Genomic DNA, 55,535 nt, shown 5'->3' with positions numbered 1-55,535 from the left:
GGCCGCTGGGCGACTTCCAGGGCGTGGCCTTCCCGCTCGCCGAGGCCGACATCGGACTGGCCGCCGCGCGGGCCCTGACCAGCCGGGCCGCGTCCCGCCTGGCGGACGGCAGTGCGGACGCCGCGTGGGCCGCCCGCGCCGCCGTCCTTTCCGCCGCCCGCGCGGCCCGTACCGCCACATACCACACCTTTCAGGCGTACGGCGCGATGGCGTTCACCGAAGAGGGCGGCGTGGCCTGGTACGGGCGGCGCGTCGCGCAGCTGCGCACCCAGGCGCTGACCCCGTACCGCAGAGCGGCGTGGACCGCCGACGTCTTCGAGAGGAACTCCCCATGACCGACGACGTTGTCGTTCTCGCCACGGCCCGTACCCCGTTCGGCCGCTTCGGCGGCGCCCTTCGTGACCTGCCCCTGCCCGACCTCGGCGTGATCCCGGTGGGTGCCGTGCTGCACCGCGCCGGGCTGACCGGCGCGGACGTCGACGAGTTGGCGTTCGGGGTGAACTTCCCCGGCTCCGAGCGTTCGGTGGCCCGGCAGGTGCTGCTACGGGCCGGCATCCCCGAGGAGAAGGTCGCGTACACCGTCGACCGGGCCTGCTGCTCGTCGCTCGCGGCGATCACGCTGACCAGCCGGGGACTGCGGCTCAACGACACCGCGCTGAGCGTCGCCGGCGGCGTGGAGAACCTGAGCCGGGTGCCGTACTTCGTGCACGCGGCCCGCTTCGGAAACCGGATCGGCGACATCGTGCTCACCGACCAACTCGTCGTCGCCTGCCCGCACACGGGGGTACCCCGGGCCGTGCAGGCCGGCGTCGAGGCCACCGAGTACGGGGTGGACCGCGCCGAACAGGACGACTGGGCGCTGCGCAGCCAGCAACGGTACGCGGACGCCCTGGCCCGTGGCTGCTTCGCCGACGAGATCGTGCCGGTGGACGTGCCGGACCGGACCGGCCGCCCGGTACGGCTGGCCGCCGACGAGGCGCCGCGGCCCGACACCACAGCACAGCGACTGGCCGCGCTGCCGACGGTCTACGACAGCGCCACGGTGACGGCGGGCAACGCGCCCAACATGAGTACCGGCGCGGTGGCCCTGGTGCTGGCCAGTACGGCGGAGGCGGCGCGGCGCGGCACCACCGGCCTGGCCACCATCGGCGCGTGCACCCAGGTGTCGGGCGATCCGCAGCGCTTGGCGTCGATGCCTGCGCGGGCGGCCCAACGGGCGCTGGCCCGGGCCGGTCTGACCCTCGATGACATCGACCTGATCGAGGTCAACGAGGCGTTCGCGGCGGTGCCTCTGGTCACGACGCTTGCCTTGACGGATGGGGACCGGGGCAGGGCGCTGCGGCTGCGCGAGCGGACGAACGTCAACGGCGGCGCTGTCGCGGTCGGTCACCCCACGGGCGCTACGGGCGGCCGGTTGGTGATGACGATGATCAACGAGCTGCGTCGGCGGGGTGGGGGGAGGGGCCTGGTCGCCATCTGCGGCGGCGTCGGCGAGGCCGAGTCGGTCATCGTCACCGTCCGCTGACTTTCCCGCCTTGCTCAACTCGGGCCACCGCCGGGCGGCGGCGTGCTCCCGCGGGGTCCACGGGAGCACGCCGCCGGGCGGTCAGAGCATCCGGCGGAAGGCGGCCACCGCGTCCTGCTGCATCCGCCGCGACACAGCCGCCTCGGTCACCAGCGCGGAGCCGTGGAAGGTGGCCGGGTACAGGTGCGCCTCGGTCGGCACGCCGGCCTGGGCCAGCCGCTGGGCGTAGTGCATGCCCTCGTCGCGTACCGGATCGAACTGGCAGCTCGAGATGAACGCTGGCGGCAGCCCGGCAAGATCCTCCGCGCGGGCCGGGGCGGCGTACGGCGACACGCTCGGGTCGCCGGGCTTGACGTCGTCCCCGAGGTAGTAGCCCCAGCCCAGCTCGGCGCTGGGGCGATTCCAGATCGGGGTGTCGACGTAGGCGCGCATGGACACGCTGTCGAGCTGGTCATCGAGCACCGGGACGTCGAGGTACTGCATGGCCAACCGCGGGCCGCCGCGGTCGCGGGTCAGCAGGGTGAGGCCGGCGGCGATCCCGCCACCGGCGCTGCGGCCGTAGAGGCCCAGGCGGGTGGGGTCCACGCCGAGTTCGTCGGTGTTGCCGGCCAGCCAGCACAGCACCGCGTAGCAGTCCTCCAGGGCCGCCGGGAAGGGCTCCTCGGGCGCGAGGCGGTAGTCGACGGCGATCACCACGGCCCCGATGCCGGTGGCGAACGCGGCGGCGTCGGCGTGTTCGAGCGCTAGGTCGCCGAGCACGAAGCCGCCGCCGTGCAGGTGCAGGACGGCCGGCGCCGGCGCCGCCGCCGGCTGCGGGGTGTAGATCCGCACCGGGACGGCGGGGGCGCCGGCCGGGCCGGGCGCCGTGCGGTCCAGCACGGTAAGGCCGGTCAGGTCGGGCTGGGGAAGCTGGGCCGCGATGGCCCGCCCGACTTCGCGGGCGGCGGCGGGGTCGCGAAGGTCGAGGATGGGCAGCATCGGGACCCACGGTGCCAGCTCCGCATCAAAGGGATATGTCATGACAACCTCCACGGCCGGGACCGCTCGGAAGGCTGCCGAGCGGCGTTCGTCTTACCGACGAGCGACCGGGCAAGGATCAGACATCCTGGGTGGTACTACTTTCCGTCCTCAATCCGTCAGAGGGTGTTGATCGCGGTCCGGCACCGACCGCTCACGCGGCCGGTACCGGACCCGGTCAGCTCGCCAGCAGCAGCGCGACGCCGGCCAGCGCGCCCAGCGCGGAGAAGCCGGCCCCGATGCCCAGGGCGAGCCGTGGTGACTGCGAGACCCGCCGGGAGTACCTGATGGGGTTCTCGACGAAGTGGAAGGTCAACCAGGCCGGGGCGATCGACAGTGCGATCACCAGCAGTCCGGTGGACATCGACAGTGGTCCCCAGTACGTGGCCGCGATCGCGAGCATCGGCCAGTGCCACAGGTACAGCGAGTACGACAGCCCGCCGATCCAGCGCAGTGGCGCGATCCCGAGCAGAGTCTCCACCCCGCCCCGGGCCGTGGCGCAGCCGGCCGCGATGACCGCCGCGGTGCCTAGTACCGGCAGGGCGGCGGTGTAGCCGGGGAAGTCCATCATCGGGGTGAAGAACAGGCACGTCACCAGCACCGCCGCCAACCCGGCCCAGCCCAGCACGACAGCGACCGGCTTGGGTAGCCGGGCCCAGGCCCCGACCGACATGGCGACGCCAGCGCCGACGGCAAACTCCCAGATCCGGCTGGTGGTCTGGAAGAACGCCGGGGACTGCGCACCGACGGTGGTGGTTACCGACCAGGCCAGCGAGCCGGCGGCCAGCAGGCCCAGCGCCGTCGCCAGCACCGGCTTCAGCCGGGCGCCGGACACCTTGGCCAGCGCCACCGCCAGCAGGATGAGCAACGGCCAGATCAGGTAGTACTGCTCTTCGACGGCAAGCGACCAGAAATGCTGGACGGGGACGGCGGCATCGTCGGGTCGGGGTGCGTGAAGCGCTCGGCCAGCCGCCAGTTCAGCAGGTAGGCCACTGCGGCGACGATGTCGCCGCCGATCTGACCCCACCGGCCACGAGGCACCATCAGGAACACGAACACCGCTGCCGTCAGCAGCACCACGTTGACCGCCGGCAGCAGTCTCTTGGCCCGGCGGGCGTAGAAGTCGATCAGCGCGACCCCGCCGGTCCGGTTCTGTTCGGACAGCAGTTGGGCGGTGATGAGGTAGCCCGAGATGACGAAGAAGACGTCGACGCCGGCGAAGCCGCCGGAGAGCGCCGGCACGCCGGCGTGGAACAGCATCACCATCACCACGGCGACCGCGCGGATTCCCTCGATGTCGCCACGGAACCTGGTGTGCGGCCGGTCGGACGGGCTCGCCTGGCTCGGCTCGCCGACGGCCGGCGGTGGCGCCGGCCGTTCAGGGCCGGCGGGTTGGACGGGCGCTAAATGCGCCGGGTCGGCTGGAGCGGACATCATTCCTCCTGAGGGGCATTCAGACAGCTTGATCTAAATCTAGGAGTATGAGGCTGGCCGCATTCGTGGCCATCTTTAGCAACGAATCGTTCTGTTGTCGAGACGTGCGGCGTCGTGAATGCTGTGACATGTCGTGAATGGGATACATGGCCAGCCCTCGGATCGCAGTGGTGGAGCAGTGTTCCGGGCGTCGACCCGCCAGCCCACAGGGAGGTCGCGGCGCTGTTCGACGTCTCGTCGACGACCGCTTTCTGTGGAAAGCCGAGATAGTTGCGGCAATGGCCGGATACCTAATTTATTCGAGCTAAATGAATGCATTCTGAGAGATGCACCGGAACGCCCGTTGGTGCTCCTTTCCGCCTTCGTCCTTCCGGTCGCCGGTCGCGGTCGACCGTGCCGTCGCGTCGCCCGATCGGGTGAATGCCGGCAGGCCCAGGGTCAGCAGTTGCCGGCTGCCGGTCGACTGGTCCTGAAGGTCGAGCAGCGCGATGCCGTACGGGCCCTGGTGGGCGAACCGAACGCAGGAGAGAGTTTGTAGTCCTGCGGGGGCCACGACGTTGACGATCCCCACGTCAGCTGGGGTTGACCCAATTTGACGATCCGGTCGAAATAGCTACCTTGCCGGAGCCCTGGGCCTTCGCCCGATCCGGAGTGGCGTCCGACTCCACGAAGGACGGCTTGAAGCCGGCGACCCGGCGCCCGGGGCGATCCGCCTCCGGTCCGCCCGGGGAGAGGCGCCCGCCGGTCGGCCGAGACCTCCGTCGGGGCTTCCTGCCTGCTACCTCGCTCCCACGTCACCATCAGCGCCTTCCGGGCGTTGAGAGTGCAAGGCACTTCAGCCGGCTCTTCTAAGTCACTATTAATTACGACAAATGCAAGCCACGCTCCCTAAGTCGAATGGGCGGCCCCAAAGGCGCTGTCGCAGCGTAGCTACAATGCGGCTGGCAACGTCAGGGTCGCACTGGGGAGGGCGCGGATGCTGGGAACTGCGAGGAAAGCCGTGACAACGATGAGCATCTGGCGTAGAAGTCTGTGGCGCTATCGAGTCACCACTGCGGGAATTGCGCTGACTACTTTCGGGGCCGCCACGGCTCTGGACAACCCTCCCACAGCAGTCAGTGTCCTAGCAGCAGTTGTTGGCTGCCTCGTGTCCCTACTGGAAATCCGAGCCAATCGCCGCCGGGCTCGGCTGGTGCGGTTCCAGTCGCGGGACGGCGACAACTACCGCGATTTGTCAAGTCAACTGGCAAGATTGGGGCCCGTCGTAGAAAGCGCACACGACGTCGGCGTGGTAATGACAGAAGAGTGCGCGCGGCTTCGAAGCCAGCCCGTTCGAGCCGAGCTTGAAAGCTCACCGTACCGCCTGCCTCGCGAGCTCAAGATCTGGTCGTTCGACTTCCTTGCGCGTCGGGCCCGGGTTGCTGCAATGTACAACGGTGAAATACTCGGCCTGGCCTCTGATCTGCCTTCCGGCGATAAGGACGTAGTCGTCAAGCTCAGGCCCGGCCGCTATTTCGACTTCTTCTGCAGCAACCTGCTTGCCCCGTTTGACGTGTGGGGAACAGGGCGAAAGTTGCCGCTTCTCCGGGGAAGGGAGCTCATCCTCGATCAGCGTGGGCAACTGATATCCTTCCGCCGCAGCCGACTCGCGAACACGGTCGGCGTCTCCTCCCTGGCCTTCACCACGGACGGTCAACTGATCCTTGTGGCCCAGGCCAAGGACAATGTGGGAAGCCCCGGCCTCATCGCCCCATCCGGATCTGGCGCTCTCGAGCCCCGCGACGTGCCGCAGGATGGAACAGGGCTGACGATCGGAGACATCGCCCTCCGCGGTGCCGAGCGGGAGCTGCGGGAGGAATGTCACGTCAGCTCGGACGAAGTCGAAATCAGTACGATTGTGGGGCACGGCCGGTGGATCAGTCGAGGTGCCATGCCAGAGTTCTGCGCGGTCACCCTTCTTCAACTCACCAGCGACCAGGTGCTCGACCGGGCGATCCGGCTCGTCGAGCGTCCCTACGTCTCCGAGGTACTGGCGGTTGACCTAGCGCCGATGACCAGATGGAATCCGAGAAAACCGCTGACCATGCTGCCCGAAGAGATCAGACGCTCGGCGTCATGGCCCCTGGCCTTCGGCCTGGCCTGCCTGGCTCAGTCCATCAGCGACCAGTCGTGGCCCCTGCGACAGGAGTTGATGAAGCGGCTGGCCCAGGAAACACCTTCCGCATCAGGTGAGTCATCGAGGGGTCCTACCCAGAGGCGGCAACGGCCAGTGCGTGAAGGTGCGTGACCGGGTCGCCCTGGTCGACGGTCGTTCGGTGCAGTTGTCTATTGCCGGTGTGTGCTGGGACCGAAACCCGCCTCACCTGGGGGTCGTGCGGAAGGTCCGCCGGTAGGCCGCCGGCGAGGTACGCATGATACGGCCGAAGTGGTAGCGGAAGGTGACTGGTGAGTCGAAGCCGACCAGGCCCGCGATCCGCTCGACCGGCCAGTCCGAGGTCTCGAGCGGGGCGAGGCTGGCCCGGACCCGCTGGACTGTCAGCCAGCGGATCGGGCTGCTGCCGGTCGCCCGAGCGAAATGTCGCAGGTACGACCGGGAGGACATCCGAGCCCGGGCGGCCAGCGTCTCGACGGTGATCGGCTGCGCCAAATGTCCCAGCGCCCAGTCCATGCTGCGGGCCACCCCGTCGTCGTCCTGGGCGATCGGGCTCACCGGCGCCTCGATGAACTGGGCCTGCCCGCCGTCCCGGTGCGGCGCGGTGACCAGCCTGCGGGCGACAGCGTTCGCGACCGTGCTCCCGTGGTCCCGCCGAACGACATGCACGCAGAGGTCGAGCCCTGCGGCGCTGCCCGCGCTGGTGAGCACGTCCCCGAGGTCGACGTAGAGCACGTCGGCGTCGACCCGCACGGCCGGGTGGCGGCGGCGCAACTCGTCGGCGTACCTCCAATGGGTGGTCGCCCGACGGCCATCGAGCAGGCCCGCGCCGGCCAGGGCGAAGGCGCCCGAACAGATGGACATCAGCCGGGCGCCCCGCCGGTGGGCCAGCCGCAGCGCGGCGACGAGATCCGGTGACGGGTCCACAGTGACATCAGGCACCCCGGGCACGATCACAGTTTCGGCAGCGGCGAACGTGTCCAGCCCGAACGGGGTCTCGAGACTGGCCCCGCCGAGGAGCGGCACCGGCCCGGGTTGCTCGGCGCAGACGGTGAGGTCGTACCAGGGCCGGTCGAGCTCGGGCCGGGGCAGCCCGAACACCTCAGTGACGATGCCGGTTTCGAACACCGACATGCCGGGATAGGCCAGCACCGAGACCGTTCGTCGAACTTCGGGCGGCACGGTCATGGCGGGATCTTAGCGAAGCATGGCATCAGCGCCACTGTCGGCGGCCCCCCGCCGGCCGGCAGGCTGCTGGGCATGTCGAGAGCCTTTTCCACGCCGGCCGCCCCGCCCGCGATCGCCACCGCCCACTTCGCCGCCCGGCTCTCCGTCGAGACCGACGTCAGCGACGTGCACGCCGACCTGGAGTCCGGGGCCGACATGCTGGTGGTGGACAGCAGGAACGAGAGGGCCTGGCGTCAGGGACACCTGCCCGGCGCGCTGCACCTGCCCACCGCCGACATCGCCGGCCGCGCTTCGGCGCTCATCCCCGCCGGACGCCGGGTCGTCACCTACTGCTGGGGCCCGGGGTGCAACGGCGCCACCCGGGCCGCCCTGGAGTTGGCCCAACTGGGCTTTCCGGTCAAGGAAATGATCGGCGGGTACGAGTACTGGGTCCGGGAGGGCTTCCCGGTGCTGACCCCGGACGGCCTGCTCCGACGGCCGGCGGACGACCTAACCGCGCCCATCGGGGACGGGGCCTGCGGCTGTTGAGTTCGCCCGAGCGGTAGGTAATCACTCCTCGACGCCTCGCTCGCTGGCGGTGAAGACATCCATCCGACCGGTGATCGGCGCGTGCACCTTCGGCTTGGCTATTGCCGGGTCAGCCCCACGATGGCGGCGAGGCGGGCGACGTCGGCGGGAGTGGGGCCGGCGCGGAGCACGGCGGTGAGCGCGGTGCGGGCGGCGGGGCGGAGGCGGGTCTCGGCGGGGGCGATGCGGTCGGCGGTGACGAGGGCGCGGCCGGCGGCGTGGTGGTCACCAAGGTCGAGGTGGGCGCGGGTGATATCGATGAGGTGGGCGGCCCGGTGTTCGGCGGGGAGCCGGTGCCAGGCGTCGTCGGAGGTGGCCCGCCGGTGGGCGGTTACGGCCCGGTGGTGGTCGCCGAGGCGCATGGCGGTCAGGGCGCGGGCGAGTTCGACGGTAACGGGGCCGAACCCGATGCCGTCGTGGTCGCCATGGTGCCGCTCGCCGTGGGCGGTGGCGAGGTGGGCCGCCCGCTCGGTGAACTCGGCAGTGGCGGCGGCCCCGCACGCGGCGGCGGCGAGAGCGGCCTCGGTCAGCAGGGTCCCCTTCAGCGCGGGCTCCTCCGGCAGGAAGGCGCGGGCGGGTGCCAGGTCGAGCCGCTGTGCGGCGGTGGCGGCGGCGGCCATCGCCAGCCGCCCCCGCCGCAGCGCCCGGAGCGCCTGGGCGAGGGAGACCGCCGCGAGGGCGGCGCGGCGTGGATCACCGGCGGCGGCGGTCATGGCCCGGTCGGCCGCCAGCCAGGCCAGGTCGGCCTCGCCGAGCTTGGCCAGCACCTGGGCGGCGAGCCGGTACACCCGCACCGGCAGGTCGGCGGCGGCCGGGTCGTCCGTCTGGACGTGGTAGGCCCGGCGGCTGTCGCCGAGCAGGTCGGGCAGCATCCGCAACACCTGGGCGTGGTGGCCGTTGCGGTACGCCGTCCAGGCGTACCCGACCTGGCCGTCAAGCTGCGGCAGCGACGACGCCGGTTGGCCGTCGCTGCCGAGCCGGGGTACGTCGTAGCGCGCCAACGCCTCGCGCACCCGCTCCACGGCGCTGCCGGTGTCGGCGGCCGGTCCCCGCTGGACCTTGCCGGCGAGCAGGACGGTCGGGGCGACGCCGAGGGCCGCGGCGACCGTCTGGATCATCGAAAGCCGATCGAGGGTACGGACGCCGCGCTCGACCTTGTCCACCCAGCTCTTGGACTTGCCGATCCGGTCGGCGAAGACCTGCTGATTCATGCCCCGGTTGACCCGCAGTTCCGCCACCCGCCGCCCGATCGGCAACTCGTTGCCGGTGCGCCGGACAGGCCGGGTCATCGCTCCTGCTCCGTTGGCGGCTGCATGGCCAACGTGGACTCCTCGCAGCGCGGACACCACCGGGACTTGACCCGGAACGCGAGCAGCCCGAGCAGGAAGCCCGGCACCAGCCCCCCGAACACGACCGACACGACTTCGGAGATCACGAACACCCTCGCTTTCGACGGGTCAAAGGTCCGGACGTGTTGGCACGCCACCGCCGACCACCATGGCCGCACCGGAATGCCGCCCATTTCGGTGCGTTCAGTTGACCTCCCCGAAGCTGTGGTGGAAGTAGGTGCGCGTGGTGCCTATCGGTGCGCATCAGTGCCGTACCCACCTGCCTACGACCGCCTCCGATACTGTCCGTGTGTGGGCCGCTACGAGTGAGGGGGTCGGAAGGGTGGCATTCAGCGGAGAGGCGATCGCCCGCTTGCTGGCCGAGGTTGGCTGGCAGCCGGAGCATCTCGCTCGACGCCTCAACGAGTGCGCCGAACGGCACGGGCGCACAGAACGGCTGCACCCCAAGACGCCGTACAAGTGGAAGAAGGGCGATCTGCCCCGCAGTCCGTGGCCATCGCTGACCGCAGCACTGTTGTCCGAGCAGTTGCAGCGGACAATCAGTCTCGACGAACTGGGCTGGCCAAACGAGGGATTCGAGGCCGCGCCCGCCTCCGTCGGTCTGGATCTGCCCTGGTCCTCAGGCGGGGCCTTGCGGGCGGCCGAGGTGGTGAACGAATCTGAGGGGATGATGCACCGACGGATGTTCCTCACTCTGCTCGGTTCTGCACTGACGTCACCGGCGCACGAGTGGATGATCGCCCAACCGCCGCAGGACATCGCGTCGACCATCGGCCGTCCCCTGTCCGGCGAGGTCGTCGACCACCTGGACGCGGTGACAGCCAGCCTGCGACGCATGGACGACCACCTCGGGAGCGGCCAAACCCTGGGGCTGGTCCGCGAACACCTGAGCACGGTGGTCGGGGTGCTGCGAGAGCGCAGCTACACCGACACCGTCGGTCGACGCCTCCATGCCACCGCCGGTGAGCTGTTGCGCCTCGCCGGCTGGCTCTCCTTCGACGACGGCCACCACACCCGGGCGCAACGGTTCTGGATCGCCGGGCTCTACCAGGCCAACGCGGCCGGCGATCGCGGACTCGGGGCGAACATCCTCGGCTTCATGTCCTGCCAGGCCAAGGACCTCGGCCAGCTTCGGCAAGCCGTGACCCTTGCTGAGACTGCGCGAGCCAGCTACCCCGCTACGAGCCCGAAGGTGACGGCGATCCTCGACCTACGGGCCGCCGAGGCGTACGCCAACAACGGGTCGGTGACCGACACCCGCCGCGCGCTCGACAACGCATTCGGCCGGTTCACCGACAGCCCGCCGGAGCACGGCGACCCCGACTGGTCCTACTGGGTCAACGAGGCGCAGGCTCACGCCCAGGCCGGCTACTGCTTCGTCAAGCTCGAAGACTGGCCACGCGCCCGCGATCACCTGCGGACAGCGCTGCGGCTACAGGGCGACGAGTGCTCCCGCGAGGGTGCACTGCGCAACGCCCTGCTCGCCACCACCTACGTCCAGCAGGAGCACCCCGAGTTGGACAAGGCGCTCGCCCTCGGCGACCAGGCGGTACAGACCCTGACCGGACAGGTCACCTCCGCCAGATGCATCAAGCACGTCCGTAACCTGTTCGGTGCGTTGACGCCGTACCGGCGGACACCCGCCGTCCGCCGATTTTGTCAGGACGCAAGAGACCTCATCGCCACCTAAGACGCAGCAGGGATGATTCAACCGAGTTCGTTTGACCGCCAGCATCTGTCTGATGAGTTCGCTGCCTGCTCAGCCGATGGCCACGATCTGGCGCGACGGCCAGCGGCATCAAGACGCAAGGCGCCGTGCCTGAGCTGAGCGATGCTTACCGTCGGACGTCTCCGATGCGTCTCTGCGGAACCAAGATCAAGGATGCATTCGGCCGCCGTAGTAGCGCCGCGCACGCACCGGTCCGTAGCGGTGACCCGGGTCACCACTGGAAGTTCGATATGAGCAGCCCGACACCCACGAGCGCCAGGGCGACGGCGGAGTACTTGAACCATCGAGCCTTGCGGCGGTCGCGCCGACCTACCGAAGTCGCGACGCCGAAGCGGAGGTACCCGGCGACGATGAACGCGAGGTACGCGAGGACGGCGCGGGTGGTCTCCACGGTCCTGATCGTACCTTCGGGGCCCGGCGGCCCGGCGGTCCACAATCCTGATGCATCGACGCGCAGGAGCGGTCCCGATGCCGTTGTCCGGCAGTGGATGCCAGCGGTCGGCGAACCGGCGCGGAGCAGTTCGCGCCGGCGGGTGGCGGACGACAGCCCTGTTCCCATCGACGCCGATCTCTGGTGTGAGCGGCCCACACATGGTAGGAATTTGCCAAGTCTGGCGTTGTTCGCGAAGGATTTCACCCAGGGAGAGGCCTCGATGAGGATACGAAGGATCATGGCCGGCCTCACGGCCGCCATCGTCGCTCCGGCGGTGGCGGCCACCCCGACCTGGGCGGCCCCCACGGACGAACAGATCGTCAGCTACCGCGGCTACCAGGTGCAGGTGCCGGCGGACTGGCAGGTCGTCGACCTGTCCACCGACCCGCACGCATGCGTCCGGTTCGACCGACTCACGGTCTACCTCGGTCATCCGAGCGCCGAGCCCTGGTGCCCCACCGGGCTGGTCGGGCGCACGGCAGGCCTGATCATCGAGCCGATCGACGCCGTCACCGCCGAGCGCCTCACGGCGGACACCGCCGTCACGGCCGGCGGCCGGGCGGCCGTGGACACCCTGGTGTCCCGCGACGGGACGGCCCAGGTCGCGGTGCGCGACGCGGGCGTACTCGTCACGGCCGTCCACACACCGCAGACCGAGCCGGCGGTCCGCCGGATCCTGGCCGCCGCCAAGCTCGGCGCGGGCGCCAAGCCGGTATCTCTGGACGCCGTCCGCGCGGCCTCGACGCCTGCCACGGTGGCACCGGCGGCGGCGCCCGGCCCACAGCCGGGCACCTACACCGGGAAGGGCTTCGACACGTGCACCGCCCCGTCGCAATCGACGATGGACACGTGGCGCAACAGCTCGCCCTACCGTGCTGTCGGCATCTACATCAGCGGCGCGAGCCGATCCTGCACCCAGGCCAACCTGACCGCGACCTGGGTCGCCAACCAGGCCGCCAAGGGCTGGCACCTCATCCCCATCGAGCTCGACCGCCAGGCGCCGTGCGGCACCCGCCTGCCGAAGATGTCGTACGACCCCGCCACGGCGCGGTCCGAGGGTGCGACCCGGGCGACCAGCGCGGTGAACGCGGCCAAGGCGCTGGGCATCCCCGCCGGCAGCGCGATCTACAACGACATCGAGCAGTACCCGTCGGGTGAGTCGTGCAAGGCGGCCGTGCTCTCGTACCTCTCCGGCTGGACCGAACGCCTGCACACGCTCGGCTACCTCTCGGGCATGTACTCCAGCGGTTCCTCCGGCGTCCGGGACCTGTGCAACGCCTACAACGACACCCGGTACACCCGCGTCGACCATCTCTTCCTCGGCTGGTGGAACGGCGTGGCGAACACCGACGCCGGCGACTACTGCCCGGACGCGTACTACAGCAACCACCAGCGCATCCACCAGTACACCGGCGACACCAGCGAGACCTGGGGCGGCGTAACGATCTACATCGACCGCGACTATCTCGACGTCTCGACCGGAACCACGGAGCCGCCGCAGGGGTTCACCGTCACGGTCGACAACACCACCACGGGCCGGTTCACCGCGAGCGCGAACTGGAGCACCTCGGCCTATTCCAGCCAGCGGTTCGGCACCGACTACCGGTTCGCCACCCCGACCCCCGCCAGCGATGCCGCCTGGTTCGCAGCGGACCTCCCGGCGACCGGCAGCTACGAGGTCTCGGTCTGGTACCCGGCCGACCCGGGCTACAACGACTCGACCCCGTACGTCGTCGCCACCACCAGCGGCAGCCAGACGGTGAAGGTGAACCAGCGTCTCAACGGGGGACGATGGGTGTCACTCGGCGTGTTCACGCTGGCCGCAGGCGCAGGCAACAAGGTGGGAGTGAGCCGGTGGACCAGTGGCACCGGCTATGTCATCGCCGACGCGGTCCGCATCACCCGCGCCTGACCGACGGCATGAACGAGCGGCTGTGACGCGGCAGCCGATGGCCCGGGGCGATGACGTCGACCCGGGCCATCGGCGCCCGTCCGCCGGGCCGGCATGAAGGTGGGCCCAGCTCAGCCCCGGGATCGGGCTGGGCCCGGTTCGGCGGTGCGGCGGTGCGGCGGTTCGCCGGCGAGGCCTACCCGTGCGATTCGGCGCCGGCCACTGACACGACGAGGTCCAGGTCGCGCATGACCTCGGAGAACGCCACGGACGGCACCTCCGCGAGGGGGACCGCCGAGCCGGCCGCGAGGAAGCGCAGTTCGCCGACGACCACGTCGCCCCCACCGAAGTAGCCGGACAGTTCGCAGGTCAGCGCGGCGGTGAGCCCGGCGGTCACCGGGCGGGTCGCCTGGTGCGCGTCGTACCGGTCGTGGGTCGACCAGCCGCGTCCGGACAGCAACTGGCCGGCCACCCCGCCGTCGACGGTGTGCCCGGCGAACCGTCTCGACACGTCGACGGCGTCGCGCTCGGCCGGCGTCAACAGGTACAACTCGCGGAACGCCTGCTTCACGGGCTGCCGGATCCCCAGCCGGACAATTTCCGCCTGCCAGTGGTCGAGCAGGCGTCGCTCGTGCAGCAGGAAGGGGTGCGCCGCGATGACCGGACCGTCGAGGTCGATCTGGTCGAGCAGGCCCACGGCGCCCGTCCGGTCCTGCCAGATCAACGCGGGCAGCATCGCCTGCCCGGCCGGCAGCCGCCGCAGGCGGAGCAGCTCCTCGGGGGCGAGGGTGCCCCCGGTGGCCACCAACCGCTCGATCAGCCCGCCGCGCATCCGGCGGGCCTGGTCGCGCAGCCGCTCCTGGTGTTCGCGCGCGTGGGCGTACCGCGGGTCGGCGCGGACCGTGGCCGGCACCGACTTCAGCGCCCGGCCGGCCCTGCTGACCGTGAGAACCGGGTCGGCGTCGGCGAGCCGTACCCCGACGGTGTAGTCACCGATGTGCCAGTCGCCCGGGGTCTCGGTGACGACGCGCGCCTCGCAGTCCCACTCCAGGCGGTCCGCGTCGGGGAGGCCCGCCACCTGGGCCAGGTGGTCGAGCGCGACCGCGACCGCGGCGGCGTGGCTGTGCCGGCGGTTGGGGCCGAGCTTCGGGCCCCGCTTCGCCACCTCGCGCAGAGCCAGACAACGATCGAGTACGGTCTCGCCGTCGGCCAGCGGCAGCAGGCCGAACGCGGCGATGCCGGACAGCGCGTTGCGCTTGACCCGTTTCTCGACGGCCGCCCGGTTCCAGCCCAGCGCGGCGGCGATCACCTCGCTCGGGCAGAGCTTCAACAGCCGGCGGGCGCCGTCGTCACCGGCCCGCCGCACCGCGGCCAGGATGCCGGCCCGGTCCTGCCGCCCCGCCTCCGTCGCGGCGGTCGCCAGCACCAGCCGCAGCAGCGGCTCCGCGCCCGGCAACCCGAGCACCGGCAGCAGCACCTCCGCGTCACCGGCCGGCAGCCGTAGCTCGAAGGCGTACCGCCGCTGCTCGACGGGGCGGTCGCGCAGGTGGTCCACCAGGGCGGACCGCTCGTCGTCGGTCAGCTCGGCGGGGCCGAAGCGGTCGGCCATCCGGCGGTCGCGCGGCCGGTCCAGGGCCCGGAGCATGAACCGCAGGCCGCACGGCACCAGCACCTCGGGCAGCTCGTCCCAGTCGGGCTCGGCCGGCGAGGTCAGCCGCCAGGCCAGCGCGTCGAAGTAATCCCGGACGACCGGGGCGCAGCCGGCCGGCGCCGTAGCCGTGGCGCCCTCCGCCGGTGAGCCCCCGCCGATGGCCCTGCCCAGGTACGCGTCGTCGGCGAAGGCCTTCTCGACGACCTCGACGTCGAGCGCGCCCGCCGCGTGCAGGGCGTCCAGGATCCGCACCACGGTCTCGCGGGCCGCGCGGCCCAGCGGGGTGAGCACCAGCAGCCGCAGCAGGCGCACGTCGCCGGCGGCGACCGCCCGCTCGGCCAACGGTTCGAGCGGCGGCTTTCGCCAGCCCACCCGGTCCACGGCGGACGCCAGCATCGCCGCACGGCGGGCGGTGGGCCACGGGGCGTCCAGCACCTCCACCGGATCGTCCGGGTTCCGCACCGGGAACGCCTCGTCGTACACCTCGTCGAGCGCGGCGCTGATGTCCGCCATGTTCCCGCCGAGATGCCCGCCGGTGCGTTCGATGCTGTCGCCGGTCACCAGCCGCCGCCGGACCCGGTCGGCGAGATCCCGTAGCCCCGCCGGGTCGCCGGCCTTCGCCAGGCCCCTGGCCCGGTCGACCAGATGCCACAGCGCGTCCCGCTCCTCGCGGACCGCGTCGGCGTACATGTCGGGCACGTCAACCACGGCTCACCCGCCGGGCAGGGCGGTCAGCCGCAGGAAGGGTTTCGAGCCCCGCCTCGGCTGCCGACCGGGCCCGCAGGCTCAGCGAGTCGACGCGCTCGGTGAGTTCGCGTACGGCCGTCTCGTCGTCGCCGTCCACGGCCGTGATGCCGTCGAGCAGCGCGGCGTACTCGGACGTCAGCTTCAGGTAACTCCGGCGGAACTGCCGGTTGGCGCGGCCGCGCCGGCCGTTCGCCAGGGCGTACTGCTGGTCGAGGTCGATGATCTGCTGGGCCAGGACGGCGACGGCGGCGCTGAGCGCCCTCCGGTCGTCCGCGCGTTCGTCGCGGCGGCTGTGGTGGGTAGCCGCGAGCCGGCCCGCCCGCCGGCCTCCGGCGTAGAGCGCCATCGCCGCGGCGATGACGCCCGCGATCGCCGCGGCCGCCAGCAGGTACCGGGGCAGGGAGGGGCTGATCGTGCGGGCCCCGTCGGGAACGGTGCCGCTCTTCACCAGCAGGTCGTAGTTGACGGTGACGACCTTCAGCGCCTCCAGGGGACGGTCGACGAAGGTGTCGATGCCCCGGCCGACGGTCATCTCGGCGGCGGCGGCCCGGCCGAAGTTCTCCTTCTTGCGCCCGGGCAGCAGCGCGCAGCCGTAGGTGTCGTAGTCGTCGCCGTCACGGCTCATCACCAGCACGACCGTCCCGTCGGCGGCGCGCTTGACCTGGTGGCAGGCGTCCCGCAGGTTCGCGCCCGGTTCGAGCAGCAGCACGACCAGCCTGCGGTTGCCGATGACTCGTTCCGCGGCGGCCCGGTCCAGGTCGACGCCGGGCGCGACGTACACCGACGAGGTGCGGACCTGCCGGGCCACCGGGCCGTCCAACGCCCCGCCACTCCACAACGCCCAGCCGGCCAGGACCGCGCAGGCCAGCACCGCGCGGCCGAAGGACGTGCCGAACAGGTCGCCGAGCCAGCGGCGTACGGTCGGTTTCACGACAACCTGCCCCGGAGGTAGAGGTCCGGTCGGTAGCTGGGGATGCCCAGCGTGCGCGCGGCGTCGTCCAACTCGTCCGCCGCGTCGTTCAGCAACGTCCGGACGTGCCGGTCCGGCAGGTTCGCACCCAGCGACTCGCGGGCCGCCTGCAGCCGGACGATGCCCCGGGTCAGCGCCGGGTCGCTGCGGGCGTCGGTCAGCAGGGACATCTCGACGGCGAGGGCGGTCAGACCGGCCAACCGGGCCGGCACGTCGCCCCGGCGTGGGTCGCCCCGCCGGCCGTCCCGGCCGTCTTCGAAGCGACGCAGCGACCGGATCGACAGGGTCAGGAACGCCGCCACGCAGCCCGCGAACACCCACGGCAGCGCCGGCAGTGCCACCCGCAGCGGGTCGATCGGACGATACGGCAGGGGCCGGTCGAACAGGCCCGCGTAGCGAACGTCGGTGACCCGGTTCAGGTAGACCGCCAACACGTTGTACTGCGGGTAGTCGTACCGGCTGAGCCGGCCGCCGAACTGACCGTAGAAGCTCGCCCCGGCCAGCTCGGCGAAGTCCTCCTGCCCCGGGCCGTGGTACTCGATCCAGAGGCCGTACATCACCACGATCGGGGTGCCCGGAAAGAGCCTGGTCAGCGCCGGACCGTACTGGGGCGCCGGCGCGCCGTCGCGCTGCGGGGGGAGCGCGACGAAGAGGACGCCGTCCGGGAAGGCGTTCTCGGCGTTGACGGCGGGAACCTTGGTGAGCGTGGCCCCCGGCGCGCGGTGCAGCCCGGTCGCCCGCAGGTCGGCGGTGACCACGGCCAGCTCCCGGGCGCTCGGCTCCCGCCAGCGCAGCTCGTCGCCGTCGGGCGGGGTGGGCTGGTCCTCCAGCTTCGCGATGAGCGTCAGCAGCGGCCCTGTCACGTCGCCGGCGGCGAACTGGCCGCGCCAGCCGGGCAGGTCGTCGGGGACGGCCTGATAGAGGCCCCCGCTCACCTCGGTGCCGACCACCCGGACGGTCGCGTTCTTCACGCCCTTCACCCGGAGGCGTTCGTCCTCGTCCAGCCCGGGCGGGGCGACCAGGATGCGGACGTCCCGGTTCCCGATGATCTCCCGTACCCGCTGCTCGTTCCACCGTGCGGTCGAACCGGGCAGCCGCACCACGGGGGCGGCGGCCACCAGCGCGGTCATCTCGTCCTCCGAGGGCACGCTCGCGTCGCTCAGCTCGCCGGCCGAGCCCTCCTCGACCCCCTGGGAGGACGACGGCGACCTGCCGTAGCTGACGTCGATGCTCTGCCGCTGGGCGAGCAGGAAGACGACCAGGACGACCACGGCGATGCCGAGGAACGCCCAGCGCAGCAGCTCGCGACGGTCCTGGCCCAAGCGGCGGATCACGCGTGCTCCCGCCACAGCCGGTCGGCCTGCCGGGCGTGCTCGGCCGCCGTCCGCGCCGCCGCCGGCCCGCCCCGGCCGGCGGCGATCAGCTCGGCGCGGGCGAGCAACTGCTCGGCCTCGGGCACCCGGGTCCCGGCCGCGTCCCGGCTGACGGCCGCGCTGTCGATCTGTGCGCGGGCGGTGGACCAGGCGGTACGGCGTGCCTGCTCCCGGGCCCGCCACCGGGGCAGCACGGTCGTCGCGAAGCCCGCACCCACCAGCAGCAGGCCGCCGGCCAGCCAGATCGGGAGGGTGTGTGACATGCGCTCCAGCCTTGTGCCGAGGGGTCGGGTCCGTCGCCGCGAGGGGCGGGGTGCCGCCCGAGTCTCGCCGATCGAGTCAAACCGCTGCACACGGCCCTCCACCTGAGCGGACGCGGCGGCGGCGCGGCTGTCAGCACCCGGCAGTTCCGGAGGCGGGCCTCATCTCCGAACCTTGGACAGTTTCCGTCCGCTGGTGACGGAAACTGTCCAAGGTCGCAGTTCATCGGGGTGGGGGCTTGTTCGTTGTGCGGGTCGGCAGGGGGAGGATCCTGTCGTGCATACCTCGACGCGTACACGTGCTCTGCTCGGTGGGTTGGTCCTCGCGGTGGCGACGGTCGCGGTCTGGTGGGCCTGGATCGGCTGGGACACGGAGTACACGGTCGACCCGGTGACCGACTCGGTCAGCGGCCCGTACGACGTGTGGCAGGTCGTCGGGTGTGTCCTGTCCCTGGCGGTGGTCGCGGCCGTCGGCGGTTGGGTGCTCAGCCCCTGGCTGGTGGCGCCGGTGATGACGGTGGCCTTCACCGTCGCCTGGGCGTGGCGGGCGGCGACGAGCGACGACTCGGGCCTGTGGGCGGTCGGCGCGGTCCTGGTCCTGCTCGGAATGGCGGCCGGTACCACCGCGGTCAGCGCGGGCGTCCGTTTGTTCCGCCGGCACCGCCCCGTCGTGAGCTGATCCTGTCCCAGCCGCGCCGCCTGTCCGACGCCGCCCGGCGCATCCGTTGCGCCGTCGCCCGCCCGCGGGGCGGTGCCCGCGCCGATGGCTCGGTAGGGTGCCCGACCATGCGTGGTGGGGCCGGTGCGGGATGGTGGGCGGCGATCCCGCCGCGCCGGGTCAGCCACCTCACGGGCGTCGACCCCGAGCTGTTCCGGCTGGCCCTCGACCCGCTGCCGCCGTCCGCGCCGGCCGTGCTCGCGTACCGCCCGGGGCGTGGCATCACCCTCGACGGCCTGGTCACCGCCGTGCTCGACGAGTTGGAGGGCGCGGCCAGGGCATTGCTTCCGCGCTGGCTGCCCGGTGCGGACCGGCTCGACGGTGCTGGTCCGCTCGGCCGGGCGGCCGTCCGAGGGCTTGCCGCCCGGGTAGCCGCTCGATCCGACCACTTCGGGCCGTTCCTCGCCGACCTGGCCGAGCGGGCCCGGCACGACCTGGCGGAGCGGGCCCGGCACGACCTGGCGGAGCGGGCCCGGCACGACCTGGGCGCGGCGGGCGACGCCGGTCGGGCTCGTCACCGCTCGCGTTTCCCCGCCGAGGTGCGGGCCGCCGGCCTCACCCGGGTGCTCGCTGACGCGTACGACCGGGAGTCCTGCGTGCTGGTGGCCGAGTCGCCGCAGGGGGCCGGGCCGGAGGACGAGCGGGCGCTCGTGGCGGCGGCCGAGTGGCTGGTCCAGCACGGCCGGTGCGCGGTGTGGCTGGTCGGCCCGCTCCCGCACGGAGCCGACCGGGTCCGACCGGTGCCGCTCCGGCTCCCGATACACCTCGCCGAGCTGACCGGGGGCATCGGTCGGGTTTCCGACAGCCCCGCCGGCCCGAATATGGTGGGCCTGGCGTACCCGCCGCTGGCCGGGGCGCCCCGGCCGGACAGCGCCGCCGAACAGGCCCTGGAGCGTGCCCTCGCCCCGCACGACTGGGCCCGCGGCCGGCGGTGGAACCACACCTACGAATGGCATCCACTGGGTCGGCCGTACCGCCTGGATCTGCTCTGGACGGTCGAAGGGCTTGCGGTCGAGGTGGACGGCCCGGAGCATCGGGGAGCCATTATGTTCGCCGACGACCGGCGGCGCGACGTACAGCTCCAGCTTCTGGGGCTCGACGTGCTCCGGTTCACCAACGAACAGGTGCTGACCGACGTCCAGGCCGTCATCCGGAGCATCCGGGACCTGCTGGCCCGACGACGCGCGGCCGGCGCGCACCCATGACAGGAAAAAGAGGCACCATGTCGAGCAGCACCGCGGACCTGCCGAGCCTGACCCCCAACCAGATTCAAGCGCTCGTCGTGCTGATGGTGGAGGCCCGGAAGCTGACCAATGCCGAGCTGCGGGACCTGGCCGGGTTCGCGCTCACCGGCAAGGACAACAAGAAGCTGGTGGAGCTGGGCCTGGTCGAGACCGACCGCAGCCGCCGCATGCTCTCGCACGAGCTGACGGATGAGGGCTGGCGGGTGATGCGCCAACTGCACACCGGCGCCCCGCCCCGGGCGGGCGGCTCGGCCAGCCGCTCCCTGTTCACCCTGCTGGGAAACCTGCATCGGGGGCTGGACCGGCTGCGGACCAGCCACGCCGACTTCTTCAAGCAGACCGCCGCCGACCCGGCCGGGCCGCCTTCGGCCGCCGATGTCGCGCCGGTGACCGCCGAGGTCGCGCCCCCGGCCGCCCCCACCGCCCCCACCGCCGGCGGGGACGTCGCGGAGCTGGTCCGGGCCGCGTACCGGGAGCTGGCCGCGACGCCCGGCGCCTGGGTCGGCCTCGCCGACCTGCGCGACCACCTCGACAACACCGACCGCGCGGCGGTGGACGCCGCGCTGCGGGCGCTGGTCCGGCAGGACGGCGTACGGATCATCCCGGTCGCCAACAGCAAGTCGCTGACCGCGCGGGACCGGGCGGCGGCGGTACGCATCGGGGACGAGGACAACCACGCGCTGTCGATCGGGGCGGCATGATTCCTGACGACGAGCGCGCCGCGCTGGAGGCGTTGACCTTCCACCCGGCGGTCACCCCCGACGACGTGTGGCGGCCCTCCCCGTACGACGTGCCCGAGCTGCACGAGCGGGTGGTCGCCGAGATCCTGCGCGGGGTGGCCCGGGCCCGCACCGACGACACCAGCCGACCCCTCGGGGTGGCCATGCAGGGGCGGGCCGGCTCCGGCAAGACCCATCTGCTCGGCGCGGTCCGGGAGCGCATCCAGCAGGACGGCGGCTACTTCTTCCTGGTCAACATGGTCAGCGGCCGGACCTTCTGGTCGAGCGTCGCGCTGGCGATGGTCGAGGGGATGGGTCGGGAGTCGGGCGGCTGGGACACGCAGCTGCGCAAGTTCCTGCGCCGGCTCACCTCGCAGCTCGGCCTCCCCGCCGAGGTCCGGGACGCGGTGTCCGGTGCCGAGCCGCTCACCCGCGAGCACCTGGACACCTTCGTCCGGGCCCTGCGCACCTTCCACCGCGAGGTGGGCCGGGACTGCCAGGACACCGCCCGGGCCCTTGTGCTGCACGGCTCCCGCGAGTTCGACGACCAGGACGTCGGCTACGCCCACCTGATCAGTGAGCCCGGCGACCCGGCGCGCCGGGCGGAGTGGGGGCTCACCCACGGCGTACGCCTTCCGCAGCAGGTCGTCCAGGACATCTCCCGGCTGATGGCGCTGACGCTGGACCCGACGGTGATCGCCGTCGACCAGCTCGACACGCTTTTCGCCCAGACCAGCACGTCCATGTTCGACCCGCGCGCGGAGCTGGACGACGCCCACGCGACCGCGTTCGGGCCGATCGCCGACGGCCTGCTGACCCTGCGCGACGTCACCCGCCGGACGCTGCTCGTGGTGTCCTGCCTGCCGGACACCTGGGAGCTGCTGACCCGCAGCGCGCCGACCTCCGTGGCGGACCGGTTCCGGGTGTCCCTGCTGCCCGACCGGATCCCGACGCCGCAGATCGGGCGGGCGATCGTGGCGAAGCGGCTCGCCGCCGTGTTCACCGAGCGGCGGTTCTTCCCGCCCCATCCGACGTGGCCGGTCAGCCCCGACGCCTTCGCCGACGCCCCGAACCTCACCCCGCGGGCCCTGCTGCGCCGGGTGGACCGGCACGTCGCCCGGTGCCGCGACGCCGACGAGGTGACCCTGCTCGACCGGCTCGTCGGCGGCGGGGACTCTCCGGTCGTCCCGCTGCTGGGGCCGGCCGGGACGGCGGACCTGCGCCCGTTGGACGAGCGGTTCGCCCGGCTGGTGGCGGCGGCCGAGGTCGGGCCCGCGCTGGAGCACCGCACGGAGGACGAGCACCTGCCGCCGCTGCTCGCCGCCGGGCTCGCCGCGTGGATCGCCGAGCAGGCCCCGACGGGGGCCACGTACAAGCACGACCCGCCGCCGGGCCGCAAGCCGGCGCTGCACGGTCGCCTCATCGAGGTGCTGGACGAGGCCACCGAGAACGAGGCGCACTGGTGCTTCCGCGGCCTCGCCCACCCGAACGCGATCGCCACGATCGCCCGGGTCCGGGCGGCCTGCACGATGGCCGGCCTGGACCGGCAGTACCCGCAGCGGCGACTGGTGCTCCTGCGCAACGACCCCTGGCCGACCGGCCCGCGTACCGCCCAGGTGCTGGCGGAGTTCGACGCCGCCGGCGGGGTACGGTGCGCCGTGGCGGAGGCCGACCTGCGGGTGTTCGCCGCACTGCGCGAGCTGGCCCGCGAGCCGGACGCGGCGTACCAGGAGTGGCTGCTCGCCCGCCGGCCGGCGAGCGGCACCGCCCTGTTCCGCGCGGTGTTCGACGCCTCCGGCTCGGCCGCCCCTGCGCCGGCCGCCTCCGCCCCTGCCGCCTCCGCCCCTGCCGCCTCCGCCCCGGCCGCCTCCGCCCCGGCCGCCTCCGTGCCGGCCGAGCCGGCGACGGCGGCTTCCGGGGCCGCCGACGGCCTGGTGCCGGCAACCCCCGACGGGCCGGTCCCGGGCGCACCCGGTGCTGCGGTGCCGGCCGCCGCCGACGGCCGGGCGACGGGGGAGCGGCCGGTCGGCGGCGACGGGCCGGACCCGGCGACGGTCCGGCTGGGGCACACCACGGACGGGCGGCGACCGTTCCAGGTGGACCTGGAGTCGCTGCGCCGGCACGCCGTGGTCTTCGCCGGTTCCGGGTCGGGCAAGACGGTGCTGATCCGGCGGCTGGTCGAGGAGTGCGCCCGGCAGGGCGTGTCCTCGATCGTGCTGGACCCGAACAACGACCTGGCCCGGCTGGGGGACGCGTGGCCGCAGCCGCCGGTCGGCTGGGAGCCGGGCGACGACGAGCGGGCCCGGGACTACCTCGACCACACGGAGGTCGTCGTCTGGACTCCCCGGGTCAACGCCGGGCGTCCGTTGAGCTTCCAGCCGCTGCCGGACTTCAGCCCCGTGCGGGACTCGCCGGACGAGTTCGACCAGGCCATCCGCTCGGCGGTGGAGGCCCTCGCGCCCCGGGCCGGGGTGGACCGACCCACCCGGCTCGCCCAGCAGGGCAAGGCCGTGCTGACGGAGGCGCTGTTGGCGTACGCGAGGACCGGCATGGTGGGCCTGCCCAATTTCACCGAGTTCCTCGCCGACCTGCCCGACGGGGTGAGCCGGCTGGCCCGGGCCGACAAGCTGGCCCTGGAACTGGCCGAGGCGCTCAAGGCGGCGATGGTCACCGACCCGCTGTTCGGCGGCACGGGCGCCCCGGCCGATCCCGGGCTGCTGCTCACCCCGACGCCCGGCCGGCGGGCCCGGGTGTCGGTGGTCAGCTTCGTCGGGCTCACCTCCGACCAGGAGCGGCAGAGCTTCGTCAACCAGTTGCAGATGGCGCTGTTCGCCTGGGTGCGGCGGCACCCCGCCGGGGACCGGCCGCTGGGCGGCCTGTTCGTCATGGACGAGGCGCAGACCCTCGCCCCGTCGACCGGGAACACCGCCTGCACGGCCAGCACGATCGCCCTGGCCTCGCAGGCCCGCAAGTACGGCCTCGGGCTGGTCTTCGCCACCCAGGCCCCCAAGGGCCTGCACAACCAGATCTCGGGCAACGCCACCACCCAGTTCTTCGGTCTGCTCAACGCCCCGGCGCAGATCGACGCGGCGCGGCAACTCGCCGAGGCCAAGGGTGGCCGGCTGCCCGACATCGGGCTGTTGAGCAGCGGCCAGTTCTACGTCGCGGGCGAGGGCTTCCCGTTCGTCAAGGTCGACACCCCGCTGTGCCTGACCCACCACCCCAAGGCGCCGCTGACGCCGGAGGAGGTGATCGACCGGGCGGGCTGACCCGCGCCGACCGGGCTGATGAAGCAGACCGCCGAGCCACAGGCCGAACGCGGCCAGCACAAGGCTCGCGCCGAGGCTGCCGACCCGACCTAGTACGCCAGCTCGACCGGCCGGCCGAGCAGGTGAGCGCCGTTGTTGCCCAGCCAGCCCTCCGCCGCCGCCGCGTGCTGGGCGAAGGTGTGGATGTCCCGGAAGCGGCGCTGCACCGGGGAGGAGTCGCGGGCCGCGCCGCCCCCGCCCGCCCGGTAGCAGGCGTCCACGGTGGCGGTGGCGACCTCGGTCACCCAGGGCAGGCTGGCGGAGATCTGCGGGTGCAGCGCCTCGACCGCGGCCGGGTCCTCCGCGTCGGCCGCCCGGAACAGGTCGTGGGCCAGCGACCGCACCAGCGCCCGGGCCGCCCGGACGTTCAGGTCGGCCCGGCCGAGCTGCACCCGGAAGGCCGGCGAGTCGGCCAGCGACTGCCGCGCGTACAGCCGCTGCCGGCCGCCGTCGAGCAGCGCCACGGTGTCGTCCAGGGCGCCCTGGGCGATCCCGACGGCCACCGCGCCCAGGTGCAGGACGAACTGCGCCAGCGGCGCGACGAACCCGGGCCCCGGGACGCACGGGGCCCCGGTGAACAGGTCGAAGCTCTGCTCCACCGGGCAGAACACCGACTCCATCAGCACGTCATGGCTGCCGGTGCCGCGCAACCCCAGCGTGTGCCAGGTGTCCTGCACCGTCACCGCGCCGGCGGGCAGCAGCATCGAACGTATCTCCACGGGCTGGCCGTTCGGGCCGGGCAGCGGCTGGCCGTCCCCGGTGAGCAGGCAGTTGCCGAAGATCCAGTCGGCGTGCCGGGATCCGCTGACGAACCCCCACCGGCCGGTGACCTGGAACCCGCCGTCGGCCAGCTCGGCCCGTCCCTGCGGGGCGAAACCGCCGGCCACCACGACGTCCGGGCCCGACGCGTAGAACTTGTCGAACCGGTCCCGGGGCAGCAACGCCAGCAGGTGCGGCGTCTCCGCGCCGATCATCACCGTCCAGCCGGTGGAGCCGTCGGCGCGGGCCAACTCCTCCAGCACCGCCAGCCCGGTGTGCGGGTCCGCCTCGTACCCGCCGTGGCTGCGCGGCACGAACATCCGGAAGCAGCCGGCGGCCCGGAGCCCGTCGAGCAGATCAGCGGGCAGCTCCCGGGCGGCCTCGATCTCCTCCGCCCGCCGGCTCAGCTCCGGCGTCAGCTCCCGTACCGCAGCTGTCAGTCGGGTCCGGTGCTGTTCGTCCATGGTTGCCTCCTGCTCGCCCCGGGCGTCGCGGCGCCGTCCCGGCACCGTCGGACTCGCGGAACCGGCCTGCGGCATCCGCGGCTCAGACGTTGGACGGCCCGGTGTCCCGGCGGAAAGGGACGGCGGTACCGGCCCGCCGGGCGCCCCCTGCCCGGCGAAAGTTCCCGGGTGGCCGGGACGGCGCGCACATGCGGCCGGGACACCGGGACCGGCACGCTCGGTGGACCGGCGGTGTCGCCCGCACCCCGACCCGCCGGCCCCACCGACGACCACGTCCTACCGGGAGGCACCCGTGTCCCACCCGTGGCCGTGCCCCGTCCCGGCTGGGCTCCGCGCGACTGTCGCCGGACCGACACCCGCTGCGCAGCGCCGGGGTCTCGGCAACCGACGCCCCGACTGACAGGATCACGCCATGCTGGTCGACCCGGCGCCGCGCGCGCTGATCGCCCCGAACGCCGGTGACGACCCCCGCCGACCGGTCGCCGCCTGGACAGTGCTGGTCGGCTGCGTGCTGCTGCTCGCCGCCACGACGCTCTGCTGGGCGCTCGCCCGCCGCCCGTGGGGGCTGTCCCAGCTCTACTTCCTCGTCGACTACACCGACTGCGCGGTGTACGGCACGACCGGATGGCTGATCCTGCTGCGCCGCAGTCACCCGGTGGCCTGGCTGCTGGCGGTCACCGGGGTCGGCGGGGGGATCGCTGCCCTGGGTGCCCAGTACCTCGACCTGCTCCGGGTGTATCCCGAGCTGCCCGAGGTCACGCTGTTGACCTCGGCCCGGCACTGGGGCTGGGTGCCCGGGATGCTGTCACTGATCGTGGTGCTGCCCTGGCTGGTCCGGGAGAGCCGGCTCACGCTGGGCCCCCGGTTGGCGGTGGCGGCCGGTGTCGCGGTGGTCGCCACGACCGAGCTGTTCCAGCTGACCTTCCCCGGGCTGGGCGGCGCCCCGTCCGGGGCGCCGTTGGCGATCCGCAGCGCGGACTGGGCCGAGTTCGTCGCCCGGGTGCAGCCCGTGCTCACGGCCCTGGTGCCGCTGCTCGGGCTCGTCGCCGCCGCCGGGCTGCTGTGGCGGCGTCGGGTCTCGCCGGTCGCCGAGCGGGTCGGCCTGGGCTGGCTCGCGGTCGGCACGGTGCTGCTCGCCGTGAGCTTCGCCCCGATCGCCCTGCCCGCCGGCTGGGTGGGCTCGGGGGCGGAGTGGCTGCCGCCGATCGCCATGCTGGCCGCGCAGGCGTTCTTCCCGGCCGCCGTGCTGGCCGTGGTGCTGCGGCAGCGGCTGTGGGGGATCGAGATCGCCGTCCGCCGCACGCTGGTCTGGTTCCTGCTGACCTTCCTGCTGGTCGCCGCGTACGTCGTCGGGGTGACCACGCTGGACGCGCTGCTCCCGGCCAGCCGGGCGGTCCCCGGGGTGCTGGTCACCGCCCTGGTCGCGGCCGCCGTGCAGCCGGGCCGGTGGTGGGTGCAGCGGCGGGTGGACCGGCTGATCCACGGCGCGGCGGCGGAACCGATCGGTGTGGTCCGGGGCGTCGGCGACCGGATCAGCGCGAGCGAGGACCCGACCGACGTACTGACCGGGGTGGCGCGGAGTCTCACCGAGTCGCTGCGCTTGGGCGCCTGCGGCATCGAGGTGGACGGCCCGGACCCGTGCACCGCCCACTGCGCGTCCGCCGGGCCGGTGGGGGAGCCGCTGGTGCTGCCGCTGCGCCGGGGTGAGCGGGAGGTGGGGCGGCTGACCGCGTGGGCCCGGGCCGGCGAGCGGCTGGACGGGCGTACCCGCTCGGCGCTGGTCGACCTGGTGCCGGTGGTCGCCTCGGCGGCCAGCCTCGCCGCGACCAGCCGGGCGCTGGTCACCTCCCGGGCCCGGCTGGCCGAGGCCCGCGACTCGGAACGCCGCAAGCTGCGCCGCGACCTGCACGACGGGCTCGGTCCCGCCCTGGCCGGGGTGGCGCTCGGCCTCCAGGCGGCCCGCAACTTGCTGGCCGCCGACCCGGGCGCGGCCGGACGGCTGCTGGACCGGCTGCGCGACGAGACGGACCAGCGGGTCGAGCAGGTCCGCGACCTGGCCCGCGGGCTGCTGCCGCCGGTCCTCGGCGAACGCGGCCTGGTCCCCGCCCTGCACGAGCTGGCCCAACGGTACGACGGCTCGGGGCTGACGGTGCTGGTCGAGGCGCTGCCGCTGCCGTTGCCCGAGCCGGTCGCCACCGCCGTGTACGGGATCGTCTCCGAGGCGGTCCGCAACGCCCAACGGCACTCCGGCGCACCGACCTGCCGGGTGGCGGTCGAGCGGAATCCGGACGGGCTCACCGTCCGGGTGACCGACCCGGGCCGGGGCGTCGTGGTCGGCACGCCGGCCGGGGTCGGCATGCTCTCCATGCGGGAGCGGGCCGAGGGCATCGGCGGGGTGTGCGTGATCGGCCCGGCGCCCGACGGCGGCACCGAGGTCATCGTCCGGGTGTCCGCCGACCGCCTGCCGCCGGTCGACGGCGACCGGCCGCCGGCCGTCCCCGCCCAGCGCGGGTGGGCCCCGGTCGACCCCGACCCGGAGCCGCCGGCCGCCGCCCCCGCCCCGGCTGACCCGTCGACGGGCCAGCGGCAGCCGTGGGGGGCGCCGGGGGAGGCCGGTACGGTGCCGGGGACGCGGACGGGACGAGCCCTGGCGGTGCGGCGATGACGGTGGACGGTGGCGCGACGAGCCCTGGCGGTGCGGCGGTGACGGGCGACGGTGCGGTGGTCGGTGGCGAGGCGGTGATCCGGCTGGCGGTGGTCGACGACCATCCCGTGTTCCGGCTCGGCATGACGGCGCTGCTGGCGTCCACGCCGGGGCTGGAGGTGGTCGGCGAGGCCGCGGACGCCGACGAGGCAGTCCGGCTCGCCGACCGCACCCGGCCCCAGGTGATCATCATGGACCTGCACCTCGGCGGGCGGTCCGGCGTGGAGGCCACCCGGGAGATCGTCGCCCGGCACCCGGGGATCGGGGTGCTGGTGGTGACGATGCTGGACGACGACGACTCGGTGTTCGCCGCGCTGCGCGCCGGGGCGCGGGGGTACCTGCTCAAGGGCGCCGCGCCGGGCGAGGTGGAACGGGCCATCCGCGCGGTCGCCAACGGCGAGGTGCTGCTCGGGCCGGTGATCGCCAGCCGGGCGATCGGCTTCCTCGCCGGCGGGCGGGCCGGCGGGCCGGCGCCGTTTCCCGAGCTGACCGACCGGGAACGCGAGGTGCTGGACCTGGTCGCGCAGGGGCTGAGCAACGTGGTGATCGCCCGCCGGCTGACGCTGAGCCCGAAGACCGTCCGCAACCACCTGTCCAACGTGCTCGGCAAGCTTCAGGTCGCCGACCGCAGCCAGGCGATCCAGCGGGCCCGCGAGGCCGGCCTCGGCCAACCCTGACCGGTACGCCCCGGCGGGGCCGGCTGCGCCCCCGGGGCCTTCCTTTCGCGGCGGGGGCCCGGTGGGCTCCCTATGCTCGGTGAATGGAACTGCGGATCTTCACCGAACCCCAGCAGGGGGCCAGCTACGACCAGTTGCTCGCCGTGGCCCGCTGCGCCGAGGACGCCGGCTACGGCGCGTTCTTCCGGTCCGACCACTACCTGAAGATGGGCGCGGTGAGCGGCGACCCGGGCCCGACGGACGCCTGGACGACGCTGGCCGGACTGGCCCGGGAGACCTCCCGGATCCGGCTCGGCACCCTGATGACGGCGGCCACGTTCCGGCTGCCCGGCCCGCTGGCGATCAGCGTCGCCCAGGTCGACCAGATGAGCGGCGGCCGGGTGGAGCTGGGCATCGGCGCCGGTTGGTTCGCCGACGAGCACTCCGCGTACGGCATCCCGTTCCCCTCGGTGGGCGAACGGTTCGACCGGCTGGAGGAGCAGCTCGCGGTCATCACCGGGCTCTGGGAGACGCCGACCGGCGAGACGTTCGACTTCGCGGGCCGCCACTACCCGGTGACCGGCTCACCGGCGCTGCCCAAGCCGGTGCAGCAGCCGCGCCCGCCGATCCTGCTCGGCGGCATGGGGCCGAAGCGCACGCCCCGCCTCGCGGCCCGCTACGCCGACGAGTTCAACCTGCCGTTCGTCTCCGTCGCCGACTCGGTGGCCCAGTTCGGCCGGGTCCGGGCCGCCTGCGCCGACATCGGCCGGGACCCGGCCGGGATGCGCTGGTCGAACGCGCTGGTGCTGTGCTGCGGCCGGGACGAGGCGGAGGTGCGACAGCGGGCCGAGGTGATCGGCCGGGAGCCGGCGGAGCTGCGCGAGAACGGCCTCGCCGGCACCCCGGCCGAGATCGTCGACCGGATCGGCCGGTACGCCGAGATCGGCAGCGAGCGGATCTACCTCCAGGTCCTCGACCTGGCCGACCTGGACCACGTCGAGCTGGTCGCTGCCGAGGTCATGCCGCAGCTCTGAGTCCTGGCCCGCGCTCGGCCCGGCGGGCGGGGCCTCAGCGGGCGGGGTGCGGGGTGCGCAGGATCGTGTCGAGGCGGCCGTCCCGGTCGCTGTCCAGGTAGGTGATGTCCGGGATGCCGTCGCCGTCCAGGTCCACCTGGACCACGTCGGCGATCCCGTCGCCGTCGAGGTCGGTGACGACCTCGGTCGAGCCGTCCAGGTGGTGGGTGACGATCGAGTGCGACTCGCCCGGCGGGCACGGGGCCGCCCCAGGCGTCGGCGCGGGGGTCGGCCCGGGTGCCGGGCCTGGTCCGGGCGTCGGCGCGGGGTACGCCCCGGCCAGCGGCCCGTTCCCGGGGCGCGGGGCGACGCCGGTCGCGTCGATCTCCTCCTCGGACGGGTACACGTCGCCGCGCGGGGCGGGATCGGGGTAGCTGCTCATCGACGTATGGTTCCCCGACGACGCCCGGGCCAACCGCGCCCGGCCGGTGCCGCCCGGGGGCGTCGGCCGACGACGCCGAGCGACGGGAGTGCGACGTGGACGCAGGGGAGCAGGAACCACAAGCGGGCGTCGGTGTGCCCGGGGCGGGGCCCGCCGACCGGGCACCGGGCGTGCCGGAGCGCAACTGGGCCGGCAACGTCCGGTACGCCGCTGCCCGGCGGCACCGCCCGTCCGGGGTGGACGAGCTGCGCCGGCTGGTCGCCGGCAGCGACCGGGTCCGGGCGGTCGGCACCGGGCACTCGTTCAACCGGTTCGGCGACACCACCGGCGACCTGGTGTCGCTGGCCGGCCTGCCGCCCACCGTCGAGGTGGACCGGGAGCGCCGCACGGTCACGGTGGCCGCCGCCGTGCGCTACGGCGACCTGGCCATCCGGCTGCACACCCTTGGGTACGCCCTGCCGACGATGGCGTCGCTACCGCACATCTCGGTGGCCGGCGCGGTGGCCACCGCCACCCACGGCTCGGGTGTCGGGATCGGCAACCTGGCCACGGCCGTGGCCGCCCTGGAGCTGGTCACCGCCGACGGGGACCTGCTGACCGTACGCCGGGACGCCGACGGCGACCGGTTCGCCGGGATGGTGGTCGCCCTCGGCGCGCTGGGCGTGGTCACCCGGGTCACCCTGGACGTGCTGCCCGCCTTCGAGATACGCCAGTACGTCCGGCTCGGCCTGCCCCGCGTGGCCCTGGACGAGGCGTTCGCCTCGGCGTACAGCGTCAGCCTCTTCACCGACTGGCGCGGCGACCGGGTCGGGCAGGTGTGGCGCAAGCAGCTCGCCGACGCCCCGCCGCCGGAGGCCGACTGGCTGGGCACCACGGCGGCGGCCGGGCCGGTGCATCCGGTGCCCGGGATGCCGGCGGGCAACTGCACGGCCCAGCTCGGCGAGCCCGGCCCCTGGCACGAGCGGCTGCCGCATTTCAGGCTCGACTTCACCCCGAGCAGCGGCGAGGAACTCCAGTCGGAGTACCACCTGCCCCGGGCGGCGGCGGTGGACGCGCTGGCCGCCCTCGACCCGGTGGCGGACCGGATCGCCGCCGTGCTCCAGGTCTGCGAGCTGCGCACGGTCGCCGCCGACGAGCTGTGGCTGAGCCCGCAGTACGGGCGGGACAGCGTCGCCGTGCACTTCACCTGGACCGACGACGCCGACGCGGTGACCCCGGTGCTGGCCGAGGTGGAGGCGCGGCTGGCCCCGTTCGTGCCCCGACCGCACTGGGGGAAGGTGTTCACGCTCGACCCGGCGGCGGTCGCCGCCGCGTACCCCCGGCACGCCGACTTCCTGGCCCTCCTGCACACCCTGGACCCCGCAGGCAAGTTCCGCACAGCCCTGCTGGACCGCCACTTCCCCCGCTGACTGGTCCCCTTGATCGTCTGCGGCTGACCGGCACGACACGCCGGAGCGGGTGCCGGTGCACAGCAGACGATCAAGGCGGCTCAGTGCCGGCCGGCCGCCACCTGGTCGCGGAGGCTGCCGCGCTGTACTGCCCGGCTGATGTCGCTGGGCGAGACGATGCCGACCAGGCGCTGGTCGGTCACCACCAGCGCCCGGCCGTCGGCGCACTCGCTGAGCCGGGGGAGCAGGTCGGTGAGTTGCTCGTCCGGGGAGGCCAGCACGAGTTGGTCGGCCCGGCAGGCCACCTCGGCCAGCGTGGTCGCGGCCCGCCGGTCGGCCGGGACGCCGCGTACCCGGTCGAGGGTGACCAGACCGACCGGCCGGCCGTCCTCGGTCAACGGCAGCGCCGAGTGCCGGTACGCGAAGAGATAGTGGTCGACGAAGTCGGCCACGGTCATCTCGGCCGACGCGGTCTGCGGCTGCGGGGTCATCACGTCCGCCACCCGCATCCCGCGCAGCGCGCTGCCTGTCCGGGCCTGCCGCTCCTCCATGCCGGCGGCCCCGATCAGGAACCAGCCGATCAGCGCCAGCCAGAGCCCGCCGAACCCCACGCCGCGCAGGAACTGCCACAGGCCCAGTCCGATCAGCAGCACGCCGAGGATCCAGCCGGCCCGCGCCGCCACCACGGACGCCCTCGTCCGGTCGCCGGTGGCCTTCCACACGGCGGCCCGCAGCAGCCGGCCCCCGTCCAGCGGGGCGGCCGGCAGCGCGTTGAAGACCGCCAGCAGGATGTTGATGCCGGCCAGCCAGGCCAGCGCCCCCAACCACAGCCCGTGCACCCCGGCCAGGGCGAGCAGCACCGCGATGCCGCCGAAGAAGACGCCGATGATCAAACTGACCAGCGGCCCGACCCCCGCGATGCGCAGCTCCGCCCCGGGGTCGCGGGCCTCCCCGCGCAGCTCGGCCACCCCGCCGAAGAGCCACAGAGTGATCCCAACGACCTCGATGCCGTTGCGCCTGGCCACCACGGCGTGTGAGACCTCGTGGGCCAGCAGCCCGAGGAAGAAGACCACCGCGGCGCTCAGCCCGGCGAGCACGTACTCCCAGGTCGGCCGGTCCGGGTACGACCGGGGGAACTGGTTGGCCGACAGCCCCCAGGCGATCAGCAGGAAGATGACCAGGACGCTCCAGTTGACCCCGACCGGCACGCCCGCGATCCGGCCGATCCGGAAACTCGCCCTCATGTTCCGGGCATACCCCGTCAGTTCCGGGCCATGCCGGGCTCGGGGTCACAGTTCGGGTTGACGCGTGGGTGGATAGTGGCAACGTGACGCTGACGGACGAGGGCGACGACCCGTACCTCTGGCTGGAGGACCTGGACGGACCGGACGCCGCCGGATGGGTGCGGGACCGCAACGCGGAGACGCTGGCCGCGCTGACCGGGGACGAGCGGTTCGCCGCCCTGCGGACCGAGATCCGGCAGGTGCTCGACTCGGACGACCGCATCCCCTACCCCGGGTGGCGTGGGGACCGCTTCTACTACGACTTCTGGACCGACGCGACGCATCCGCGGGGGATGTGGCGGCGGACCACCCTCGACCAGTACCGCCGGCCCGAGCCCGAGTGGGACGTGTTGCTCGACCTCGACGCGTTGGCCGCCGAGGAGGGCGAGAACTGGGTCTGGGACGGTGTGACGGTGCTGCGCCCCGGATACGAGCGCTGCCTGGTCAGCCTGTCCCGAGGCGGCTCCGACGCGGTCGTGGTGCGCGAGTTCGACATGGTCGGCCGCGCCTTCGTCGAGGACGGCTTCACGCTTCCCGAGGCCAAGAGCACCGTCTGCTGGATCGACGCCGACCAGATCTACGTGGCCACCGACTTCGGGCCCGGCTCGCTCACCACCTCCGGCTATCCCCGGGTGGCCAGGCGCTGGCGGCGGGGCACGCCGCTGGCGGCGGCCGAGGTCGTCTTCGAGGGGCAGGCGGACGATGTCGCCGCCTACGCCTCGTACGACCGCACGCCCGGGTTCGAGCGCACGTTCCTGGTCCGGGACCTGGACTTCTACCGCAGGGAGAGCCACCTGCTGACGCGGGAGGGCGAGCGGCTGCGGATCGACGTCCCGGACGACGCCCGGTGGGATGTGCACCGGGAGTGGCTGGTGATCGGGCTGCGCTCGCCGTGGACGGTCGAGGGCGTCACCCACCCCGCGGGCGCGCTGCTGGCGGCCCGGTTCGACGCGTTCCTCGCCGGTGGGCGGGACCTGACGGTGCTGTTCAGGCCGGACGACCGCACCGCGCTGGGCTACCACGCGTGGACCCGCAACCACCTCATCCTGGCCACCCTCGCGGACGTGCGGAGCCGGCTGGAGGTGCTGACCCCCGACGCGACCCGATGGCGGCGGGAGCCGCTGCCGGGCGTACCCGAGTCCGGCCACAGCCGGGTGGTGGAGACCGACCGCGACACCGGCGACGCCTTCCTGCTCGCGTCCGAGGGGTTCCGGGAACCGGCGACCCTGCGGCTCGGACAGGTCGGTGGCACGGTCGAGACGCTCAAGCGGGCGCCGACGTTCTTCGACGGGGAGACCCTGGCGGAACGGCAGTTCTTCGCCACCTCGGCGGACGGGACGCGGGTGCCGTACTTCGTGGTGGGCGACCCGGACGCGACCGGCGGGCCGACCCTGCTCACCGGGTACGGCGGCTTCGAGATCTCCCTGACCCCGCAGTACAGCGGCATCATCGGCCGGGGGTGGCTGGCCAGGGGTGGCACCTACGTGGTGGCCAACATCCGGGGCGGCGGCGAGTACGGCCCCGCGTGGCACCGGGCCGCGCTCCGGGAGGACCGGCCCAGGGCGTACGAGGACTTCGCGGCGGTGGCGGCCGACGTGGTGGCCCGGGGGATCACCACGCCGGCGCGGCTCGGTATCGAGGGTGGCAGCAACGGCGGCCTGCTGATGGGGGTGATGCTGACCCGCTACCCCGCGCTGTTCGGGGCGGTCGCCGCCCACGTCCCGCTGCTGGACATGCGGCGCTACCACCGGCTGCTGGCCGGCGCCTCGTGGATGGCCGAGTACGGCGACCCGGACGAGCCGGCCGACTGGGCCTACCTGAGCCGGTACTCGCCGTACCACAACATCCGCAGCGACCAGACGTATCCGCCGCTGCTGCTCGTCACCTCCACCCGGGACGACCGGGTGCATCCGGGGCACGCCCGCAAGATGACGGCCCGGCTGCGCGAGCACGGCCACGAGGTGGCGTACTACGAGAACGTCGAGGGCGGCCACGGGGCGGCGGCGAACAACGCGCAGCGCGCCTTCGTCTGGGCGCTGACGCTGGAGTTCCTGTGGCGCAACCTGAGCGGGGAGGCGGGTCCGACCGTGCCGCGCCAGCGGCCGACGGCCGGCGCGGCGGAGGCGGGTCTCAGGGCGTAGACCGACTCCTCCCGGGGACGGCGGAGCGTGACGCGTCCTGCGCCCGGCGGATGGGGGCCAGGACCGATAGCCCGTACTGGTCCACGCAGGTGATCGTGCCGGGGAGGACCGGAGGGTCGATCGGCCCCGAAATGCTGGTTCGGTACTCGATGGAGACCTGGCCGCTCGGCCCGGGGTTCGCGAACCGGCCCACCTCCCGGTCGAAGTAGACCACCGCGGCGCCCTCCGTCTGCCACGACACGATGACCCTGTTCCTGACATCCGGTACGACGACCTCCACGCGGCCGGTGAACGAGGTTATCGTCGCGAGGCAGGCGGTCGGGGCGACCGTCAGCGGAATCGTCGCGCTGCTGGCGTGGGACTGCTGACTGTCCGTCACCGTGAAGCTGACGGCGCAGGTTCCGGTGCTCTGCGGCGTGCCGCTCAGCCGCCCGGTGGCGGCGTCGAGCTCGATACCGGCCGGAAGCGCGCCGGTGGCGACGGCCCAGGTGTACGGTGGCGCTCCGCCGCCGGCCCCCAACGTGACGTCGTATGGGCGCTGGTCCATCGCCGCCGGCAGGCCCGTGGTCGTGACCCCGAGTTCGCCGAGGACCGTCAGCGGCAGCGTGCGGGCGGCGTGGTTGCCGGCGTCGTCGGTCACCTCGAACTCACAGGACGACGAGCCGGGCGCGGCCGGGGTGCCGGCGAGCGTTCCGGTCGTGGCGTCCAGTTCGATCCCGACCGGCAACGAGTCCCTGTCGACGGACCAGACGTAGGGCGGCGCTCCGCCCGTCGCCGCGAGTGCGAAGCGGTAACTGGTGTTCTGCTTCGCCAGCGGCAGCTCGGCGGTCGTTATCAGGAACCGGCCGGCCGGTCGGATGACGATGTTCAGCCACTCCCGCGCCGACTGCGGCGCAGGCTCCGACGAGTCCTGGACGCGGACCTGCACCGACAGGATCACCTCGGCCTTCGGCACCCCGGAGATCAGACCCCCGTCGTCCAGCGTCAGGCCGGAGGGAAGCTCGCCGTTCGCCGTCGACCACGAGTACGGCGGGGTGCCGTGCGCGGCCTGCAACTCCAGGTGGTACGGCTGACCGACAGTTCCCGGGGGAAGCGGATCGGGCGTCGTGATCTCGACCATGGTCACTGGCCGGGAGTGGACGCTGCCAGCCGGGCAAGGTCCTCGTCGGTGAACGGCACGGCGTCGGGGTGGGGAGCCAGGGCGGGGATGGCCGCGGTCGGGCTCGCGCTCTGCACCGCCAGGATCACGTCGATGGCGGAGATGCCGTTGGCGATGTCGACGCCCTGCGGGATGGCCACCGTCATCGACGTGTCGTCGTCGAGTGCGTCGGACGGCTTGCGGAGCACGTTCAGGATGCGCGCGGCCGTGGTGCCGGCACCGCGTACGTTGAGGAGCACGATCCCGGCGAGGACGAGCCCGCCGACCACCGCGACCTGCACGGTGGTGTCGGACGCCTCGATCACGACGGACGGACCGAGCTGCACCTTGGCCCTCGGGGCGATGTTCTGCCCGGACGCCTGGATCGAGATGCCGGTGGGGCCACCGGTGCCCACGCCGGCCTCCGCCTGGGCGCTGGAATCGTCCAAAAAGGGGGTGATGACCAGGTCGTCCACGTCGGCGTTGGCGTACTGCGTGAAGATGTCACCGACGGGGAACTTCTGCATGCTCCCGAGAATGATCGACTCGGCGCCGGCGCCACCGTACGGATTCCCCGGGAAGAAGAGCGCGACGCTGGTGTCGGTCGACTGGTTGCCGACCATCAGCATGCCCGTCTGCTTGTCCCGCCAGAACACGACCTCACCGAGGTCGGGGTTGCTGTTACCGACCTGCGCACGGCCGAAATGCACCAGGTCGCCACTGAGTGCCCCGCTGAGCGCTCCCGCCACCTTCCCGATCGTCGTCGCGACGGAGAGCGCCGTGCCGATGATGTCGAAAATCCCCACCGAACCCCCAGATTGATACGCAGGCAGGCAGCAGGTCGGTGATGAAAGTTCCATGGCTCGCCCGCGCCGTTGCATGACCATAAGGATCAAGACCACGAGGACGGCGCTACTGTCACCGATGCGACTTGCAGGCGGGCTTTCCGGAGCGCCGTCCCGGCGGCGGCAAACTGGACGTGTCGAAGGAACGTTCTAGGTGCGCATTTCGGCGGCGGCGAGGACATGAATATTTCGTGCCAGCGGCCGATACCCCGCCGATCAGCCGGACTGTTCTGGCCGACTACCCGACCGACGCGGGACAGCGGAACCCGGTGGGCGTTCGTAACCTGACCGGATGCTTCCGGACGATCCGACCCGCCCGCAGCAGCCTGTCCCGCCGCCCGGGCCCTACCCGCCGGCTGGGCCGCTGTATCCGCAGTCAGGGCCACCGCAGCCCGGCCCGGTCTACCCCCAGTCGGCCCCGCCGTACCAGCAGTCCGCGCCGCCGTATCCTCAGCAGCCCTACCCGGCCCCGGGCTACCCGCCGCCGATGGGCTACCAGCAGACCACCGTCGCGTCCGGCGGGATCCCCGGCTGGATGCACGTGCTCTACGCGGTCGGCGGCCTGTTCACCTGTGGGCTCCTGTGGCTGGTCTGGCCAATCCACTGGTGGTTTGCCCAGTCGAAGAGCCGCTCGACCACCACGGTCACGTCGGCGTACCCGCCGCCGCCCGGCCCCGGCCACTACCCGCCCCGGTGACAGCGCAACGCCCGGACGTTGCGGCCCCCGTCCGGGCCATCCGCCAGGTGGAGGAAAGGCCCGTCAGGAGGTAGTGGACAGGGGGACGCTCTCCGACCCCTGCTCGACGCAGATGGGGCGGTCCGGGTAGTGGGTGACGATCGCCGGGCGGTCACGGTCGGGGTTGTCCACCTCCACTGCGACGCATCGACCGAAGACGGGGCCGACACCGTGCAGCTCGACCCCACGGGTGCGCCAGTAGCCGCGGTCGGAGTAGATCTGGTCCCTCCAGGTGTTGATCTGCCTGCTGGAATGGGCGGCGTAGGCGTACCTGACGTCCACGCGGGGCACCAGGGCGGCGATCGCCCCGTCGAGGCCGGGCGTGGGCTTGCGGTGCACGATCAGCACGTCGCTGGGCAGGTCCAGCTCGACGCCGGCGTAGCTGTCCGGCCAGCGCCGCTCGGCGGTGACGTCGACCTTCATGGCGGCCAGGGTCAGCGCGGCCTGGTGGGGCCAGTCGCTGGGCATCGGCGCGGGGGTGCCCGGCTGCCACGAGCCGGCGGCGCTGGCGGCGAGCGCGGGTGGGGCCAGCAGGACGGGGAGGGCCAGGAGCGCGGCCAGGGAGCGTGATCGCATGACGACCTCCTCGGCGGCCACATGCCGCCTTATTCGGACACTACGGGTACAACGACCCGACCGGGGAGTAGGACACATCGGAACTGGCCGGCCAGATGGCCACCCGCGATCGAAGGCTGGATCAGAGCCGGTTCGAGCGGACCCAATACCCCGGATTGGGACCCGGCGTCGAGTTGCTCGGTCACTTGCAGGGACGACACGTGGTCGAACTCGGCTGCGGCTTGCTGCCTGTTTGTTGGAGTTATGTGCGCGGCCAACACCGCCGACAAGCCGCCTTGCCTCGGTCGCGGGCGGCAGCGGCGCTAACATCCTCGACCTCGCCGATGGTCCCGCCCCTCTTCTCCGCCTGTCGTACGCCGTGTCGGTAGCCGGGGCAGTCCTTACTTTGATGGAACGTCCGCCCTGCCCTGGTAACGATGCCGGGTGTCCAGTCTGACGGCCACGGGTGTGCGAGTTGCACCGCCACAGCTTTGGCGTCCTTGGCCTGTTGCCCGTTGCGCCTGCCTGTGCGCTGAGTGCTTTTTTGTCCCATGGGCTGAATTCTCGGCATCGATCCGGCAGGCGTCGAGCCCGTTCCCGAGGTCGGCCCGTGCCGCTTATGGAACTCTTCGGAGGCGGCGCGGTTGTTGATCAGCGGCCGAGCGCTTCGCCCTTGACGGTCTCGACGAAGGCTGCCCATGCCCTCGGTTGCAAGACCAGCAGCGGGCCGGTCGGGTCCTTGCTGTCGCGCAGCCCGACGATGCCAGGGAGGTTGTCGGCGACCTCGACGCAGTCGCCGCCGTTGTTGCTGCGGTTGGACTTGCGCCAGACGGCACCGGTCAGGTCAGGCACGGGAGTACTCCTCTGCGATTTGCTGGATCAGACTCTTGGACTGGGATTCGTTGAGCGCGCGCCCGGTCATGTTGGCCCAGATGCTGTTGTAGGCGGTGATCTCGTGCGGCTTGTCGAGATAGATCGCGCCGGTAGCGGCCTCAAGGTAGGTCACCGGTGGCTCCACCTCCTTGCCGCTGCTGTTTCGGGGGAAGTCCATGATCGAGAAGGCTCCGGCCAGCGCCCCGGCGTGCAACCCCGCAGAAAAGTTCAGCACCTGCACGGTTACGTTCGGTAGCTCCGCAGTCTTCAGGCCGCCGTCTACGACGCCCTCGCCGAGAGCCGCCGGGAGACCAGCCGGATCAAGAACGCGCTGTGCCACTTGCGGTCCGGGCAGGCGAACGCCCGCAACGAGCGGGAGTGGGACCGATGAACGAGCGCTTCGTCATCCACCTGCCGGTGGTCGCCAACGACCTGCTCTCCGCCCAACGGCTCGCCCGGGTGGTGGCGCACTGGACCCACGTCCTGCCGCAGACCGAAGCGGGCGGGACCACCGTCTCGGCCGAGGACGACCAGAACGTACGCCACAGGGTCTTCTGCGACCGGATCCTGTCCGGCGGCCGGCGCTGCCTGCTCCGGCCCGACCACGACGGCGGGTGCTCCCGCCGGCCGAGGCTGCGGTGAGCGCGGCCTGGCTCGGTTGGCCGGCTGAGGTGACGGGGTCAGTCTGCGGTGCCGGCCGGGACCACCCAGGCGGTGGGCTGCCCGGTAATCGCGGTGATCATGTCGTAGTCGCCGTCGTAGTGCAGCACCGCGGCGCCGTGGCGTTCCGCTGTGGCAGCGATCAGCAGATCGGCCATGGACAAAGCCCGGTGATTGCCCTTGTGCAGCGCCTGCACCTGGACTTCGATCGCCCGGTCCCAGATATCGTCGGGCATCGCGAGCCAGTGGAAGCCACCGAGCAGCCAGCGGGTGCGCTGGGCGTCCTTCGCGGTCCGGGCGCTCTGAATCACCTCGATCTCGATCGCGCCGCAGACCGCCAGCAGCCCGCGGTCGGACAACTCGTCGAGGACCGGCGCGACGGCCGGCTTGGGCCAGCGGGCCAGCGCGGACTTGTCGAGCAGGTAGAGCTCACGACTCACGCGGCGTCCCGTTTGCCGGAGACCGGCCCCGTCAGGTCGGGCAGGCCGCCGCTCTTGAGCCAGTCGGCGAACTCCCGGCGCTTCTCCCGGTCGACCGCAGCCTTCAGAGCCGCGTTGACGGTGGCCTTCTTGGTGGTTGTGCCGAAGATCTTCGCCGCCTCGCTGAGCAGTTCGTCGTCGACGTCAAGGATGGTTCGGGACATGGGCCTGCCTCTCGTCGCGGACACCCTCGGATGATATCAATTTCTTTCGCTGGTGATATCAGAGTGGGCGGGCTGCCTGCTGAGGCCCGGTGGTGTCAGGCGGCCGGGGGTGGGGCGGGCAGGGCGTCGACCACCAGTACGCCGGTGCCGGGCGGGACCTCGGCGAGGAGTTGGCGCTGAGCGCTGCGGGTCAGCCGGATGCAGCCGTTGGTGACGTTCTCGCCGAGGGTGTCGTCGTTGTGCCAGCTGTGCACGCCGATGTGCGCGCCGCGCAGCCCGGCCGGGACGGCGTCCGGGTCGTCGGGGACCGCGCCGAGGGCGTAGACGTCCACGCCGCCGTACACGGCCTCGGGCGGCGGGGTGCGGCCGAGGACGAAGGTGCGGCCGAGCGGGGTTGACTGGCCCGGCATGCCGAGGCTGACCGGCCACGACTTCATCGTTCGGCCGTCCCGGTACCAGGTGAGCCGGTGCTGCCGGCGCTCCACCACGATCTGGTCGCGCAGCGGCACGACGGCGCGGTCGTCGCCGGGTGGGAGCCAGGCGAGCCGCCGGTTGGCCGAGGGCAGCAGCACCGCCGTCCAGCCGGTCCGGCGCTCGACGATCGGCACGGTCAGCTTGACGCCGTTGATGGTGGGGGCGAGGAAGGCCAGCGGCCGGCCGCCGGGCGCGTCGTAGGCGGCGACGTTCCGGCTCGGCCGCAACCCCTCGGTGAGCGGGGTGGCGTCCAACGGGTGGGGGTCGGCCGGGAAGCCGGTGGGCGCCGGGTCGTAGTCGACGACCGGCAGGGTGGCGGGTGCGGGGGCCGCCGCCGGGACCGGCTCGTCGGTAGGGACGGCGGTGTCGCTGGGCGCGGCGTCTCCGGTGGGGGCGGCGGCGGGCGGGGGCGCGGGGCGGGCCGGGTCGGGGGTCAGGACCCGGCCGACGAGCAGCGCGGTGGCCAGCAGCAGCGGTACGCCGAGCGCGACGGCCAGCCAGCCGAGCACCCACCGCGAGGTAAATCGGGCAAACAGCACAGATGCACTGTAACCACCTGCCTAGGGCGGGGCCCCCTCCTGTGCGAAATGCGCCCGGAGAGGGCCCTCCCTTCAGCTCAGCTCAGCTTGGCGCCGACATGGATGGCGACCGCGTCGTGGGCCGGGATGTTCGCGGCGAACCAGCCGCCCGCGTCCACGGTGATCACCGGGCCACTGCACGCCCCGCCCGAGAAGTCGCCGTGGATGACGTCGCAGTACCGGCCGGCGGGCAGCCCGGCGTAGTAGGAGCGCCCGTTGATCGCGCCGTCCTCGTCGTTGACCGTCAGGTAGCCCTTGCCGCTGCGGCTGAACGCGATGTGGTTGTTGCCGTTGTCGTACCAGTTGGCGACGCCCGCGCCCTGGGCGGCGTTGTTGAACGCGACCATGTTGGCCACCACCCGCCAGCGGTGCTCGCACTCCCAGCCGGAGTAGCAGGTGGTGTTCAAGGTCTTGTTGCCGCCGTCCGAGGGTGGGCCGACCTCCCGGTTGCTGAAGGTGTAACTGGACATCACCGTCGGCGAGCCGTACGGCCAGGCCAGCATGAAGGCGTTGGCCAGCGCGTAGATCCCGCCGTCGCGGTAGGTCAGCACGCCACCCTCGCGCTGGGTGTCGTGGTTGTCCACGAAGACCGCCGCCGCGCCGCCCGGCAGGTGGCCCCACCCCTCGCCGAAGTTCTTCAGGTACGCCAGCTTCTCGCTGCGGAACACCCGGGCGAGGTCCTTGCCGTAGCGGAACTCGTGCACGTCGCCGTTGCCGGTGTACTCCGGCGGCTGGATCGGCTCACCCGCGCCGTGGATGACCTCCTGCACGAGGTACGTCGAGCGGGAGAGCCTGCCCTTGATGGCGGCGATGTCGGCGGCCGGCATGTGCTTGCTCGCATCCAGCCGGAACCCGTCCACGCCGAGGGAGAGCAGGTCGTTCAGGTATCCGGCGAGCTTCGACCGGACGTAGTCCGACTCGGTTTTCAGGTCCGACAGGTTGACCAGCTCGCAGTTCTGCACCTCGTACCGGTCGTTGTAGTTGGCGAGGTCGTCGCCGCCGTTGCGCCCACAGTGGTGGAAGTCCTGCGTCTGGTAGATCCCCGGGTAGTCGTAGTGGCCGTACGACGAGCCGGCCCAGCCGGTTCCGCCGGCGTCCTGCCCGGACATGTGGTTGACGACGGCGTCCACGATCACCTTCACCCCGGCGGCGTGGCAGGTGTTCACCATGGACTGGAACTGCGCCCGGGTGCCCTTGCGCGACTCGATGCGGTAGCTGACCGGCTGGTACGCCACCCACCATTGGTTGCCCCGGACGTGTTCCTGGGGCGGGGAGACCTGGACGTAGCCGTACCCCTTCGGGCCGAGGACGTTCGTGCACTCGCTGGCCACCGAGGGCCAGTTCCACTCGAACAGGTTGGCGATGACCTTCTTGCTGCCGGACGGGGCCGCGGCGGCCGGGGGCGCCGCCACAACGGTCGGGACGAGCAGGCTGGCGATCACGCCGAGGGCGAGGACCGCCGAGCGGCGGCTACGTCGATGCATCGGAACTCCTGACGGAGGTCGGGGGGAACCGTGGTGATGCTGCGGCGGGTGAGGGCTCGACTGACGCAATAAGGCAAGCCGAGCTGAAATTTGCGGAGAGATTACAAGCGTGTTGCAAGGGCTGTCAATGCATGGACATGCGTCATTGTGTAAAGCGTTGGCCCCGACGCTCCATGCTCGATCGGGGAGCGGGAATTGGCCTGCGGTTGGTCAGGGCCGAGTAGCGAACCTCGCTGGACTGGTCGGAAGCCGGGGCGTCGCAGCGCCAGCCTCTCCCGCCGCCTGCTCCCGAAGGAAGGCGCGGTCTCGCAAGCCTCCGCCGGCCAGAGCGCCGCCGGACCGACCCGGGTGGACGAGCGACGTGCCCACGCAGTCACCGCCCTGGCTGGCCGGCCGGCCCGTGGCACTCCTGAGCCTCGCGATCTTGCAGTTGCGGCCCCGGCAAATGCCCCATCACGCCCTTTTGGTGGGCCCCAAGTGCAAGATCGGCGGGGGCGGGGGCGGGGGTGGGGGTGGGGGCGGGGTGGGGGCCGCCGGGAACCGGCGACCCTCCCGCCGGGCCGGGTGCCGGCGACAGAAGGCGGGGGCCACTCGGCCCCCGCCTTCTGTCGCAGTGGTCAGCGGAGGGGCGTCAGGCGGTCGGTGCCCACCCGGTCGCGGAGCACCTCTGGCACCAGCACCGAGCCGTCGGGCTGCTGGAACTGCTCCAGGATCGCCGGGAACAGCCGGCTGGTGGCCAGCGCCGAGCCGTTGAGGGTGTGCACGAACCGGGTCTGCTTGCCGCCCGGCTCCCGGTACCGGATCGCCGCCCGACGGGCCTGGTAGTCGCCGGCCCAGGAGACCGACGACACCTCCTTGTACTTTCCGGTGCTCGGCATCCACACCTCGATGTCGAGGGTCTTCTTCATTCCCGCGCTGGCGTCGCCGGCCGACAGCAGGCTGCGCTGGTAGTGCAGGCCCAGCCCCTCCACGAGGCTCTCCGCGTGGGCGAGCATCTCCTCCAGCGCCGCGTTCGCCTGCTCCGGCAGGGTGAACTGGAAGATCTCCACCTTGTTGAACTGGTGGCCACGCACGGTGCCCCGCTCGTCCGAGTGCGACCCGGCCGACTCACGCCGGTAGCAGGGGGTGTACGCGAAGGTCTTCAGCGGCAGCTTCGTCGTGTCCAGGATCTCGTCCTGATACGTGCCCAGCAGCGCCGTCTCCGCCGTGGGCAGCAGGAACTGCCCGCGCGGGGCGGACTCCCGGTCCAGGTGGTAGACGTCGTCGTAGAACTTGGGGAACTGCCCGGCGGCGAACCCGACGCTGTCCAGCAGCAGGTGCGGCGGGAGGAGGAACTCGTACCCTGCCGCGACGTGCCGGTCGATGAACCAGTTGATCAGCGCCCACTCCAGCCGCGCGCCCTGACCGGTGTAGATCCAGAAGCCGGAGCCGCCGAGCTTGACGCCCCGCTCGTAGTCGACCAGGCCCAGCGACCGGGACAGCTCGACGTGGTCGCGGACCTTCTCGATGGCCGGCGGCTCGCCGAAGGTCTTGACGACCCGGTTGGCCTCCTTGCCGCCGGCGACCACGTCGTCGGCGGGCAGGTTGGGCAGCTCGCTCATCCGGTCGCGCAGCCGGGACTGCACCTCGTCGAGCTGGGACTCCAGCTCGGCGAGCTGCTTGCGCTCCGCCTCCGGGGCGGTGCTCTCCGGCGTGGTGCCGGCCCGCTTCGCCGCCGCGTACGCCCGGGCGTCGGCCTTGCGGCGCTGCCGCTCGGCGTCGATCTCCGTGATGAGGGCGCGACGTTCCTGGTCGAGCCGCTGGATGTCGTCCAGCGCCCGGTTGACCTCGGCGGGATCCAGTCGCTTCGCCAGCGCGGTCGCCACCGCCTCGCGATCCTTCCGGATCAACTCCATGTCGAGCATGCTGCTCCGTACGCCTCCGTCCGGGGGTCAGGTGGAACCCACAGATGTTACCGTCGCCGCCCCGTACCACCGGCCCGGCCCTGTGACCGCCCGCCGGGGCCGCGCGGGTCGGCGGCCCCGGCGGGCAGTCACCGGCGGATCGGCACCCGTGCGGTCAGGCGGATCGGCACCATGCCGGCCAGGCGGATCGGCGTCAGGGCGGCGGTCAGGCGGATCGGTGGCCAGGCGGTCACAGGCGGATCGGCATCAGGATCGAGAACGCGTCGGCGTCGTCGGGCCGGCGCACGGCCAGCGGGGCGATCGGCCCGTCCAGCTCCAGCACGAGCTGGCCCCGGTCGCCCGCGTCGAGGGCGTCGAGCAGGTACCGCCCGTTGACCCCGACCCGCACCGCGCCCGGGTCGGCGGGCGCCTCGCCGTCGAGGACCCGCAGCCCGCCCGCGTCGTCCAGGCCGAGCACCGTCACGGGTACGTCGACGCCCTCGTGCCGGACCAGGGCCGGCGTCGCGCCCGCGAGCGCCGCGCGCAGCGCCGGCACGTCCACCTCGATCCGGTACGCGGGCGCGACGTGCCCGCGCAGCAGCCGCCGGTAGTCCGGGGAGTCGTACGGCAGGACCGTGTCGGAGACCTCGGCGTCGGCGACGGCGACGGAGACGGTCGCCCCGTCCAGCCGCAGCAGCGCCTCGGGGGCGTCGGTGTCGAGCAGCGCGCGGATCCGGTCCACGAGGGCCACCGGGGCGAGCGCCCGCGCTCCGGGCCCGTCGACCCGGCCGGGAACCCGGGACACCGCCAGCCGGAACCGGTCGGTGGCGACGAGGCGTACGCCGTCGTTGTCCGCCTCGAACAGGACCGCCGACAGCATCGGCAGCTCGGGGTCGGCGCCCACGGCGAAACGGACGGCGTCGATCGCGGCGGCGAGGTCGACGCGGGACAGGGCGAGACGGGTGGTCATCTGGTTCTCCTCGGGGTCGATCAGGGCGCGGACGCGGGAGAGCTCGCGGCGGGCGTCGGCGAGACCGTCCTCCAACCGCCGCAGGTGCGCGTCGAGCAGCCGGCCCAGTACGGCCGGCTCGGCACGGTGCCGTACCGCGGCGGCGATCTCCGCCAGCGGCATCCCGACCCGGCGCAGCCCCGCCACCAGGCGGGCCGGGGCAACCTGGTCGTCGGCGTACCAGCGGTAGCCGGTCACCGGGTCGACCAGGGCCGGCACCAGCACCCCGGAGCGGTCGTAGAACCGCAGGGCGCTGATCGTCAGCCCGCTGGCCCGGGCCAGCTCACCGATGCTGCGCAGTTCGCTCTCCACACCGAGGATCCTGTTGCCTCAACCTGGTCGAGGGTCAAGCCAGGGGCCGGACCGGAACGCCGAGCAGCCGCCCCATGCCCTGACAGGCGCGTGGCACCGCGCCCGCGTCCTGGCGCAGCCGCAGCGCCTGGTGCAGGGCCAGCGCCAGCCCGGTCAGCTCGAAGACCAGCTGCTCCGGGTCGGTGCCGGCGGGCAGGTCCCCGTCGGCGACGGCCCGCAGGGCCTGCCCCCGCAGCTCGCGGTGCCAGCGGTCGGCGTACCCGAGGACGAGGTCGCGGACCGGGCCCGGCCGGTCGTCGAACTCGCTGGCGGCGGCGATGAAGAAGCACCCGCCGGGGAAGACGGGACGGGCGAGGTGGCGTACCCAACTGCCGCAGACGGCGGCGAGTCTCGGCAGCCCGGCCGGCCGGTCCGCGACCGGTTCCCAGATCTCCCGCCAGAACACGTCGGCGGCGGCCTCGACCACCTGGAGTTGCAGGGTCTCCTTGTTGCCGAACGGGCCGAGCAGCCCGGACTTGCTCATGCCGAGGTCGGCGGCGAGCCGGCCGATGGTCAGCCCGGCGAGGCCCTCGACCGAGGCGACCGCGGCGCCGTGCGCCAGGATGGCGGCGCGCGTGCGGGCGGCGTCGGCAAGGGACGAACGGGGACTCATCGGGAGAGTGTAGCGACGCGCGCAGGCAATAACATCCGAACGTTCGGTCGCTATAGTGCGGGGGACCCCTCACTCCAGGAGAGTGCCTTGCCCCGAGCCGCCGCCACCGTCCGCACCGTGCTGCGACCGCTGATGCGGCTGGCCTGGCACCCCCGCATCGACGGGGCGTCGCACGTGCCCGCCACCGGTCCGGTCATCCTGGCCAGCAACCACCTGTCCTTCCAGGACAGTGTGCTCATCCCCCTGTCCGCGCCCCGCCCGGTGTCGTTCCTGGCCAAGGCGGAGTACTTCGAGGGCCACGGCGCCGGCGGGCTGCTGCGCCGCCAGTTCTTCGCGGGCCTCGGGGCCATCCCCGTGCGGCGGGGCGTCAACCGCGAGTTCCAGTCCTCGCTCGATGCCGCCCTCGCGCTGCTGGAGGCGGGCGGCGCCTTCGGCATCTACCCGGAGGGCACCCGCTCGCGGGACGGCCGGCTGCACCGGGGTCGCACCGGGGTGGCCTGGCTGGCGATGGCCTCCGGTGCCCCCGTGGTGCCGGTGGCGGTGGCCGGCACGGCCCGGCTGGGATCGGCGGCGGCCCTGCTGCCCGGCGCCGCCCGGCCGGTGGTCCGGTTCGGCCCGGTGCTGGAGTTCCCCGCACACCGGGGGAACGCCGGCTCCGCCCCGGCCCGTCGCCGGGTGACCGACCAGATCATGGACGCCATCGGTGCCCTCTCCGGCCAGCAGCGGGCCCACACGTACAACCCGCCGCCCGGCGACGAGCCGGGCTGACGTTCAGCGGGGCGCGTCCAGGACCCGGAACGTCATCCCCGCCCGCGTCAACCGGTCCAGCAGGGCGTCGCCCATCGCGGTCACCGGGGTCACCTGGCCGGAGGTGGCCGGCAGGCCCTCGTCCAGGGCCAGGCAGAGCGCGGACTCGCCGAGCATCTTCGCGGTCTCGTCGTACCCGGGGTCGCCGCCGGAGACCTCGGTGAGCACCCGCCGGCCGCCGCCCGAGCCGAGGAACCGCACCCGGAACCAGGACTTCGCCCGCTGCTGCGGGCTCGGCCCCTGCCCGGAGGCGAGCCGGCCGAGCAGCCAGCGCCGGGTCGGCGGGAGCTTGACCAGCCCGACGAGGCCGCCCAGCCCGGCCGCGCCGAGCACGATCGTCGGCAGCCGCTTCACGGCGGCGAAGTGCCGGTAGCGGAAGTCTGGGCCGTACTCCGGGCGGGCCGCCGCCGACCGGCGGACCACCTGCGGGTCGATGGTCGGCAGCGGCACGGCCCAGGTGCCCAGCTCCTTCGACCGGCCCACCTTCCCGGGCACCGCCCGGACCCGGCGGCCCTCCGGCCGGGGCTCGACGGCCCGGCGCTCCCGCGCCGCCCGGCTCGCCTCGGCGGTACGTGAGAACGCGGTCAGCGCCGAGTGGTACGTCCCGGCGGAGAACCTCCCGCCGGCCCGGACGAACCCGTCCACGGTGATCGGAGCGTCCGCCGGGAGTTGCTTGACGGTGAACCAGACGCCCAGGTCGTGCGGGACGGAGTCGAAGCCGCAGGCGTGCACCAGCCGGGCCCCGGTGCGCACCGCCTCGGCGTGGTGGCGCACGTACATCGTGTCGACGAACTCCGGCTCGCCGGTGATGTCGAGGTAGTCGGTGCCGGCCGCGGCGCAGGCGGCGACCAGCGGCTCGCCGTGGTGCACGTACGGCCCGACCGTGCTGGCCACCACCCGGGCGCTGCCGGCGACCCGGCGCAGCGACTCCGGGTCGGTGACGTCGGCGGTGAGCAGCGGCAGCCCGGCCAGCGCCGGGTCGATGCCGGCCAGCCGGTCCCGGACGGCCGCCAGCTTCGCCGGGTTGCGCCCGGCGAGCGCCCAGCGCAGCCCGTCCGGCGCGTGCCGGGCGAGGTACTCGGCGGTGAGCCCCCCGGTGAACCCGGTGGCCCCGAACAGAACGACGTCGTACGCCCGGTCCTCACGCATCCTGCGAGTGTCCCACCCGGGCCGATACCCCGCCCGGCCCCCGAGAACGGCCCCCGAGAACGGCCCCCGAGAACGGCCCCGAGAATGCCGTCCGAGAACGGCCGGGCTCCGAGGACGGCTCAGGGAACGGAACGGCTCAGGGCGTGAAGACCGCGCGCAGGCAGCCGTCGGCGCGCTCGCGGAACAGGTCGTAGCCGTGCGCGCCCTGTTCCAGGGGAAGGCGGTGGGTGGCCAGGTGACCGGTGTCGATCTCGCCACGGGCCATCCGGTCCAGCAGCATCGGGATCCACCGCTGCCCGTGCTGCCGGGAGCTGCGCACGGTCAGCCCCTTGTGCATCATCGCGCCGAGCGGAAACGTGTCGACGAACCCGGTGAACGTGCCGAGCACGACGACCGTGCCGCCCTTGCGGCAGGCGTGCACCGCCTCGCGGACCGCGATCGGCCGGTCCGGGACCGCGCCGGCCCGCCCGGCGGCGGCGAACAGGTCGGCCAGCGACCGGGGCCCCGTGCCATCCCAGGCCATCCCGACCGCCTCCACGCAGACGTCCGGGCCCCGCCCGCCGCTGCGCTCGCGCAGTTCGGCCGCGACGTCGGTGGCCCGGTAGTCGAGGGTCTCCGCGCCGACGTGCCGCTCGGCCGATCGCAGCCGGTCGGGGTACCGGTCGATCACCACCACCCGGGCCGCGCCGCGCAACAGGGCGGCCTGCGCGGTCATCTGGCCCACCGCCCCGGCCCCCCAGACCGCCACCACGTCGCCGGGGCGCACCTCGCCCAGCTCGGCGCCGAGCCAGCCGGTCGGCACCGCGTCGGACGCGAAGACCGCCCGGTCGTCGTCCACCGGGTCGGGCACGGCGAACGCCCCGACGTCGGCGTACGGCACCCGGACGTACTCGGCGTGGCTGCCGGCGAAGCCCCCGGCCGAGCGGGGCTGGCCGTAGCAGCCGCCGGTGGGCTGCCCCCACGCCTGTTCGGCCACGGCCGCCCCGGTGCTGCCGTTGTCGCAGCAGGCGTAAAGGCCCTGCCGGCAGTACCAGCAGCTCCCGCAGGCCACGACGGCGCAGACCACCACCCGGTCGCCGACCCGGTGCCGGCGCACCCCGGGGCCCACCTCGACCACGTCGCCGAGGAACTCGTGCCCGAGCACGTCGCCGACGGCGAGGCCCGGCCCCCGGCCGCCGAGCAGCGGCAGGTCCGCCCCGCAGGTGGCGCTGCGCCGCACCCGGACGATCGCGTCGGCGGAGTTGCGCAGCTCCGGGTCGGGTACCTCGAGCATCCCGAGGCCGTCCGCGCCGAGCCAGCAGAGCGCCCTCATCCGCGCGCCGACCCGTCGCGCGGGCCGTCGAACGGAGGGCGGCACGGCCCGGCAGTTGGCGCCGGGCCGTCGAACGGGGGGCGGCCCGGCCCGGCAGTTGGCGCCGGGCCGTCCAGCGGGGAGCGGTCCGGGCGAAGCAGCTCACCGGTCTCGGCGAGCTGCTTGACCTGCCGCAGGGTCTCCCGGATCAGCAGCCCGGGGTCGTCCCCGACCAGGTGGGCGGCCGGCCCGGTGAGCGGGCCGCCGCCGGCCGGGCGGGCGGCCAGTTCGGTGCCCCGCCCGCCGGGCGCCGGGCGTAGCGTCACCTCCACCCCGTCGCCGAGGCGGCGCAGCGGTTCGGGTCGTCGGCCGCCCGGCAGCACCCGCTCCGGCGGCCGGTCGACGGTCACCACCTGCCAGCGGTCCTCCCGGCCGCCGGGGCCCGTCGGGCGGGACCGGTCCGCCCGCCCGGGTCCGCGCAGCGCCCGCGCCGCCGCCACCGCGCCGGCCGTCGCCGCCCCGGCGGTACGGGCCACCGCCCGCGCCCCCCGCGTCCCGCGTCCCATCCGTCCCACCCACCCCTCGTCGTCCGGCGGGCATCCGGTCGCCCGCCTTCGAGCTGCTGCGAAACCGGGCCGGCGGACAAGCGGCCGGCCCCCGCGTGCCCCCACGGTGGCCGCAGGCCGGGTGAAGCGGGTTCCCCCCGAAGGGGTGAACCGGCCGGGGCCGGGTAACCGCCCGCCGCACGACCTGGGGAAGTGGACGCGTCCGTGGGGGTGGGGCCGGATGCCGCAGCAGGACTGGGACGCCACGGTCGTGGCCGCCACGAGCGCCGAGCCGGGGACCCACGACGGGGCCGCGGTCCCGGGTCCCGCCGCCACGAGTGCGGGGCCGGGGGCCTACGACGGGGCCGCGGTCCCGGGTCCCGCCGCCGGGAGCGCCGGGGCGGGCGGACCGCCGCCGCTGTTGGCGTCCCGGCTGGCCCCCGCCCCGCTGGCCGAGCCGGTGCTGGTCCGGCCCCGGCTGCTGCGCCGGCTGGACGAGGGCACGGCCGGCCCGGTCACCCTGGTCTCCGGCCCGGCCGGCTGGGGAAAGACCACCCTGCTCGGCTCCTGGGCCCGCACGGTCGAGCCGGCCCCGGCGTGGGTGACGGTCGAGGCCGGCGACACGGGCGCGCGGCTCTGGTCGTACCTGGCGGCGGCGCTGGGCAGCGCCCCCGACGGGCGGCCCGACCCGGCTCAGCCGCCCCCGCCCGCCCCGCCCCCGGCCGACGCGCCGCCCCGCCCGGACCAGCTCGAACTGCTGGCCGCCGCGCTCGCCGCCCGGGAGAGCCCGGTGCTACTCGTCCTGGACGACCTGCACCGGATCGCCGACCCGGCGGCGCTGACCGGGCTGGAGTTCTTGCTCCGCCACGCGGGACAGCGGCTGCGCCTGCTGGTCGGGGCGCGCACCGACCTGCCGCCGGGCCTGCACCGACTGCGCCTGGCCGGGGAACTGACCACCGTCGGCCCCGACGAGCTGGCCTTCACCGACGACGAGGTGGCGGACCTGCTCACCGCGCACGGCGTGTACCTGCCGGCGGCGGTGGTGCCTCGGCTGCGGGAGCGCACCGCCGGCTGGGCGGCCGGGCTGCGGCTTGCCGCGCTGGCCGTGCGGGACCGGCCGGACCCGGTGCGCTGGCTGGAGCAGTTCGGCGGGGACCAGCCGGACGTCGCCGGCTACCTGCGCGAGGAGGTGCTCGACCCGCTCGACGGGGCGGCCCGGGACTGCCTGCGCCGGGGCGCGGTGGCCGACGCGTTCCGCGCCGACCTGGTCGACGCGCTGACCGGCCGCCCCGGCGCCGAGCCGGTGCTCGCCGCGCTGGCCGCGACCGGGGGATTCGTGCGTCGCGACGACAACCGGCCGCCCTGGTACCGCTGCCACCCGTTGCTGGCCGACCTGCTCCGGGCCGAGCTGGCCGGGCTGCCCGCCGAGGAGCTGCGCGACCTGCACCTGCGGGCGGCCGGTTGGTACGCCGGGCACGGGCGCCCCGCCGAGGCGCTGCGGCACGACCTCGCCGCCGGCCACTGGGACCGGGCCACCGAGGTGCTGGTCACCCACTGGCCGGAGCTGGTCCCGTACGACCGCGAGGGCGCGGGCGGGCCGCCGCCGGCCGCGCCGCCGGAGGAGGCGGTCCGGCGGGACCCGGAGCTGGGGCTCGCCGCCGCCGCCGAGCGGGCCCACGCCGGCGATCCGGCCGCCGCCGCGCAGCTCCACCGGGCCGCCGCTCACGCCCGGTCGCTGCCCGTGCCGCGCCGGGACCGGTTCCGCCGGCTGGCCACCGCGCTGGAGGTCACCCTGGCCCGGCTGGCCGGCGACCACGACGAGGTACGCCGGGCGGCGCACCGGCTGCTCGCCACGCGTACCCCCGGTGGGTCGGCGGACGACCCGCGCACCGGCGCGGCCGACGACGCCGACGTGCGGGCGACGGCCGGCGCGGCGCTCGGCCTGGCCGCGCTCGCCGAGGGCGACCTGCGCGGCGCGGCGGCCGAGTTCGGGCCGGCGCTGGCGGCGGCCCGGGAGGGCGGCCGGCCCCGCACCGAGCTGCTCTGCGCGAGCCGGTCGGCGCTGCTGCACGCGGCCCTCGGCGAGCTGCGGGCGGCCGAGCGGACGGCCCGGGAGGCGTTGGCCCTGCCGGCCTGCCAGGGCTGGTCCTGCCGGGTCGACTGCGCCCACGGCCACCTGGCGCTGGCCCTGGTGGCGCTGCACCGGGACCTGCCCGACGAGGCGGCGGCGCACCTGGCGCTGGCCGCCCCGGCCACCGGGAGCGACGCCCCGGGCGCCCCTGGCGAACCCCGCGCTCCCGGCACCCCCGGTGGCCTCCGCGACCCCGGTGGCCTCGGCACCCCCGGTGGGCTCGGTGACGCCGGGGAGCCGCCGGTCGCGGCGCTCGCCGCGCTGTGCCGGGCGGAGCTGCTGAACGACCGGGGTGACCCGGCCGCCGGCCTGCGTCTGCTCGCGGCGACGCGGGACCGCCTCGGCGGGGCGGGGGAAAGGGCGGCCGGGGCGCGGGAGCTCGCCGGCTGGCTGCTGGCCGCCGAGGCGGGGCTGCGGGCCGCCCACGGCGACCTGGGAACCGCCCGGGAGCTGTTCGCCGACGGGCTGCGCCACCCGGACGGGCCCGCGCCGGCGGTGGCGGTGGCGCTGGCCCGGGTCGAGCTGCGCGCCGGGGACGCGCGGGCCGCCGGGTACGCCCTGCCGGACTGGGATGGCCCCGACGCCGCCGCCTGGCCGCTGCCCGTACGCCTCGACGCGGCGCTGCTCGACGCGGTGCTGGCCGGGCGGGCGGGCGACGAGCGGCGGGCCGGGCGGCTGCTGGAGCGGGCGCTGTCGCTGGCCGAACCGGACGGGTACCGACGGGTCTTCACCCGGGCCGAGCCGGGGGCGCGGGACCTGCTCGCCGCGCACCTGGACTCCGGCACGGCGCACTGGCCGACGGTCAGCGACCTGGTCCGCGCCCAGGAGCCGACCGATCGGCCGGACCCGGCGTCGGGGCGGGCGCTGGAGGAGCCGCTCACCGAGCGGGAGCTGACCGTCCTGCGGTACCTGCAGAGCATCCTGTCCAACGTGGAGATCGCCGGTGAGCTGTCGCTGTCGGTCAACACGGTCAAGACGCACGTGCGCAACATCTACCGCAAGCTGGACGCCACCCGCCGCCGGGAGGCCGTCCGCCGGGCCCGGGAGCTGCACCTGATCTGAGCCTCGCGGGGCCCGGCGTCGTGGGCCCCGCGAGGCGTAGGTTCGGGGCTGCGGGTTGCTACCGACGCCGAGCCAGCCATACCGTCCGGGTCGCCCGGACGATGAGGTCGTCGCGGTCGAGGACGCCGGCCGCGAGCGTGTCGAGGGCTGCCAGGTCGTCGGCACTGAGCCGGCCGTCGAGACCGTGCCGCAGGCGCTCCAGGCAGAGCTGGGCGTAGCGGCCGGTGGCCGGGGGCAGGGGTGCTCGCAGGGCGATGTCGAAGTGCCGCTGCGCCTCGACGGTGAAGCCGGCCGCCGTGAGGTGGGCCGTCCAGTCCTGGCCCATGTGCATTCCCGCCTCGGCGCGGATCTCGGCGATGCCGGCGTTGCCGCGTTCCTCCAGCGCGGCACCGGCGTCGTCGGGCAGGAACCGGGGGAGCGAGTCCAGCTCGGTGGCCACGAGGATGCCGCCGGGGCGCAGCGCCGCGAGGGCCTGGGTGAGGGTACGAACGGGGTCGGCCATGTGGTGCAGGGAGGCCGACGCCCACACCAGGTCTGCGGGCCCGAGGTCCGGCCACGGCTGGTCCAGGTCGGCCTGCACGGTGCGGATCCGGTCCGCGACGCCGGACGCCCGGGCCTTGTGCCGCAGGTGCTCGAGCATCTCGTCGGAGAGGTCCACCGCGATGACCTCGGCGTCCGGCAGGTGTCGGGCCAACGCGAGGGCGCCGGTGCCCGTGCCGGCACCCACGTCGATGATGCGTGGCCGGTCGGGGACCAGTGAGCCGGCCCAGGCGATCACCTCGCGGTGGAACTCGTGCAGTACGTCGGCGTCGAGGTCGAGCATTTCGCCCAGCTGGGAATGTGCCATGCCGACGACGGTACGCGCTTCTTGCGGCAGCAGCATAGTATCTTGCTTATGACGCAAGACGGTGAGTTGGACGCCCTCGTTCGGCAGCGGATCCGGGGGCTGCGGGTGGCGCGCGGCTGGTCGCTCGACGACCTGGCAGCCCGCTGTTTTCTGAGCCCGTCGACGCTGAGCCGGATCGAGACCGGCCACCGGCGGATCGCCCTGGACCAGTTGACGCCGATCGCCCGGGCGCTGGGCACCACGCTCGACCACCTGGTGGAGTCGGGCGCCGACGACGACGTGGTGATCCGCCCCCACCGCGACGAGGCAGGCGGCGTCACCACCTGGCTGCTGTCCCGCGAGGGCGCACCGCACGGCGTGACGGTCGCCAAGATGCGGATCACCCGGTCGGTCCCCGACGAGGGGCGGGTGCATCCCGGCCGGGACTGGTTCACCGTGCTCTCCGGCACGGTGGTGCTACGCCTCGGCGAGCGGACCATCCTGGTCGAGGCCGGTCAGGCGGCGGAGTTCTCCACGATGGTGCCGCACGCGTTCGGCGCACACGGCGGTGCGGCCGAGATCCTGTGCATCCTCGACCACGACGGGGAACGCACCCACCTGACGCCGACAAGGCCCTGACCGGGCCCGGGGCCGCCACGGGGGACCGGCAAGCGGCGCCGCCTGAAGCCACGGCGGGTCCCCGGTCAGGCGGTGGCGGCCTGGTCCACGGCGGCGAGCAGCTCGGGCAGGGCGTGCC

Annotated in this window: 50 protein-coding genes and 3 pseudogenes (2 of these 53 cut by a window edge); 21 read left to right on the top strand and 32 right to left on the bottom strand. The window is 73.6% G+C overall.

Annotated elements, in window-relative coordinates; translation table 11 throughout:
• Positions 1–335, top strand: the 3' portion of a protein-coding gene (locus ACH4T9_RS13625; protein WP_396671367.1) for an acyl-CoA dehydrogenase family protein. It extends 586 nt beyond the left edge of the window; only the last 335 of its 921 coding nucleotides appear in the window; its start codon lies off the left edge, out of view; its stop codon occupies positions 333–335.
• Positions 332–1,525 carry a thiolase family protein gene (locus ACH4T9_RS13620; RefSeq protein WP_396671366.1) on the top strand — a complete coding sequence of 398 codons (1,194 nt, stop codon included), beginning with the start codon at positions 332–334 and terminating at the stop codon, positions 1,523–1,525. Before ACH4T9_RS13625 ends, ACH4T9_RS13620 begins: the two co-directional genes overlap by 4 nt.
• An 81-nt stretch (positions 1,526–1,606) precedes the next feature.
• Here the strand turns inward: ACH4T9_RS13620 and ACH4T9_RS13615 are convergent, their stop codons facing one another.
• From ACH4T9_RS13615 to ACH4T9_RS13600, 4 genes are all read right to left on the bottom strand, one after another.
• Positions 1,607–2,545: an alpha/beta hydrolase gene (locus tag ACH4T9_RS13615; protein ID WP_396671365.1), complete on the bottom strand. Its 939-nt coding sequence runs from the start codon at positions 2,543–2,545 to the stop codon at positions 1,607–1,609.
• Positions 2,546–2,720: 175 nt separating this feature from the next.
• The gene (locus ACH4T9_RS13610; protein WP_396671364.1) at positions 2,721–3,410 is read right to left on the bottom strand and encodes an acyltransferase family protein; all 690 of its coding nucleotides are present in this window, start codon (positions 3,408–3,410) and stop codon (positions 2,721–2,723) included.
• A gap of 8 nt (positions 3,411–3,418) precedes the next feature.
• Entirely contained in the window at positions 3,419–3,976 is a 558-nt protein-coding gene (locus tag ACH4T9_RS13605; protein WP_396671363.1) for an acyltransferase family protein, read from the bottom strand.
• A gap of 304 nt (positions 3,977–4,280) precedes the next feature.
• Positions 4,281–4,547, bottom strand: a complete 267-nt coding sequence (locus ACH4T9_RS13600; RefSeq protein ID WP_396671362.1) for a hypothetical protein — start codon at positions 4,545–4,547, stop codon at positions 4,281–4,283.
• A gap of 576 nt (positions 4,548–5,123) precedes the next feature.
• Between ACH4T9_RS13600 and ACH4T9_RS13595 the strand changes: the two genes are divergently transcribed.
• Positions 5,124–6,263: a hypothetical protein gene (locus tag ACH4T9_RS13595; protein ID WP_396671361.1), complete on the top strand. Its 1,140-nt coding sequence runs from the start codon at positions 5,124–5,126 to the stop codon at positions 6,261–6,263.
• Positions 6,264–6,335: 72 nt separating this feature from the next.
• On the opposite strand, the gene ACH4T9_RS13590 is transcribed toward ACH4T9_RS13595, so the two are convergent.
• On the bottom strand, positions 6,336–7,316 hold the full coding sequence (locus tag ACH4T9_RS13590; RefSeq protein WP_396671360.1) for a helix-turn-helix domain-containing protein: 981 nt from the start codon (positions 7,314–7,316) through the stop codon (positions 6,336–6,338).
• 72 nt (positions 7,317–7,388) lie between these two features.
• Between ACH4T9_RS13590 and ACH4T9_RS13585 the strand changes: the two genes are divergently transcribed.
• Positions 7,389–7,844, top strand: a complete 456-nt coding sequence (locus ACH4T9_RS13585; protein ID WP_396671359.1) for a rhodanese-like domain-containing protein — start codon at positions 7,389–7,391, stop codon at positions 7,842–7,844.
• A gap of 98 nt (positions 7,845–7,942) precedes the next feature.
• Here ACH4T9_RS13585 and ACH4T9_RS13580 read toward each other — a convergent pair whose 3' ends face one another.
• Both ACH4T9_RS13580 and ACH4T9_RS13575 read right to left on the bottom strand, forming a co-directional pair.
• On the bottom strand, positions 7,943–9,172 hold the full coding sequence (locus ACH4T9_RS13580; protein WP_396671358.1) for a helix-turn-helix domain-containing protein: 1,230 nt from the start codon (positions 9,170–9,172) through the stop codon (positions 7,943–7,945).
• On the bottom strand, positions 9,169–9,318 hold the full coding sequence (locus ACH4T9_RS13575) for a hypothetical protein (RefSeq protein ID WP_396671357.1): 150 nt from the start codon (positions 9,316–9,318) through the stop codon (positions 9,169–9,171). Before ACH4T9_RS13575 ends, ACH4T9_RS13580 begins: the two co-directional genes overlap by 4 nt.
• A gap of 236 nt (positions 9,319–9,554) precedes the next feature.
• Between ACH4T9_RS13575 and ACH4T9_RS13570 the strand changes: the two genes are divergently transcribed.
• A complete protein-coding gene (locus ACH4T9_RS13570; RefSeq protein WP_396671356.1) occupies positions 9,555–10,922 on the top strand; it encodes a hypothetical protein in 1,368 nt (455 codons plus the stop codon).
• Between the two features lie 250 nt (positions 10,923–11,172).
• Here the strand turns inward: ACH4T9_RS13570 and ACH4T9_RS13565 are convergent, their stop codons facing one another.
• On the bottom strand, positions 11,173–11,352 hold the full coding sequence (locus ACH4T9_RS13565; RefSeq protein WP_396671355.1) for a hypothetical protein: 180 nt from the start codon (positions 11,350–11,352) through the stop codon (positions 11,173–11,175).
• Positions 11,353–11,614: 262 nt separating this feature from the next.
• On the opposite strand from ACH4T9_RS13565, the gene ACH4T9_RS13560 reads away from it, so the two are divergent.
• The gene (locus ACH4T9_RS13560) at positions 11,615–13,306 is read left to right on the top strand and encodes a glycoside hydrolase domain-containing protein (RefSeq protein WP_396671354.1); all 1,692 of its coding nucleotides are present in this window, start codon (positions 11,615–11,617) and stop codon (positions 13,304–13,306) included.
• Positions 13,307–13,481: 175 nt separating this feature from the next.
• Here the strand turns inward: ACH4T9_RS13560 and ACH4T9_RS13555 are convergent, their stop codons facing one another.
• The 4 genes from ACH4T9_RS13555 to ACH4T9_RS13540 are packed head-to-tail and all read right to left on the bottom strand — an operon-like array spanning position 13,482 to position 18,289.
• Entirely contained in the window at positions 13,482–15,644 is a 2,163-nt protein-coding gene (locus ACH4T9_RS13555; RefSeq protein ID WP_396671353.1) for a DUF4132 domain-containing protein, read from the bottom strand.
• Positions 15,637–16,614, bottom strand: coding sequence for a hypothetical protein (locus ACH4T9_RS13550; protein WP_396671352.1), 978 nt, complete (start codon positions 16,612–16,614; stop codon positions 15,637–15,639). The genes ACH4T9_RS13555 and ACH4T9_RS13550 overlap by 8 nt, the downstream gene beginning before the upstream one ends.
• Positions 16,611–17,987, bottom strand: a complete 1,377-nt coding sequence (locus ACH4T9_RS13545) for a hypothetical protein (RefSeq protein WP_396671351.1) — start codon at positions 17,985–17,987, stop codon at positions 16,611–16,613. The genes ACH4T9_RS13550 and ACH4T9_RS13545 overlap by 4 nt, the downstream gene beginning before the upstream one ends.
• Positions 17,984–18,289 (bottom strand): DUF6403 family protein, encoded by a 306-nt coding sequence (locus tag ACH4T9_RS13540; RefSeq protein ID WP_396671350.1) that lies wholly within the window; start codon positions 18,287–18,289, stop codon positions 17,984–17,986. Before ACH4T9_RS13540 ends, ACH4T9_RS13545 begins: the two co-directional genes overlap by 4 nt.
• Positions 18,290–18,563: 274 nt before the next feature.
• On the opposite strand from ACH4T9_RS13540, the gene ACH4T9_RS13535 reads away from it, so the two are divergent.
• From ACH4T9_RS13535 to ACH4T9_RS13520, 4 genes are all read left to right on the top strand, one after another.
• The gene (locus ACH4T9_RS13535) at positions 18,564–18,965 is read left to right on the top strand and encodes a hypothetical protein (protein ID WP_396671349.1); all 402 of its coding nucleotides are present in this window, start codon (positions 18,564–18,566) and stop codon (positions 18,963–18,965) included.
• Between the two features lie 107 nt (positions 18,966–19,072).
• Positions 19,073–20,209, top strand: a complete 1,137-nt coding sequence (locus ACH4T9_RS13530) for an endonuclease domain-containing protein (protein WP_396671348.1) — start codon at positions 19,073–19,075, stop codon at positions 20,207–20,209.
• Positions 20,210–20,226: 17 nt separating this feature from the next.
• Positions 20,227–20,949: a hypothetical protein gene (locus tag ACH4T9_RS13525; RefSeq protein ID WP_396671347.1), complete on the top strand. Its 723-nt coding sequence runs from the start codon at positions 20,227–20,229 to the stop codon at positions 20,947–20,949.
• Positions 20,946–24,236, top strand: a complete 3,291-nt coding sequence (locus ACH4T9_RS13520; protein ID WP_396671346.1) for an ATP-binding protein — start codon at positions 20,946–20,948, stop codon at positions 24,234–24,236. The genes ACH4T9_RS13525 and ACH4T9_RS13520 overlap by 4 nt, the downstream gene beginning before the upstream one ends.
• Positions 24,237–24,325: 89 nt before the next feature.
• Here the strand turns inward: ACH4T9_RS13520 and ACH4T9_RS13515 are convergent, their stop codons facing one another.
• A complete protein-coding gene (locus ACH4T9_RS13515; protein WP_396671345.1) occupies positions 24,326–25,498 on the bottom strand; it encodes an acyl-CoA dehydrogenase family protein in 1,173 nt (390 codons plus the stop codon).
• Between the two features lie 412 nt (positions 25,499–25,910).
• Here ACH4T9_RS13515 and ACH4T9_RS13510 point away from each other — a divergent pair, with 412 nt between their 5' ends.
• The 3 genes from ACH4T9_RS13510 (at position 25,911) to ACH4T9_RS13500 (ending at position 29,892) form a co-directional block, all read left to right on the top strand.
• Positions 25,911–28,163 carry a sensor histidine kinase gene (locus ACH4T9_RS13510; protein ID WP_396671344.1) on the top strand — a complete coding sequence of 751 codons (2,253 nt, stop codon included), beginning with the start codon at positions 25,911–25,913 and terminating at the stop codon, positions 28,161–28,163.
• The gene (locus ACH4T9_RS13505) at positions 28,160–28,879 is read left to right on the top strand and encodes a response regulator (protein WP_396671343.1); all 720 of its coding nucleotides are present in this window, start codon (positions 28,160–28,162) and stop codon (positions 28,877–28,879) included. The genes ACH4T9_RS13510 and ACH4T9_RS13505 overlap by 4 nt, the downstream gene beginning before the upstream one ends.
• An 83-nt stretch (positions 28,880–28,962) precedes the next feature.
• Positions 28,963–29,892, top strand: a complete 930-nt coding sequence (locus ACH4T9_RS13500) for an LLM class F420-dependent oxidoreductase (protein WP_396671342.1) — start codon at positions 28,963–28,965, stop codon at positions 29,890–29,892.
• A gap of 34 nt (positions 29,893–29,926) precedes the next feature.
• On the opposite strand, the gene ACH4T9_RS13495 is transcribed toward ACH4T9_RS13500, so the two are convergent.
• Positions 29,927–30,313 carry a hypothetical protein gene (locus tag ACH4T9_RS13495; RefSeq protein ID WP_396671341.1) on the bottom strand — a complete coding sequence of 129 codons (387 nt, stop codon included), beginning with the start codon at positions 30,311–30,313 and terminating at the stop codon, positions 29,927–29,929.
• Positions 30,314–30,483: 170 nt separating this feature from the next.
• Between ACH4T9_RS13495 and ACH4T9_RS13490 the strand changes: the two genes are divergently transcribed.
• On the top strand, positions 30,484–31,722 hold the full coding sequence (locus ACH4T9_RS13490; RefSeq protein ID WP_396671477.1) for an FAD-binding protein: 1,239 nt from the start codon (positions 30,484–30,486) through the stop codon (positions 31,720–31,722).
• Positions 31,723–31,802: 80 nt separating this feature from the next.
• Here ACH4T9_RS13490 and ACH4T9_RS13485 read toward each other — a convergent pair whose 3' ends face one another.
• Complete coding sequence (locus tag ACH4T9_RS13485) at positions 31,803–32,945, bottom strand: site-2 protease family protein (protein WP_396671340.1); 1,143 nt, start codon at positions 32,943–32,945, stop codon at positions 31,803–31,805.
• Positions 32,946–33,028: 83 nt separating this feature from the next.
• Between ACH4T9_RS13485 and ACH4T9_RS13480 the strand changes: the two genes are divergently transcribed.
• Complete coding sequence (locus tag ACH4T9_RS13480) at positions 33,029–35,125, top strand: prolyl oligopeptidase family protein (RefSeq protein ID WP_396671339.1); 2,097 nt, start codon at positions 33,029–33,031, stop codon at positions 35,123–35,125.
• Here ACH4T9_RS13480 and ACH4T9_RS13475 read toward each other — a convergent pair.
• Complete coding sequence (locus ACH4T9_RS13475; RefSeq protein ID WP_396671476.1) at positions 35,115–36,245, bottom strand: Ig domain-containing protein; 1,131 nt, start codon at positions 36,243–36,245, stop codon at positions 35,115–35,117. The genes ACH4T9_RS13480 and ACH4T9_RS13475 overlap by 11 nt on opposite strands.
• Before the next feature lie 2 nt (positions 36,246–36,247).
• Positions 36,248–37,144, bottom strand: a complete 897-nt coding sequence (locus ACH4T9_RS13470; protein ID WP_396671338.1) for a hypothetical protein — start codon at positions 37,142–37,144, stop codon at positions 36,248–36,250.
• A 256-nt stretch (positions 37,145–37,400) separates the two neighbouring features.
• On the opposite strand from ACH4T9_RS13470, the gene ACH4T9_RS13465 reads away from it, so the two are divergent.
• A complete protein-coding gene (locus ACH4T9_RS13465; RefSeq protein WP_396671337.1) occupies positions 37,401–37,805 on the top strand; it encodes a hypothetical protein in 405 nt (134 codons plus the stop codon).
• A 63-nt stretch (positions 37,806–37,868) separates the two neighbouring features.
• On the opposite strand, the gene ACH4T9_RS13460 is transcribed toward ACH4T9_RS13465, so the two are convergent.
• The 3 genes and pseudogenes from ACH4T9_RS13460 to ACH4T9_RS13450 form a co-directional block, all read right to left on the bottom strand.
• Entirely contained in the window at positions 37,869–38,420 is a 552-nt protein-coding gene (locus ACH4T9_RS13460; RefSeq protein ID WP_396671336.1) for a hypothetical protein, read from the bottom strand.
• 630 nt (positions 38,421–39,050) lie between these two features.
• Positions 39,051–39,251 (bottom strand): DUF397 domain-containing protein, encoded by a 201-nt coding sequence (locus ACH4T9_RS13455; protein WP_396671335.1) that lies wholly within the window; start codon positions 39,249–39,251, stop codon positions 39,051–39,053.
• Positions 39,244–39,543: pseudogene (locus ACH4T9_RS13450) on the bottom strand (Scr1 family TA system antitoxin-like transcriptional regulator); the annotation flags it as partial. The gene ACH4T9_RS13455 and the pseudogene ACH4T9_RS13450, both read right to left, overlap by 8 nt.
• On the opposite strand from ACH4T9_RS13450, the pseudogene ACH4T9_RS13445 reads away from it, so the two are divergent.
• Positions 39,544–39,663 (top strand): annotated as a pseudogene (locus ACH4T9_RS13445) (DivIVA domain-containing protein); the annotation flags it as partial.
• Positions 39,660–39,914 carry a hypothetical protein gene (locus tag ACH4T9_RS13440; protein ID WP_396671334.1) on the top strand — a complete coding sequence of 85 codons (255 nt, stop codon included), beginning with the start codon at positions 39,660–39,662 and terminating at the stop codon, positions 39,912–39,914. The pseudogene ACH4T9_RS13445 and the gene ACH4T9_RS13440, both read left to right, overlap by 4 nt.
• A gap of 38 nt (positions 39,915–39,952) precedes the next feature.
• Here the strand turns inward: ACH4T9_RS13440 and ACH4T9_RS13435 are convergent, their stop codons facing one another.
• The 7 genes from ACH4T9_RS13435 to ACH4T9_RS13405 form a co-directional block, all read right to left on the bottom strand.
• The gene (locus ACH4T9_RS13435) at positions 39,953–40,372 is read right to left on the bottom strand and encodes a PIN domain nuclease (RefSeq protein WP_396671333.1); all 420 of its coding nucleotides are present in this window, start codon (positions 40,370–40,372) and stop codon (positions 39,953–39,955) included.
• Positions 40,369–40,575 (bottom strand): type II toxin-antitoxin system VapB family antitoxin, encoded by a 207-nt coding sequence (locus tag ACH4T9_RS13430; protein WP_396671332.1) that lies wholly within the window; start codon positions 40,573–40,575, stop codon positions 40,369–40,371. The genes ACH4T9_RS13435 and ACH4T9_RS13430 overlap by 4 nt, the downstream gene beginning before the upstream one ends.
• A gap of 95 nt (positions 40,576–40,670) precedes the next feature.
• On the bottom strand, positions 40,671–41,588 hold the full coding sequence (locus tag ACH4T9_RS13425; RefSeq protein WP_396671331.1) for a L,D-transpeptidase: 918 nt from the start codon (positions 41,586–41,588) through the stop codon (positions 40,671–40,673).
• Positions 41,589–41,665: 77 nt separating this feature from the next.
• Positions 41,666–43,111 (bottom strand): alpha-amylase family protein, encoded by a 1,446-nt coding sequence (locus tag ACH4T9_RS13420; protein WP_396671330.1) that lies wholly within the window; start codon positions 43,109–43,111, stop codon positions 41,666–41,668.
• A gap of 617 nt (positions 43,112–43,728) precedes the next feature.
• Positions 43,729–45,015 carry a serine--tRNA ligase gene (gene serS / locus ACH4T9_RS13415; RefSeq protein WP_396671329.1) on the bottom strand — a complete coding sequence of 429 codons (1,287 nt, stop codon included), beginning with the start codon at positions 45,013–45,015 and terminating at the stop codon, positions 43,729–43,731.
• Positions 45,016–45,244: 229 nt separating this feature from the next.
• The gene (locus ACH4T9_RS13410; RefSeq protein ID WP_396671475.1) at positions 45,245–46,303 is read right to left on the bottom strand and encodes a MerR family transcriptional regulator; all 1,059 of its coding nucleotides are present in this window, start codon (positions 46,301–46,303) and stop codon (positions 45,245–45,247) included.
• A gap of 46 nt (positions 46,304–46,349) precedes the next feature.
• Positions 46,350–46,967: a TetR/AcrR family transcriptional regulator gene (locus tag ACH4T9_RS13405; protein WP_396671328.1), complete on the bottom strand. Its 618-nt coding sequence runs from the start codon at positions 46,965–46,967 to the stop codon at positions 46,350–46,352.
• An 87-nt stretch (positions 46,968–47,054) separates the two neighbouring features.
• Between ACH4T9_RS13405 and ACH4T9_RS13400 the strand changes: the two genes are divergently transcribed.
• Positions 47,055–47,735: a lysophospholipid acyltransferase family protein gene (locus ACH4T9_RS13400; RefSeq protein ID WP_396671327.1), complete on the top strand. Its 681-nt coding sequence runs from the start codon at positions 47,055–47,057 to the stop codon at positions 47,733–47,735.
• A 3-nt stretch (positions 47,736–47,738) separates the two neighbouring features.
• On the opposite strand, the gene ACH4T9_RS13395 is transcribed toward ACH4T9_RS13400, so the two are convergent.
• From ACH4T9_RS13395 to ACH4T9_RS13385, 3 genes and pseudogenes are all read right to left on the bottom strand, one after another.
• On the bottom strand, positions 47,739–48,923 hold the full coding sequence (locus tag ACH4T9_RS13395; protein ID WP_396671326.1) for a saccharopine dehydrogenase family protein: 1,185 nt from the start codon (positions 48,921–48,923) through the stop codon (positions 47,739–47,741).
• A 136-nt stretch (positions 48,924–49,059) separates the two neighbouring features.
• Positions 49,060–50,235 carry an alcohol dehydrogenase catalytic domain-containing protein gene (locus tag ACH4T9_RS13390; protein WP_396671325.1) on the bottom strand — a complete coding sequence of 392 codons (1,176 nt, stop codon included), beginning with the start codon at positions 50,233–50,235 and terminating at the stop codon, positions 49,060–49,062.
• Positions 50,236–50,333: 98 nt separating this feature from the next.
• Positions 50,334–50,780: pseudogene (locus ACH4T9_RS13385) on the bottom strand (hypothetical protein); the annotation flags it as partial.
• 121 nt (positions 50,781–50,901) lie between these two features.
• On the opposite strand from ACH4T9_RS13385, the gene ACH4T9_RS13380 reads away from it, so the two are divergent.
• On the top strand, positions 50,902–53,952 hold the full coding sequence (locus ACH4T9_RS13380; RefSeq protein ID WP_396671324.1) for a LuxR C-terminal-related transcriptional regulator: 3,051 nt from the start codon (positions 50,902–50,904) through the stop codon (positions 53,950–53,952).
• Between the two features lie 58 nt (positions 53,953–54,010).
• Here ACH4T9_RS13380 and ACH4T9_RS13375 read toward each other — a convergent pair whose 3' ends face one another.
• Entirely contained in the window at positions 54,011–54,799 is a 789-nt protein-coding gene (locus tag ACH4T9_RS13375; RefSeq protein ID WP_396671323.1) for a class I SAM-dependent methyltransferase, read from the bottom strand.
• Positions 54,800–54,847: 48 nt separating this feature from the next.
• Between ACH4T9_RS13375 and ACH4T9_RS13370 the strand changes: the two genes are divergently transcribed.
• A complete protein-coding gene (locus ACH4T9_RS13370; RefSeq protein ID WP_396671322.1) occupies positions 54,848–55,417 on the top strand; it encodes a helix-turn-helix domain-containing protein in 570 nt (189 codons plus the stop codon).
• A 65-nt stretch (positions 55,418–55,482) separates the two neighbouring features.
• Here the strand turns inward: ACH4T9_RS13370 and ACH4T9_RS13365 are convergent, their stop codons facing one another.
• Positions 55,483–55,535, bottom strand: partial view of a DsbA family protein gene (locus tag ACH4T9_RS13365; RefSeq protein WP_396671321.1) — the end only. 496 nt of this gene lie beyond the right edge of the window; only the last 53 of its 549 coding nucleotides appear in the window; its start codon lies off the right edge, out of view; its stop codon occupies positions 55,483–55,485.

It is taken from the genome of Micromonospora sp. NPDC020750 (assembly GCF_044334565.1).
Lineage (GTDB): Bacteria > Actinomycetota > Actinomycetes > Mycobacteriales > Micromonosporaceae > Micromonospora.
The sequence above is the reverse complement of the archived record's forward strand: the minus strand, read 5'-3'. Positions and strand labels throughout refer to the sequence as shown.

What these genes read in the sequence shown, in the direction of transcription:
- ACH4T9_RS13460 (WP_396671336.1), bottom strand. Translation starts at nt 38,420, where the DNA reads ATGCGATCACGCTCCCTGGCCGCGCTCCTGGCCCTCCCCGTCCTGCTG.
- ACH4T9_RS13390 (WP_396671325.1), bottom strand. Translation starts at nt 50,235, where the DNA reads ATGAGGGCGCTCTGCTGGCTCGGCGCGGACGGCCTCGGGATGCTCGAG.
- ACH4T9_RS13430 (WP_396671332.1), bottom strand. Translation starts at nt 40,575, where the DNA reads ATGTCCCGAACCATCCTTGACGTCGACGACGAACTGCTCAGCGAGGCG.
- ACH4T9_RS13520 (WP_396671346.1), top strand. Translation starts at nt 20,946, where the DNA reads ATGATTCCTGACGACGAGCGCGCCGCGCTGGAGGCGTTGACCTTCCAC.
- ACH4T9_RS13605 (WP_396671363.1), bottom strand. Translation starts at nt 3,976, where the DNA reads ATGTCCGCTCCAGCCGACCCGGCGCATTTAGCGCCCGTCCAACCCGCC.
- ACH4T9_RS13470 (WP_396671338.1), bottom strand. Translation starts at nt 37,144, where the DNA reads ATGCAACGGCGCGGGCGAGCCATGGAACTTTCATCACCGACCTGCTGC.
- ACH4T9_RS13530 (WP_396671348.1), top strand. Translation starts at nt 19,073, where the DNA reads ATGCGTGGTGGGGCCGGTGCGGGATGGTGGGCGGCGATCCCGCCGCGC.
- ACH4T9_RS13495 (WP_396671341.1), bottom strand. Translation starts at nt 30,313, where the DNA reads ATGAGCAGCTACCCCGATCCCGCCCCGCGCGGCGACGTGTACCCGTCC.
- ACH4T9_RS13420 (WP_396671330.1), bottom strand. Translation starts at nt 43,111, where the DNA reads ATGCATCGACGTAGCCGCCGCTCGGCGGTCCTCGCCCTCGGCGTGATC.
- ACH4T9_RS13615 (WP_396671365.1), bottom strand. Translation starts at nt 2,545, where the DNA reads ATGACATATCCCTTTGATGCGGAGCTGGCACCGTGGGTCCCGATGCTG.
- ACH4T9_RS13485 (WP_396671340.1), bottom strand. Translation starts at nt 32,945, where the DNA reads ATGAGGGCGAGTTTCCGGATCGGCCGGATCGCGGGCGTGCCGGTCGGG.
- ACH4T9_RS13440 (WP_396671334.1), top strand. Translation starts at nt 39,660, where the DNA reads ATGAACGAGCGCTTCGTCATCCACCTGCCGGTGGTCGCCAACGACCTG.
- ACH4T9_RS13540 (WP_396671350.1), bottom strand. Translation starts at nt 18,289, where the DNA reads ATGTCACACACCCTCCCGATCTGGCTGGCCGGCGGCCTGCTGCTGGTG.
- ACH4T9_RS13475 (WP_396671476.1), bottom strand. Translation starts at nt 36,245, where the DNA reads ATGGTCGAGATCACGACGCCCGATCCGCTTCCCCCGGGAACTGTCGGT.
- ACH4T9_RS13375 (WP_396671323.1), bottom strand. Translation starts at nt 54,799, where the DNA reads ATGGCACATTCCCAGCTGGGCGAAATGCTCGACCTCGACGCCGACGTA.
- ACH4T9_RS13395 (WP_396671326.1), bottom strand. Translation starts at nt 48,923, where the DNA reads ATGCGTGAGGACCGGGCGTACGACGTCGTTCTGTTCGGGGCCACCGGG.
- ACH4T9_RS13370 (WP_396671322.1), top strand. Translation starts at nt 54,848, where the DNA reads ATGACGCAAGACGGTGAGTTGGACGCCCTCGTTCGGCAGCGGATCCGG.
- ACH4T9_RS13525 (WP_396671347.1), top strand. Translation starts at nt 20,227, where the DNA reads ATGTCGAGCAGCACCGCGGACCTGCCGAGCCTGACCCCCAACCAGATT.
- ACH4T9_RS13580 (WP_396671358.1), bottom strand. Translation starts at nt 9,172, where the DNA reads ATGACCCGGCCTGTCCGGCGCACCGGCAACGAGTTGCCGATCGGGCGG.
- ACH4T9_RS13465 (WP_396671337.1), top strand. Translation starts at nt 37,401, where the DNA reads ATGCTTCCGGACGATCCGACCCGCCCGCAGCAGCCTGTCCCGCCGCCC.
- ACH4T9_RS13590 (WP_396671360.1), bottom strand. Translation starts at nt 7,316, where the DNA reads ATGACCGTGCCGCCCGAAGTTCGACGAACGGTCTCGGTGCTGGCCTAT.
- ACH4T9_RS13585 (WP_396671359.1), top strand. Translation starts at nt 7,389, where the DNA reads ATGTCGAGAGCCTTTTCCACGCCGGCCGCCCCGCCCGCGATCGCCACC.
- ACH4T9_RS13500 (WP_396671342.1), top strand. Translation starts at nt 28,963, where the DNA reads ATGGAACTGCGGATCTTCACCGAACCCCAGCAGGGGGCCAGCTACGAC.
- ACH4T9_RS13505 (WP_396671343.1), top strand. Translation starts at nt 28,160, where the DNA reads ATGACGGTGGACGGTGGCGCGACGAGCCCTGGCGGTGCGGCGGTGACG.
- ACH4T9_RS13405 (WP_396671328.1), bottom strand. Translation starts at nt 46,967, where the DNA reads ATGAGTCCCCGTTCGTCCCTTGCCGACGCCGCCCGCACGCGCGCCGCC.
- serS (WP_396671329.1), bottom strand. Translation starts at nt 45,015, where the DNA reads ATGCTCGACATGGAGTTGATCCGGAAGGATCGCGAGGCGGTGGCGACC.
- ACH4T9_RS13510 (WP_396671344.1), top strand. Translation starts at nt 25,911, where the DNA reads ATGCTGGTCGACCCGGCGCCGCGCGCGCTGATCGCCCCGAACGCCGGT.
- ACH4T9_RS13560 (WP_396671354.1), top strand. Translation starts at nt 11,615, where the DNA reads ATGAGGATACGAAGGATCATGGCCGGCCTCACGGCCGCCATCGTCGCT.
- ACH4T9_RS13620 (WP_396671366.1), top strand. Translation starts at nt 332, where the DNA reads ATGACCGACGACGTTGTCGTTCTCGCCACGGCCCGTACCCCGTTCGGC.
- ACH4T9_RS13515 (WP_396671345.1), bottom strand. Translation starts at nt 25,498, where the DNA reads ATGGACGAACAGCACCGGACCCGACTGACAGCTGCGGTACGGGAGCTG.